General features: G+C 64.1%; 54 protein-coding genes (2 of these 54 running past the window's edge). 34 read left to right on the plus strand and 20 right to left on the minus strand.

The genetic code is table 11. The features are described 5' to 3' along the window. The 6 genes in view from kdpA to FJ428_RS13380 are tightly spaced (at most 53 nt apart) and all read left to right on the plus strand, a layout consistent with a single transcriptional unit that may run on beyond the window. On the plus strand, nucleotides 1-1688 hold the 3' portion of the coding sequence (kdpA, locus tag FJ428_RS13355) for a potassium-transporting ATPase subunit KdpA (protein WP_140522468.1). 13 nt of this gene lie to the left of the window's left edge; only the last 1688 of its 1701 coding nucleotides appear in the window; its start codon lies off the left edge, out of view; its stop codon occupies nucleotides 1686-1688. Between the two features lie 12 nt (nucleotides 1689-1700). Further along, entirely contained in the window at nucleotides 1701-1931 is a 231-nt protein-coding gene (locus FJ428_RS13360; protein ID WP_224518924.1) for a hypothetical protein, read from the plus strand. Beyond that, nucleotides 1928-4021 (plus strand): potassium-transporting ATPase subunit KdpB, encoded by a 2094-nt coding sequence (gene kdpB / locus FJ428_RS13365; protein ID WP_140522466.1) that lies wholly within the window; start codon nucleotides 1928-1930, stop codon nucleotides 4019-4021. Before FJ428_RS13360 ends, kdpB begins: the two co-directional genes overlap by 4 nt. Before the next feature lie 12 nt (nucleotides 4022-4033). Further along, nucleotides 4034-4603: a potassium-transporting ATPase subunit KdpC gene (gene kdpC, locus FJ428_RS13370; RefSeq protein ID WP_140522464.1), complete on the plus strand. Its 570-nt coding sequence runs from the start codon at nucleotides 4034-4036 to the stop codon at nucleotides 4601-4603. Nucleotides 4604-4656: 53 nt separating this feature from the next. Then, a complete protein-coding gene (locus FJ428_RS13375; protein WP_140879552.1) occupies nucleotides 4657-7389 on the plus strand; it encodes a sensor histidine kinase KdpD in 2733 nt (910 codons plus the stop codon). After that, a complete protein-coding gene (locus FJ428_RS13380; RefSeq protein WP_140560272.1) occupies nucleotides 7386-8078 on the plus strand; it encodes a response regulator transcription factor in 693 nt (230 codons plus the stop codon). Before FJ428_RS13375 ends, FJ428_RS13380 begins: the two co-directional genes overlap by 4 nt. A gap of 16 nt (nucleotides 8079-8094) precedes the next feature. Here the strand turns inward: FJ428_RS13380 and FJ428_RS13385 are convergent, their stop codons facing one another. The 9 genes from FJ428_RS13385 to FJ428_RS13425 form a co-directional block, all read right to left on the minus strand. Continuing rightward, nucleotides 8095-9531, minus strand: coding sequence for an MFS transporter (locus FJ428_RS13385; protein WP_140657314.1), 1437 nt, complete (start codon nucleotides 9529-9531; stop codon nucleotides 8095-8097). Between the two features lie 178 nt (nucleotides 9532-9709). Next, the gene (locus tag FJ428_RS13390; protein WP_140513722.1) at nucleotides 9710-10192 is read right to left on the minus strand and encodes a DUF992 domain-containing protein; all 483 of its coding nucleotides are present in this window, start codon (nucleotides 10190-10192) and stop codon (nucleotides 9710-9712) included. Between the two features lie 73 nt (nucleotides 10193-10265). Next, entirely contained in the window at nucleotides 10266-11273 is a 1008-nt protein-coding gene (locus FJ428_RS13395; RefSeq protein WP_140496337.1) for a hypothetical protein, read from the minus strand. A 9-nt stretch (nucleotides 11274-11282) separates the two neighbouring features. Further along, nucleotides 11283-12293, minus strand: a complete 1011-nt coding sequence (locus FJ428_RS13400; protein WP_140522454.1) for a hypothetical protein — start codon at nucleotides 12291-12293, stop codon at nucleotides 11283-11285. Between the two features lie 415 nt (nucleotides 12294-12708). Continuing rightward, nucleotides 12709-13185, minus strand: coding sequence for a DUF992 domain-containing protein (locus tag FJ428_RS13405; RefSeq protein ID WP_140522452.1), 477 nt, complete (start codon nucleotides 13183-13185; stop codon nucleotides 12709-12711). Between the two features lie 201 nt (nucleotides 13186-13386). Further along, nucleotides 13387-14229 carry a tetratricopeptide repeat protein gene (locus FJ428_RS13410; protein ID WP_140879553.1) on the minus strand — a complete coding sequence of 281 codons (843 nt, stop codon included), beginning with the start codon at nucleotides 14227-14229 and terminating at the stop codon, nucleotides 13387-13389. 141 nt (nucleotides 14230-14370) lie between these two features. Beyond that, entirely contained in the window at nucleotides 14371-14637 is a 267-nt protein-coding gene (gene rpsU, locus FJ428_RS13415; protein ID WP_010911429.1) for a 30S ribosomal protein S21, read from the minus strand. A 179-nt stretch (nucleotides 14638-14816) separates the two neighbouring features. Then, on the minus strand, nucleotides 14817-15203 hold the full coding sequence (locus FJ428_RS13420) for an SET domain-containing protein-lysine N-methyltransferase (RefSeq protein WP_140513719.1): 387 nt from the start codon (nucleotides 15201-15203) through the stop codon (nucleotides 14817-14819). Nucleotides 15204-15314: 111 nt separating this feature from the next. Beyond that, entirely contained in the window at nucleotides 15315-16073 is a 759-nt protein-coding gene (locus FJ428_RS13425; protein WP_140879554.1) for an SDR family oxidoreductase, read from the minus strand. 265 nt (nucleotides 16074-16338) lie between these two features. Between FJ428_RS13425 and FJ428_RS13430 the strand changes: the two genes are divergently transcribed. The 7 genes from FJ428_RS13430 (at nucleotide 16339) to FJ428_RS13460 (ending at nucleotide 23706) form a co-directional block, all read left to right on the plus strand. Further along, entirely contained in the window at nucleotides 16339-17592 is a 1254-nt protein-coding gene (locus FJ428_RS13430; RefSeq protein WP_140556511.1) for a sarcosine oxidase subunit beta, read from the plus strand. Nucleotides 17593-17619: 27 nt separating this feature from the next. Then, nucleotides 17620-17931: a sarcosine oxidase subunit delta gene (locus FJ428_RS13435; protein ID WP_140496330.1), complete on the plus strand. Its 312-nt coding sequence runs from the start codon at nucleotides 17620-17622 to the stop codon at nucleotides 17929-17931. Further along, complete coding sequence (locus FJ428_RS13440; RefSeq protein WP_140560276.1) at nucleotides 17928-20921, plus strand: sarcosine oxidase subunit alpha; 2994 nt, start codon at nucleotides 17928-17930, stop codon at nucleotides 20919-20921. The genes FJ428_RS13435 and FJ428_RS13440 overlap by 4 nt, the downstream gene beginning before the upstream one ends. Further along, the gene (locus FJ428_RS13445; protein WP_140522448.1) at nucleotides 20914-21498 is read left to right on the plus strand and encodes a sarcosine oxidase subunit gamma; all 585 of its coding nucleotides are present in this window, start codon (nucleotides 20914-20916) and stop codon (nucleotides 21496-21498) included. Before FJ428_RS13440 ends, FJ428_RS13445 begins: the two co-directional genes overlap by 8 nt. Nucleotides 21499-21555: 57 nt before the next feature. Further along, complete coding sequence (locus FJ428_RS13450; RefSeq protein ID WP_140496327.1) at nucleotides 21556-21777, plus strand: hypothetical protein; 222 nt, start codon at nucleotides 21556-21558, stop codon at nucleotides 21775-21777. An 80-nt stretch (nucleotides 21778-21857) separates the two neighbouring features. After that, nucleotides 21858-22643 carry a ThuA domain-containing protein gene (locus FJ428_RS13455; RefSeq protein ID WP_140513714.1) on the plus strand — a complete coding sequence of 262 codons (786 nt, stop codon included), beginning with the start codon at nucleotides 21858-21860 and terminating at the stop codon, nucleotides 22641-22643. 13 nt (nucleotides 22644-22656) lie between these two features. Next, on the plus strand, nucleotides 22657-23706 hold the full coding sequence (locus tag FJ428_RS13460; RefSeq protein WP_140513713.1) for a Gfo/Idh/MocA family oxidoreductase: 1050 nt from the start codon (nucleotides 22657-22659) through the stop codon (nucleotides 23704-23706). A gap of 44 nt (nucleotides 23707-23750) precedes the next feature. Here FJ428_RS13460 and FJ428_RS13465 read toward each other — a convergent pair whose 3' ends face one another. The 6 genes from FJ428_RS13465 to FJ428_RS13490 form a co-directional block, all read right to left on the minus strand. Next, nucleotides 23751-23999 carry a DUF680 domain-containing protein gene (locus FJ428_RS13465; protein WP_140496324.1) on the minus strand — a complete coding sequence of 83 codons (249 nt, stop codon included), beginning with the start codon at nucleotides 23997-23999 and terminating at the stop codon, nucleotides 23751-23753. A gap of 194 nt (nucleotides 24000-24193) precedes the next feature. Beyond that, nucleotides 24194-24838, minus strand: coding sequence for a TetR/AcrR family transcriptional regulator (locus tag FJ428_RS13470; RefSeq protein WP_140496323.1), 645 nt, complete (start codon nucleotides 24836-24838; stop codon nucleotides 24194-24196). Nucleotides 24839-24942: 104 nt separating this feature from the next. Beyond that, nucleotides 24943-25719, minus strand: a complete 777-nt coding sequence (locus FJ428_RS13475) for an SDR family oxidoreductase (protein ID WP_140879555.1) — start codon at nucleotides 25717-25719, stop codon at nucleotides 24943-24945. 17 nt (nucleotides 25720-25736) lie between these two features. Further along, nucleotides 25737-26768: a phosphotransferase family protein gene (locus FJ428_RS13480; protein ID WP_140879556.1), complete on the minus strand. Its 1032-nt coding sequence runs from the start codon at nucleotides 26766-26768 to the stop codon at nucleotides 25737-25739. Further along, complete coding sequence (locus FJ428_RS13485; RefSeq protein WP_263483366.1) at nucleotides 26765-27265, minus strand: MaoC family dehydratase; 501 nt, start codon at nucleotides 27263-27265, stop codon at nucleotides 26765-26767. The genes FJ428_RS13480 and FJ428_RS13485 overlap by 4 nt, the downstream gene beginning before the upstream one ends. Nucleotides 27266-27289: 24 nt before the next feature. Next, nucleotides 27290-28105, minus strand: a complete 816-nt coding sequence (locus tag FJ428_RS13490; protein ID WP_140513710.1) for an SDR family oxidoreductase — start codon at nucleotides 28103-28105, stop codon at nucleotides 27290-27292. 120 nt (nucleotides 28106-28225) lie between these two features. On the opposite strand from FJ428_RS13490, the gene FJ428_RS13495 reads away from it, so the two are divergent. The 6 genes from FJ428_RS13495 to FJ428_RS13520 all read left to right on the plus strand — a co-directional run bounded on the left by FJ428_RS13495 (nucleotide 28226) and on the right by FJ428_RS13520 (nucleotide 34127). Then, nucleotides 28226-29464: an acyl-CoA dehydrogenase family protein gene (locus FJ428_RS13495; protein ID WP_140879557.1), complete on the plus strand. Its 1239-nt coding sequence runs from the start codon at nucleotides 28226-28228 to the stop codon at nucleotides 29462-29464. Nucleotides 29465-29494: 30 nt separating this feature from the next. Beyond that, nucleotides 29495-30532: a zinc-binding dehydrogenase gene (locus FJ428_RS13500; protein ID WP_140879558.1), complete on the plus strand. Its 1038-nt coding sequence runs from the start codon at nucleotides 29495-29497 to the stop codon at nucleotides 30530-30532. A 227-nt stretch (nucleotides 30533-30759) separates the two neighbouring features. After that, nucleotides 30760-31926, plus strand: a complete 1167-nt coding sequence (locus tag FJ428_RS13505) for a glycosyltransferase family 87 protein (RefSeq protein WP_140879559.1) — start codon at nucleotides 30760-30762, stop codon at nucleotides 31924-31926. Beyond that, the gene (locus FJ428_RS13510) at nucleotides 31919-32905 is read left to right on the plus strand and encodes a glycosyltransferase family 2 protein (RefSeq protein WP_140560287.1); all 987 of its coding nucleotides are present in this window, start codon (nucleotides 31919-31921) and stop codon (nucleotides 32903-32905) included. Before FJ428_RS13505 ends, FJ428_RS13510 begins: the two co-directional genes overlap by 8 nt. Then, entirely contained in the window at nucleotides 32902-33723 is an 822-nt protein-coding gene (locus tag FJ428_RS13515) for a ChbG/HpnK family deacetylase (protein ID WP_140632454.1), read from the plus strand. The genes FJ428_RS13510 and FJ428_RS13515 overlap by 4 nt, the downstream gene beginning before the upstream one ends. Next, complete coding sequence (locus FJ428_RS13520; RefSeq protein ID WP_140632457.1) at nucleotides 33720-34127, plus strand: GtrA family protein; 408 nt, start codon at nucleotides 33720-33722, stop codon at nucleotides 34125-34127. The genes FJ428_RS13515 and FJ428_RS13520 overlap by 4 nt, the downstream gene beginning before the upstream one ends. A 55-nt stretch (nucleotides 34128-34182) precedes the next feature. Here the strand turns inward: FJ428_RS13520 and FJ428_RS13525 are convergent, their stop codons facing one another. The 3 genes from FJ428_RS13525 to FJ428_RS13535 form a co-directional block, all read right to left on the minus strand. Beyond that, entirely contained in the window at nucleotides 34183-37314 is a 3132-nt protein-coding gene (locus FJ428_RS13525; RefSeq protein ID WP_140879560.1) for an efflux RND transporter permease subunit, read from the minus strand. Then, nucleotides 37311-38465, minus strand: coding sequence for an efflux RND transporter periplasmic adaptor subunit (locus FJ428_RS13530; protein WP_140879561.1), 1155 nt, complete (start codon nucleotides 38463-38465; stop codon nucleotides 37311-37313). The genes FJ428_RS13525 and FJ428_RS13530 overlap by 4 nt, the downstream gene beginning before the upstream one ends. Nucleotides 38466-38744: 279 nt before the next feature. Next, the gene (locus FJ428_RS13535) at nucleotides 38745-39569 is read right to left on the minus strand and encodes a MurR/RpiR family transcriptional regulator (RefSeq protein ID WP_140879562.1); all 825 of its coding nucleotides are present in this window, start codon (nucleotides 39567-39569) and stop codon (nucleotides 38745-38747) included. A 142-nt stretch (nucleotides 39570-39711) separates the two neighbouring features. On the opposite strand from FJ428_RS13535, the gene FJ428_RS13540 reads away from it, so the two are divergent. From FJ428_RS13540 to FJ428_RS13605, 14 genes are all read left to right on the plus strand, one after another. Continuing rightward, nucleotides 39712-40530, plus strand: coding sequence for an N-formylglutamate amidohydrolase (locus FJ428_RS13540; RefSeq protein ID WP_140879563.1), 819 nt, complete (start codon nucleotides 39712-39714; stop codon nucleotides 40528-40530). Between the two features lie 19 nt (nucleotides 40531-40549). After that, nucleotides 40550-42106, plus strand: a complete 1557-nt coding sequence (locus FJ428_RS13545) for an amino acid permease (protein ID WP_140496309.1) — start codon at nucleotides 40550-40552, stop codon at nucleotides 42104-42106. Between the two features lie 99 nt (nucleotides 42107-42205). Beyond that, nucleotides 42206-43576 (plus strand): glutamine synthetase family protein, encoded by a 1371-nt coding sequence (locus FJ428_RS13550; protein WP_140496308.1) that lies wholly within the window; start codon nucleotides 42206-42208, stop codon nucleotides 43574-43576. Between the two features lie 61 nt (nucleotides 43577-43637). Further along, a complete protein-coding gene (locus FJ428_RS13555; protein WP_140879564.1) occupies nucleotides 43638-44090 on the plus strand; it encodes a hypothetical protein in 453 nt (150 codons plus the stop codon). Between the two features lie 8 nt (nucleotides 44091-44098). Next, nucleotides 44099-44503, plus strand: coding sequence for a type II toxin-antitoxin system VapC family toxin (locus FJ428_RS13560; protein WP_224518925.1), 405 nt, complete (start codon nucleotides 44099-44101; stop codon nucleotides 44501-44503). 30 nt (nucleotides 44504-44533) lie between these two features. Next, nucleotides 44534-45919 (plus strand): aldehyde dehydrogenase family protein, encoded by a 1386-nt coding sequence (locus FJ428_RS13565; RefSeq protein WP_140556532.1) that lies wholly within the window; start codon nucleotides 44534-44536, stop codon nucleotides 45917-45919. 17 nt (nucleotides 45920-45936) lie between these two features. Continuing rightward, nucleotides 45937-47109, plus strand: coding sequence for an iron-containing alcohol dehydrogenase (locus FJ428_RS13570; protein WP_140496304.1), 1173 nt, complete (start codon nucleotides 45937-45939; stop codon nucleotides 47107-47109). A gap of 240 nt (nucleotides 47110-47349) precedes the next feature. Further along, nucleotides 47350-48456 carry an ABC transporter substrate-binding protein gene (locus FJ428_RS13575; RefSeq protein WP_140522419.1) on the plus strand — a complete coding sequence of 369 codons (1107 nt, stop codon included), beginning with the start codon at nucleotides 47350-47352 and terminating at the stop codon, nucleotides 48454-48456. Nucleotides 48457-48519: 63 nt separating this feature from the next. Continuing rightward, nucleotides 48520-49434, plus strand: coding sequence for an ABC transporter permease subunit (locus FJ428_RS13580; protein WP_140513697.1), 915 nt, complete (start codon nucleotides 48520-48522; stop codon nucleotides 49432-49434). Continuing rightward, a complete protein-coding gene (locus FJ428_RS13585; RefSeq protein ID WP_140513696.1) occupies nucleotides 49431-50222 on the plus strand; it encodes an ABC transporter permease in 792 nt (263 codons plus the stop codon). Before FJ428_RS13580 ends, FJ428_RS13585 begins: the two co-directional genes overlap by 4 nt. Nucleotides 50223-50238: 16 nt before the next feature. After that, nucleotides 50239-51303, plus strand: coding sequence for an ABC transporter ATP-binding protein (locus FJ428_RS13590; RefSeq protein WP_140496300.1), 1065 nt, complete (start codon nucleotides 50239-50241; stop codon nucleotides 51301-51303). Nucleotides 51304-51431: 128 nt separating this feature from the next. Further along, entirely contained in the window at nucleotides 51432-52982 is a 1551-nt protein-coding gene (locus FJ428_RS13595) for a sodium:proton antiporter (RefSeq protein WP_140513695.1), read from the plus strand. Between the two features lie 107 nt (nucleotides 52983-53089). Continuing rightward, entirely contained in the window at nucleotides 53090-53998 is a 909-nt protein-coding gene (locus FJ428_RS13600; protein WP_140556537.1) for an endonuclease/exonuclease/phosphatase family protein, read from the plus strand. 7 nt (nucleotides 53999-54005) lie between these two features. Further along, nucleotides 54006-54851 carry an EamA family transporter gene (locus tag FJ428_RS13605; protein WP_140496297.1) on the plus strand — a complete coding sequence of 282 codons (846 nt, stop codon included), beginning with the start codon at nucleotides 54006-54008 and terminating at the stop codon, nucleotides 54849-54851. Here FJ428_RS13605 and FJ428_RS13610 read toward each other — a convergent pair. Beyond that, nucleotides 54838-56061 (minus strand): MFS transporter, encoded by a 1224-nt coding sequence (locus FJ428_RS13610; protein WP_140879565.1) that lies wholly within the window; start codon nucleotides 56059-56061, stop codon nucleotides 54838-54840. The genes FJ428_RS13605 and FJ428_RS13610 overlap by 14 nt on opposite strands. Nucleotides 56062-56288: 227 nt before the next feature. Beyond that, a complete protein-coding gene (locus FJ428_RS13615; protein WP_140556540.1) occupies nucleotides 56289-56576 on the minus strand; it encodes a hypothetical protein in 288 nt (95 codons plus the stop codon). A gap of 198 nt (nucleotides 56577-56774) precedes the next feature. On the opposite strand from FJ428_RS13615, the gene FJ428_RS13620 reads away from it, so the two are divergent. Continuing rightward, a protein-coding gene (locus FJ428_RS13620; RefSeq protein ID WP_140496294.1) for a hypothetical protein crosses the window boundary here: on the plus strand, nucleotides 56775-56887 show its start. Its footprint extends 220 nt past the window's final position; 113 of the gene's 333 nt are visible here — the first part of the coding sequence; the start codon lies at nucleotides 56775-56777; its stop codon lies beyond the right edge, outside the window.

The raw sequence follows: 56887 nt of genomic DNA on the forward strand, positions 1-56887 counted from the left end.
GATGGATACAGATCCTCCTCTATTGCGGGATCCTGGTTTTGCTCGTGAAGCCGCTGGGCGGCTACATGCATCGCGTCTTCACCGGCGACCGCAGCTTGCTCTCGCTGGTGCTCGGCCCCGTCGAGCGGGGCCTTTATCGCCTGGCCGGAACCGGCGACCAGGAGCAGCACTGGACGGGCTATGCCGCCGCCATGCTGTTGTTCAACCTTGCCGGTTTCCTGGCGCTCTATTTCCTCCAGCGCCTGCAAGGCGGCCTGCCCTACAACCCGGCCGGCATGAGCGCGGTCGAACCGGGGCTCGCCTTCAACACCGCGGCCAGCTTCATGACCAACACCAACTGGCAGAACTACGGCGGCGAGAGCACGATGTCCTATCTCGTGCAGATGGCCGGCCTCACAGTGCAGAACTTCCTGTCGGCGGCCACCGGCATCGCCATCGCCATGGCGCTGATCCGCGGCTTTGCCCGCGCCTCCGGCAAGTCGATCGGGAATTTCTGGGTCGATATGACCCGTGCCACGCTCTACGTGCTTTTGCCGCTCTGCGTCGTGCTCACCCTGGTCTATGTCTGGCTCGGAATGCCGCAGACGCTGGGAGCCTATGTCGGCGCCACCACGCTCGAAGGCGCGCAGCAGACCATCGCCGTCGGGCCGGTCGCCTCGCAGATCGCCATCAAGATGCTCGGCACCAATGGCGGCGGCTTCTTCAACGCCAATGCCGCGCATCCCTTCGAGAATCCGGACGCCATCTCCAACCTGATCCAGATGCTGTCGATCTTCGCCATCGGCGCGGCGCTCACCAACGTCTTCGGCCGCATGGTCGGCAACCAGCGCCAGGGCTGGGCGATCCTGGCCGCTATGGGCGCGCTGTTCATCGCCGGGGTCGCGGTCTGCTATTGGGCGGAAGCCGCGGGCAATCCGCTGGTCCATGCGCTGGGCATCGACGGCGGCAACATGGAAGGCAAGGAAACCCGCTTCGGCATCGCGCTTTCGGCGCTGTTCGCGGTCATCACCACGGCGGCTTCCTGCGGCGCGGTCAACGCCATGCATGACAGTTTCACCGCGCTCGGCGGCATGATCCCGCTCATCAACATGCAGCTCGGCGAAGTCATCGTCGGCGGCGTCGGCGCCGGCTTCTACGGAATGCTGATGTTCATCCTCATCGCCGTCTTCGTCGCCGGCCTGATGGTCGGGCGCACGCCCGAATGTCTCGGCAAGAAGATCGAGGCCAAAGAGGTCAAGATGGCGATGCTGGCGATCCTGTGCCTGCCGCTGGCGATGCTGGTCTTCACGGCCATCGCGGTGGTCCTGCCGAGCGCCGTGGCATCGATCGCCAATGGCGGGCCGCATGGCTTCTCCGAGATCCTCTACGCCTATACGTCGGCGGCGGCGAACAACGGCTCGGCCTTCGGCGGCCTCACCGGCAACACGCCCTGGTACAACATCACGCTGGGCCTCGGCATGCTCATGGGACGCTTCCTCGTCATCATCCCGGCGCTCGCCATCGCCGGCTCGCTGGCGGCGAAGAAGACCGTGCCCGCCTCGGCCGGCACGTTCCCGACCGACGGCCCGCTGTTCGTCGGGCTGCTGGTCGGCGTCATCGTCATCGTCGGCGGCCTGACCTTCTTCCCGGCGCTCGCCGTCGGGCCGATCGTCGAGCATCTGGCCGCCATCCACGGGCAGACATTCTGAGACGGAATTGTCTTGGCTGAAACGGAAATGTCCTGGTTCAACAACAGGCATCGCAACGATCGCCATCCCGCCGACAACGGAAAGGAGGAACGGCCTCCTCCTTTCCCCACCATGTCGACATTCCTCGGCATCGCCGCCGTCATGATCGTTCTGTGGTTGCTGGCCTACGGGCTTCCGCATCTTCTTTCGGCATCCGACCGCTCGGTGCCGTCCAACAACACCGAAGCTGGAGCTTCAAAATGAGCCAGTCGAAATCAGCCAGCATCATGGATGCCGGCATCCTGTGGCCCGCCATCGGCGGCGCCTTCAAAAAGCTGAACCCACGCACATTGGCCAGGAACCCGGTGATGTTCGTCGTTGCCGTCGTCTCGGCGCTGACATCAGTGCTTTTCGTCAAGGACCTCGCCAGCGGGCGCGGCAACCTCGGCTTCACCATCCAGATCATCATCTGGCTGTGGTTCACCGTGCTGTTTGCCAACTTCGCCGAAGCCGTCGCCGAAGGCCGCGGCAAGGCGCAGGCCGATTCGCTGCGCAAGGCGCGCACCGAGACCCAGGCCAAGCTCCTGACCGGCGAGGACCGGACGAAATTCAAGCTGGTGCCCGGCACCAGCCTGAAGGTGGGCGACGCCGTGCTGGTCGAGGCCGGCGACATCATCCCCTCCGACGGCGAGGTGATCGAAGGCGTGGCTTCGGTCAACGAGGCGGCGATCACGGGCGAATCGGCGCCTGTCATTCGCGAATCCGGCGGCGACCGCTCCGCGGTCACCGGCGGCACGCAGGTGCTCTCCGACTGGATCCGCGTGCGCATCACCGCCGCCGCCGGCCACACCTTTCTCGACCGCATGATCTCGCTGGTCGAGGGCGCCGAGCGCCAGAAGACCCCGAATGAGATCGCGCTCAACATCCTGCTGGTCGGCATGACGCTGATCTTCGTGCTGGCCACCGCTACCATCCCGAGCTTCGCTTCCTATTCGGGGGGCTATATCCCGGTCACGGTGCTCGTCGCTTTGTTCGTGACCTTGATCCCGACCACTATCGGCGCGCTTTTGTCGGCCATCGGCATCGCCGGCATGGACCGTCTGGTGCGCTTCAATGTGCTCGCCATGTCCGGCCGCGCCGTGGAGGCGGCCGGCGACGTCGACACGCTTTTGCTCGACAAGACCGGCACGATCACGCTCGGCAACCGCCAGGCGACCGAATTCCGCCCGGTGAAGGGCGTCACCGAGCAGGAACTGGCCGATGCGGCACAGCTTGCCTCGCTCGCCGACGAAACGCCGGAAGGCCGCTCGATCGTCGTGCTGGCCAAGGAGAAATACGCCATCCGCGCCCGCGACATGGCGACACTGCACGCCACCTTCGTGCCCTTCACCGCGCAGACCCGGATGAGCGGCGTCGACATAGACGGCTCCTCCGTGCGCAAGGGCGCGGTCGATTCCGTGCTCGCCCATGTCAACCAGTCGACCGTCGCCAGCCACGCAACGCGCCCGAACAGCGATACGATCAGGGATCTCCAGGCGATCGCCGACGAGGTCGCCAAATCGGGCGGCACGCCGCTTGCGGTCGAGCGCGACGGACGCCTGCTCGGCATCGTGCACCTCAAGGACATCGTCAAGGGCGGCATCCGCGAACGCTTCGCCGAGCTGCGCAGCATGGGCATACGCACGGTGATGATCACAGGGGACAATCCGATGACGGCGGCGGCCATCGCGGCCGAAGCCGGCGTCGACGACTTCCTTGCCCAGGCGACGCCGGAGGACAAGCTGAAACTGATCCGCGACGAGCAGGCCAAGGGCAAGCTGGTCGCCATGTGCGGCGACGGCACCAACGACGCGCCGGCCCTTGCCCAGGCCGACGTCGGCGTCGCCATGAACACCGGCACGGTGGCCGCGCGGGAAGCAGGCAACATGGTGGACTTGGACTCCGATCCGACCAAGCTGATCGAGATCGTCGAGATCGGCAAGGCGCTGCTGATGACGCGCGGTTCGCTGACCACCTTCTCCATCGCCAATGACGTGGCCAAGTACTTCGCCATCATCCCGGCCATGTTCGCCGTGTTCTACGTCGCACCCGGCCACACCACAGGTCCGCTGCAGGCGCTCAACATCATGCATCTGGCGACGCCGCAGAGCGCCATCCTGTCGGCCATCATCTTCAACGCGCTGATCATCATCGCGCTGATCCCGCTGTCGCTGCGCGGCGTCAAATACCGGGCAATCGGCGCCGGGGCGCTGCTCAGCCGCAACCTGCTCGTCTACGGCCTCGGCGGCATCATCGTGCCGTTCGCCGGCATCAAGATTATCGACATGGCCGTCACGGCCCTCGGCCTTGCATAAGGGATCACTCCGATGCTCAAGCAAATCAGACCCGCGATCGCCATGATAGTCTTCTTCACCGTGCTGACCGGGCTCATCTATCCCCTCGGCATGACCGGCATCGCCCAGGCGCTGTTCCCGAAACAGGCCAATGGCAGCCTGATCGAGAAGGACGGCAAGGTGGTCGGTTCCGAACTGATCGGCCAGGCCTTCGCCAGCGAACGCTATTTCCACGGCCGGCCATCGGCCGCCGGCAATGGCTACGACGCCGGCGCCTCCAGCGGCTCGAATCTGGGTCCGTCCAACCCCAAGCTGATCGAGCGCATCAAGGGCGACGCGGCGAAGCTGAAGGCCGAAAACCCCGATGCGCCGGTTCCAATGGGCCTCGTCACGACATCGGGCAGTGGGCTCGATCCTGACATCAGCCCCGACGACGCTTATTTCCAGGTTCCCCGTGTCGCCGAGGCAAGGGGCATCGATGAAGCCAAGGTCAAGGCGCTCGTCGACAGCCATGTCGAGGACCGGGAGCTCAGCGTGCTGGGCGAGCCGGTGGTCAATGTGCTGGTCCTTAACCTCGCATTGGACGACACAGCCAAGCAATGAAGAACAGCGCCGGGGATCGACACCGTCCCCGGCGCCGTTCAAACTGGATGCCGATGCCGGACGAGAGAAGCAACGTCGAAAACAGACCTTCCCCCGACGCGCTGCTCGAGCATGCCGAGCGCGAGGGCCGCGGGCGTCTGCGCATCTTTCTGGGCGCGGCACCCGGCGTCGGCAAAACCTATGAAATGCTGATGTCGGGACGCGCCAGGCTGGCCGACGGCATCGACGTGGTGATCGGCGTGGTCGAGACGCACGGCCGCAAGGAAACCCTGGCCCTCGTCGAGGGCTACGAGGTCATTCCGCGCCGCCCGGTCGAATACAAGGGACGCACCCTCGACGAGATGGACATAGACGCCATCCTGGCACGCCGCCCGGCACTGGTCCTGGTCGACGAACTCGCCCACACAAACGCGCCCGGCAGCCGTCACCCCAAGCGCTATCTCGACGTGCAGGAAATCCTGGCGCGCGGTATCGACGTCTACACGACGCTCAACATTCAGCATGTCGAAAGCCTGAACGACGTCGTCGCCCAGATCACGCGGGTCAGGGTGCGCGAGACGGTTCCCGATTCCATCATCGACCGGGCCGACGACGTCGAAATCATCGATCTGACACCCGACGACCTGATCAAGCGGCTGGAGGAAGGCAAGGTCTATTTCCCCAATACCGCCCAGCGCGCCATCGAGAACTATTTCTCGCCCGGCAACCTTACGGCGCTGCGCGAGCTGGCGCTGCGCCGCACCGCCCAGCGTGTCGACGAACAACTGCTCAACCACATGCAGTCCCATGCCATCCAGGGCCCATGGGCGGCGGGGGAAAGGGTGCTCGTTTGCCTCGACGCGCGTCCGGGCGGGGCGGCGCGCGTGCGCTATGCGCGCAGGCTGGCCGACAGGCTCCGTGCGCCATGGACGGCGCTTCATGTCGACACCCCCCGTTCGGCCGCCATGTCGGAAGAAGAGAAGGACAGGCTGGCGAACCATCTGCGCCTCGCCGAGCAGCTCGGCGCCGAGGTGACGACCATTCCGGGCCAGAACGTCGCGCAGGACATCGTGCGCCATGCGACGGCGAACAATTTCACCCATATCGTAATCGGCAGGCCGACCCGGTCGCGCTGGCGGGAATTGATCGAGGGCTCGCTCACCTATGATTTGATCCGCAATGCCGGCGACATCAGCGTCCATGTCATCTCGGGAACCGAGCGCGATACCGACGCAGCATCGAGAAAGGTCAGGACGGCGGCCGAGCAGCGGCCGTTCCAGATATGGCCGTATCTGTTCGCCACGGCCTATGTCGCGGGCTCGCTGGCCGTCGGCACGGTTCTCGATCAGTTCCTCGACGTGCGCAATCTGGCGATCGTGCTGCTGCTGGCGGTACTGACATCGGCGGTGACGTTCGGACTGTGGCCGGCCTTGTACGCCTGTTTCCTGAGCGCCCTTGCCTTCAACTACTTCTTCCTCGAGCCGCGCTACACGCTGACGATCAGGGATCCCGAGAGCATCGTTGCGTTTGCCGTCTTCCTCGTCGTTGCCGTCATCGCCAGCAACCTGACGGCGCGCGTGCAGCGTCAGGCCGCCGCCGCCCGCTCACGGGCGCGGGCCACGGAGGATATCTATCTGTTTTCCAAGAAGCTTGCCGGCGCCGGCACGCTCGACGACGTTCTGTGGGTCACGGCCTTCCAGATCGCCTCGATGCTGAAATTGCGGGTCGTGCTGCTTTTGCCCGAAAACGGCGCCATCACCGTCAAGGCGGGCTATCCGCCCGACGACACGCTGGCGGAGGCCGACATCGCCGCCGCCCGCTGGGCCTGGGAGCACGATCGCGCCGCCGGCCGCGGCGCCGATACGCTGCCCGGTGCGAAGCGGCTCTATCTGCCGCTGCGCACCGGGCGCACGGCGGTCGGCGTGGTCGGCCTCGACAACGACAAGCAGGGTCCGCTGCTGACGCCCGAGCAGCAGCGGCTGCTCGACGCGCTGGCCGACCAGGCAGCGGTCGCCATCGAGCGCATCCAGCTCGTCGCCGATGTCGACCGTGCCAAGCTCGCGGCCGAAGCCGACAGGCTGCGCTCGGCGTTGCTGACCTCCATCTCCCATGATCTGAAGACGCCGCTCGCCGCCATCATGGGCGCGGCCGGCACCCTCAGGGAGTTCGCGCCTGATCTGCCCGAGCAGGACCGGACGGAGCTGTTGTCGACGGTGGTCGACGAAGCGGAGCGGCTGAACCGCTTCATCGCCAATCTGCTCGACATGACCAAGATCGAATCCGGTGCGATGGAGCCCAACTATGCGCTGCATTATGTCGGCGACGCCGTCGGCACCGCGCTCGATCGCGCCCGCAAGATCACCAGCGAGCACAAGATCGAGGTCGATATTCCGCCCGACCTGCCGATGCTGAAGCTCGACCCTGTGCTGTTCGAGCAGGTCCTGTTCAATCTGCTCGACAATGCGTCGAAATATTCGCCGCCCGGCTCGACGATCCGCCTGCAGGGCTGGACCGACATCGGCTCCGTCGTGCTTCAGATCATGGATGAGGGATTGGGCATCCCTCCGCAGGATCTTGAGCGCGTGTTCGATACTTTCTCCCGGGTGCGCAAGGGCGACCAGGTGCGCGCCGGCACCGGGCTCGGCCTGTCGATCTGCCGCGGCTTCATCGAGGCGATGGGCGGCACGATCTCGGCCGCCAACCGGACCGACCGTTCGGGTGCTGCCTTCACCATCAGGATGCCGGTGCCGGCGGAGTTGCCCAACATCGGCAATCGCATCGGCTCCAGCGCGGATCAGCCTCGATGACCAATTCGAACGTCAGGATATTGGTCGTCGATGACGAGCCGCCGATCCGCAAGTTGCTCCGGGTCGGCCTCGCCAGCCAGGGCTACGCGGTCAGCGAGGCGCCGAACGCCAAGGCGGCTATCGAGCTGATGGTGCAGGAAAAACCGGATCTCGTGCTGCTCGACCTTGGCCTGCCCGGCATGAGCGGCCATGAACTGCTGCGCAAATGGCGCGACGACGGCCTCGATATCCCGGTGGTCATTCTCTCCAGCCGCGCCGACGAGGCCGGCATCGTCGACGCGCTCGAACTCGGCGCCGACGACTACATCACCAAGCCGTTCGGAATGAACGAGCTGGTGGCGCGCATCCGTGTGGCACTGCGGCACAAGTTCCAGCAGCAGGGCGAGAGGCCGGTGTTCCAAACCGGTGATCTCAGCGTCGACCTGGTCAAGCGCATCGTCAAGGTCGGGGGCAAGGAGGTGAAGCTGTCGCCCAAGGAATACGACATTCTGCGCATTCTCGTGCAGTATGCGGGCAAGGTTCTCACGCACCAGTTCCTGCTGAAGCAGGTGTGGAACGATTCGACCGACGTGCAGTATCTGCGGGTCTATGTCCGGCAGTTGCGGCAGAAGATCGAGAAGACGCCGGACCAGCCGCGCTACATCACCACCGAGACCGGCGTCGGCTACCGCCTGCGCGAGGTCGAATGAGCGTTGCCTGGCCTGATTAGCCGACAGCTTCCGGCAGCCGGTTCGCGGTCGTCGATGTGCGCAGGGCGGCGAGGCAGCCAATGATGCCGAGCGGCACGAAGGCGAGGAACAGCCAGGTTGCCACATCAGCCGCCGCGTCCCGGTTCAGGCCTTGCGAGAAGCCGCTGGCATTGGCGACGATGCCGGCAAGGGCGGCACCCACCGCATAGCCGATGCGCTGCATGGTCGGCACCGCGGCCGAGGCGATGGTCTGCTCATCTTCCGGCGCGGAGGCCACGATGACGCGCGTCAGGAACGGCCAGGCAACGCCGAAGCCGCCACCCTGCAAAAGGGCGCATACCAGGATCAGCGGGATCGAGCCTGCCGGGATGGTGTAGGCGAAACCAGCGAGGCCGGTGGCGATCATCAGGGCGCCGATGACGATGATCGATCTCTCACGCTCCTGTGGCGCGTTGGCGACAAGGATCGACAGGATCGACCAGGCGATCGATTCGGCGGCGATGATGTAGCCGGTGGTCAGGAGCGGAACGTGGTGCAGCGTGGTCAGAAGCAGCGGGCCGTAAATGGCAAAGGAACAGGTCGCCACCGAGAAGGCGGCGACCATGGTCATGCCGCTGCCGACCGGCGTGCGCCACGAGAACAGCCGCGAGGGGAAAAGCCGCGATTTCGGCTTCAGCGCATCGATACGGAAGAACAGCACAAGGCCGATCAGGCCGAGCACCATCAGCAGCGACGAGCGCAGAAGGGCGATATCGACCCCCGCCGAGGCGATCAGCACGACGGCGACGGCAAGGCAGCCAAGCGCTATGAGCGGGAAGGGTGGTGCCTTGCCCGCGCCGGCACTCGGCCTCGTCGCTTCCGGCGTGTCGAGCACGACGAAGCTCGCCAGCGCCATCGCCGCACCGCCGAACACGAAGATGCCGAACGCCCAGCGCCATGACAGAAGCTCTGTCATGATCGCGCCAAGCATCGGCCCGCTGAAGGCGGCGACGCCCCAGATCGCCGACATGATACCGAAAAGCTGCGGCCAGATGGCCCGCGGAAACAGGCGCTCCACCGAGACGAAAGCCAGCGACACCAGCGCGCCGCCGCCCAGGCCCTCGATCAGGCGCCCGGCCAGGAACAATTGCATCGAGGGCGCGGTGGCGCAGATCAGCGCGCCGGCCGCGTAAAGCAGCGCCGCGACCACCATGTTGGTGCGCAGCGCCACATAGCTGACCAGCCGTCCGGCCGCGGCACCGGCGACGATGGCGCCCAGTTCATAGATCGCCAGCGACCAGCCGACGAGCTGCACGCCCGCCAGTTCGCCGATCATGGCGGGCATGACGGTCGCCACCATCGTCTCGTTGGTGGCGTGCAGCAGGATGCCGAGGCTGATGAAGCAGAAGCGCGCGAGGTCGCCGCTCGCCCACAATGCGCGCCAGTCGACCCTGTTTGTGCTGATGTCGGTCACTTCGGTCCCTCGAATTTCATATCCCGATGCAAACGCATGGCGCCAGGAGCCGGCTCGGGGGTCCGGCAGGACCATGGTCGGATGGGTTTGTAGAACCTCAACCAAGCTTGAGCTCAAGCGATTTTTTGGACATGTTCGTGGATGCCCGCATCCCTGGCCGGCCGGCATCGCCGGCCAATCAGTTCTCCGTGCTGCGCAGCTGGAACTGGCTGACACCGATGGCGAAATTGATGCCGGTCTGGGTCTGCAGGCTGAGCGGCTGCAAGGTGAAGGACTGCGAGGAGCCGCCAACCAGCAGATTGGCCCCGGCGCCGACGGTTGCCGTCACCTCGGCGCTGGCGCCGACATAGTCGCCGGCCAATGCGCCCGGCGCGTAGATGTTCTTCAGCGGCGTCAGCACCAGCCATCGCATCACCGCCTGCTTGGTCGTGCCGATGTCGAGGCCGTATTTGTTGACCGCGCCGAAATAGGCTTCCGGCGCGAAAGTCTTGTCGGCAGGGGTGAAGGTGCAGCTCAGATCCTTGCTCGAGCCGAAGATGAAGCCGGTGCCGCCCGATATGGCGCATTCAAGTGTGCCGAGCTCGATGCCCTGGTCCTGTGCCTGGGCCAAGGCGGGGCTGGCAATGGCAACGATGGCAGCAAGGATCATTTTGCGTGTCATGGGCCCCTCGTGCATTCGCTGCAGCCATCTTTGAGGAGCAGATGACACTGCTTCGCGAGCGAAGGATGCCAGGTCAGTGCACGGGGTCCGGTCGGTGATCGTCGGGCTTTGGCCGGCAACCGTCTATGGCGGGATGTATCGTCCACTGGTTCTGAGGCTCCTGCTGGGATGCGACGGTCAATGGCGATCCTGCCGTCTCAACGGCTTCACACCAGCGCGCGGGGCTGCCGTCGGGAACCGGGGATTCGTTCCAGCTGCCGTTCCAGGTGCCGATCTTCTGACAGTGCTTGATGGGATGGATTTCGTTCCAGCCGTCATGTGCCGAATCGTAGACCCACGTTCCCTTGACGAACAGGATGTCCGCGCCGCGGCGCGTCGGATCGTTGACGTGAAGATCGCCGAGATTCTCGTCGAGATCCGTCGGATTGGCTGTGTCGAGCAGGCCGACTATGCCGCCTATGATGACGATGACCGCCGCGATGAGCGACAGGACCGCGCAGGCGATCCAGCCGAAGAAGGGAATGGCGCAAGCAACCGCGGCGGCCGTGGCGACTGGAATTGCGGCAAGGCAGGCTATCATGAGGTCGTAGACGCCGGCGCCTTCGAACTCGCAATGCAGCACCGCGGTCGGGTCGTCATTGGCCCATTGGCGCGCTTCCTGACCTTTCCAGTCGAGGCCCGCGCCCTGGATCGCAGGCGTGTTGGCGATCAGGCGTCCAAACGGCGCTATCTTTTCGGCCGTTGCCTGGTTGGTGAATTCGACGACATTGCCCGGCACCAGATTGAGACTGTAGTCGGTGTCGAACCGGTCCAGTCCCGACTTCTCCTCCGGCGGATCGACCTTGAGCAGCCAGCCCACCGCGCATTCGTCGCCACCGAGACAGATCAGCCGGTCGTACAGCCACCAGCGGCAATAGGCCAATATGGCCGCAAGCGCCACCAGCATGGCGGCCGGTCCGGGAAGGGCGCCCACAAGGATGAGCGGCAAAGCGACCACGGCCGCAGCAATGATCATCTGCCCGTATTGTTTGCCGTGGTGATTTCCGACCGATACGCATTTGGTGTAGTGCCGATAAGCCATGGCGACCCCCTATCGCTCGACATAGAGCGTCACGCCGCCGGCGAGGCCGCGGGCCGAGAAAGCATGAACGTTGATTGCCTTACGGCCGGTGAAACCGGCTGGCGGTTCAATATTGACAGTGACGGGGATTTCCTCACCCGGGGCAAGGTCCGCTTGTGCGGGCTCGAACGTGACAAGCCAGCCGGCGGGCAAAGGATGCGATTGACGGGTGTGGCCGACAGGCACTGCCGCGATGGTGCCGGGGAAGGTGCGCAAGGGCCGGCGACGCGGCCTCGGGCGAGGGCGCGGCTCACAGACCGGCAATTCAGGAAGGGAATAGGCATCGGCCTCGAGACGAAATCCCATCCTCTCCCGCTCGCCATTGCGCAGGCGAAATTCAAATCTTGCGGGCGAATGGGCGACACCGACGGTGGTGTTGTCCTGGCCTAGGTTGTTGTTCGGGTTCGCATCGTCGAGCCAGTCGAGCAGGACCTGGATGCAATAGTGACCAGGCGCTGCCGGAGTTCGCCATTTGACCGACGCGAAAGCCGGATGGTTGGCCCCGCCCTTGACGCCGAGATCGGTCCTGGTCTCATCGATCCAATGCGACACCGTGCCGATGCCGAAACTCAGATAGGAGAATTTCACCGGCAGATCGACGACCGGGGCCTCGGTCGAGTTGTTCCAGATACGGGCGACGATTTCATATTCGGTGTCGGGCGCCAGCATATGTGGTGCGACAGGATTGCCGCCGCTTCGGATCTCGATGTCGGGGTTGTCCCATGTGACGGCGAGGCCCTGGCCCATCAAATAATACTGCGCGTAGATCAGGGGATCCGGGCGTTTATAGGCGGGGTCGCTGATCTTGACGCAACGTTGCGGCCCGCTTCGGTCCAACCGATCGGGGAGCTTCATTCTTTCGCAGAGCAATCTGGCGAGGGCGCAGATCCGGGCAGCGATCTGGCGCAGGTTCGATGGCCACTCGGTGAACGCGTCGGCGAGCGCGTTCAGGAAATCCAGTACTTTGGGGAGCGGGTTCATGGCCAGTCCGCGGCCATTTCGTCAACGTCGCTGTCGACGCATGAAAAACCAGACAGCGGCAATCAAGAATGGTGCGAGTATCAGAAGAAGTTCGAAGGATCCCGACCCGCCATCGGGCGAAAATCCGAATAACTGCTCGATGAAATCCATCACGGCCTCCGGCAGCTGCAACAAAATTGCATTCGACGATGTCTTTACATCTGCCGGAGCTCGCGCGCATTTTCGCGCAGAGCCAGCAACATTTCCGGTTGGTAGCACAGAACGAGCAAGTCTTCCATCGGCAATAATTTCGATCTGCTAGCTTGGCCTGGTCACAGCAGTTCGCAAATGCAAAGCGCGCGGCGGAACCAAGTCCACCGCGCGCTATTTTGATCATCGCGCGGTTGCCGTCCGTGCCGAGAAGATCAACGTGCCGTTACTTGAGAGAGTGGATCAGCTCAAGCGAGGTCACGGCAACGGCCAGGTTGACGCCGGTCTGCGCCTGGACGCTGAGCGGCTCCAGCATGAAGGCGCTGTCGAAGCCGCCGACCAGCAGATTGGCGCCGCCGCCGGTCACGACGCTCGCCTCGGCATTGACGCCGTAATAGCTGCCGGCAAGGTCGCCCGCGTCGCGGTCACGGGTCGCGGCAAACACGGCCCAGGCGAGTTGGCCCTGGTGCGTCTTGCCAACATCGACGCCGAGCTTGGAGATGACGCCGGTGTAAATCTCGGCCGGACCGTGATGATAGGGGCGGAAGACACAGGACACGCCCTTGTTGGATGTCACGATGTAGCCGGTGCCGCCGTCGATGGTGCAGTCGAGCGTGCCGAGCTGCAATCTGCCGGCGCTTGCCGGTGCAACAGCGAACATGGTCGTGGCGAGCGCAGCGGCGCAGACGAGTTTCTTGGTCATGGGAGGTCCTTTCGCAAAACGCTTCAAAGTAACGGCTGGGTGGCCAGACCGTTCCGCTGAAACCTTGGCGCGAACAAGGCAGGCGATCACGGCTTGCAGCGGGGTCAGCGCGCGGTTGCCGGATTGATGGCGATCTGCGGCGATACGTGTCCTTTCGGACACGCATCCGACGCGTGTGGGCTTGGCCGGCCTTGCCTGATCTCAGCTGACGCGGGCGAGGCCATCCTTGGCCGGCTGGTAGGTGGGATCGAGCCGAACGGCTTCGCGGTAGGACTTGGCCGCCTTGGCCTTGTCGCCGCGCCGCTCGTAGATCAGCGCCTGGTTGGACCAGGCCTCGGCGTTCTTGCCGTCGAGCTTGATGGCCATGTTGAAATCGGAGAAGGCATTGTCCTCGTCATTGGTGGCGAGGTAGGAAAGGCCGCGGCCATTATACGGCTCGGCGGCGTCCGGGGCCAGCGAGATGGCGGTCGAGAAATCCTCGATAGCGAATTTGTGCTGGCCCTGGCTCTGATAGATCAGGCCCCGATTGTGATAGGCGCGGGCATCGGTCGTGTCGAGCTGGATCGCCTTCTGGAAATCGTTGAAGGCTTCCTGGGTGCGGCCGGCCTTCCGGTAGAGATTGCCGCGGCCGATATAGGCGGCATCGTAGTTGCCGTTGATCTGGATCGAGCGGTTGTAGTCCGCCAGCGCTGCTTCCTGATTGCCGAGGAAGCGCTGGATGAGCGCACGGTTCGAATAGGCTTGGTAGAAATTCGGGTTAAGCTGGATGGCCTGGTTGAAATCCTTGAGCGCCGCCTGGTACTGGCCGCCCCGGCCATAGGCCGAGCCGCGCACATTGTAGCCTTCAGGATCCTGCGGATTGCGCTGAATCACCGCCGACAGCGATGAGATGTTCTCGCTCGACCCTTGCGCCTTGTCGATGTTGTTGAACTCGCCGGTCGGGCCCGAGGTCTGGCAGCCGGCAAGCATCAATCCGGAAAGCAGGGCTGTCGCCAGGGCAAAGCCATGAAATGTGGTTTTGCTCTCCACGCTGATTGCGTTCATGTCTGCCCTGTCCTCACTTGCCGCGTCATTCAGGTCCGGATCCCCCCTCCGGGCCGGGTCACATCAAAATAAAAAGGTGGCGGCGATTCCGCATCGCGCCACCCCTGGTATCCTTCGAAAAGGACGAAATATAGGCGTTAATCAGCGCGGCGGACGCGCTGCACCGGCGGCACCGCCGGCAGCCACCGGACGCGGCGTCATCGGCAGCAGACCTTCGCGCTGTGCACGCTTGCGGGCCAGCTTGCGGGCTCGGCGCACGGCTTCGGCCTTTTCACGGGCGCGCTTCTCGGAAGGCTTCTCGTAGTGACCGCGCATCTTCATTTCGCGGAAGATGCCTTCGCGCTGCATCTTCTTCTTGAGAGCGCGAAGCGCCTGATCAACATTGTTGTCGCGGACGAGTACCTGCACGGGCAATCCTGTCTTTCGGGTTTGATATCAACAGGCAAGCGGCCATAGCCACTAGCCTCCGCGGCGATTTACACCACGAATTGTGGCGGCTGATAGCAGAATCACGCCGCGCTGTCCACAGCCGAAATGAACGGAGGCGGCCAATTCGCCCAGCGGGCGCTCGCAAGATAGGCAGCCAACTACGCGGTAGCCAGATGCAACCGCTCAAAATCCTCGAAGAATTCGCCATAGTCGCAGGTTATCTCTTCGCCCGCCGCTATGTCGCGGGTCGCAGTTGCCCCGCCATATTGCGAAAAGTCCGTGTTCGGCGTCGCCGAATGGTTCATGAAGCGGCCATTGTCGACCTCATAGACCATGAAGCCGGGCCGGTCGGGACTGGGATAGGCGTAGCGGTCGAGCAGTTCCCTGAGATGCGAGGGTGCCGCCTGGTATTTTTCCAGCGGGATCAGCCGGTCGAAATCCGGGTCGAGCCGCCAGATCGAGGCGCCTTTCCTGATCGGCTCGGCGGCGAACACGCCGACGCCCTCGATTGCGCTTTGGGCGACATAGGTTTTGATCAGCAGCATGGTTCCGGCCCGTTTCCAACGAGAGAACGGAATCGTCAATTCGAGCCCAAATGCAAGCCCGGATTGCGACATCGCGGCCCGCGTTGATCCGCATGCCGGCGCCGAAACCGCTCACGTCCGGTTGATCGACACGCCGCCGTCGGCGAACAGTGCGGTTCCGGTGGTGAAGCTCGACGCCTCGGAGGCAAGATAAAGCGCCGAGCGGGCGATCTCTTCCGGCCGGGCCATCCGCTTCAAGGCATGGATGCCTTCGACGTACGTGCGGGCCTCGGGCGTGGTTGTGGTCGCGCCGGGCGTGTCTGTGCCGCCTGGCAGCAGTGCGTTGACGCGCAACCCCTTCGGCCCGCACTCGGCGGCCAGCACTTGCGTCAAACCGATCAGGCCGGCCTTGGCCGCGGCATAGGCCGCCATGCCTGGCATACCGGCGGTGTAGCCGACGAAGCTGGAGGTGAAGACCAGCGATCCGCCGCCGCGCTCCAGCATCGCCGGTATCTGATGCCTGGCGGCCAGATAGGCGCTGGTCAGATTGGTATCGATCGTGTCGTGCCACGACGCCGGCGGCAGGTCCGGCAGCGGCGCCATCATGCCGACAGCGCCGGCATTGTTGAATGCAATGTCGAGACCACCGAAGCTACCGGTCGCGAGATCGACCAGCGCCTTCGCATAGGCTTCGTCCCTGACGTCGCCGGCAAGAGCGATCGCAGTGCCGCCGGTTTCCACGATCTCCTCGACAAGCCTATCGAGCTCGGCCTGACGGCGCGCGGCGGCGACGACCTTGGCTCCTTCCTCGGCAAAGAGCTTTGCAGTGGCGCGGCCGATGCCGGAACTGGCGCCAGTGACGATGGCGATCTTGTTGGCGAGTGCGAGCATGTTTCTGTCATCCTTCCGCTAAGCCGGCCTTGCCGGCGGTCGGATGCGTCGTCGCAAATGAGCATGGCCGCAGCCACCCGAAAGCTGCGAACCCGCCGATTTTCCCTGGCCTCGCACGCCGCGGCCGGTTGCGGCGCAAAACGGCAAGAGCCGTCGCAAACAGCGCAAGGGTGGCAGCGCTGTTTCGCTAGTGATACACCTCGCGCGCCGGGGGAAATTGCTAGCCCGGCCGCAAATCCGCGAGACTTTGGCGCGAGGCTGGAACGTGAAGAAATACTCTGTATTCGCCATCGCGCGTGAGGCCATGCGCGGCCACAAGGGCTGGGAGGAGCAATGGTCCTCGCCGGAGCCGAAGAAGGAATACGACGTCGTCATCGTGGGCGCCGGCGGCCATGGCCTGGCTACCGCCTATTATCTCGCCACCGTGCACGGCATCACCAATGTCGCGGTGCTGGAGAAGGGCTGGCTCGGTGGCGGCAATACCGGCCGCAACACCACCATCATCCGCTCCAACTACCTCTATGACGAGAGCGCCGGCATCTACGACCATGCGCTGAAATTGTGGGACGGGCTCAGCCAGGAGCTCAATTACAACGTCATGTATTCGGCGCGCGGCGTCATGATGCTGGCGCACAATGTGCACGACATCCAGGTGCTGAAGCGCCATATCCACGCCAACCGGCTGAACGGCATCGACAATGAATGGCTCACACCCGAGCAGGCGAAGGAATTCTGCCCGCCGCTCAATATTTCCAGGGATGCGCGCTACCCGGTCGTCGGTGCCGCCTTGCAGCGGCGCGGCGGCACGGCGCGCCATGACGCGGTCGCCTGGGGGTATGCGCGCGGCGCCTCGGCGCGGGGCGTGCACATCATCCAGAATTGCGAGGTCACCGGCGTCAAGCGGGCGGCCAATGGCGCGGTCACCGGTGTCGAGACGACGCGCGGCTTCATCGGCGCCAAGAAGGTCGGCGTGGTCGCGGCCGGCCATTCCTCGGTCATTATGAACATGGCCGGCGTGCGCATGCCGCTGGAAAGCTATCCGCTGCAGGCGCTGGTGTCGGAGCCGGTCAAGCCTGTCGTTCCCTGCGTGGTGATGTCGAACACGGTGCATGCCTATATCTCGCAGTCCGACAAGGGCGAACTGGTGATCGGCGCCGGCACCGACCAGTACGTCTCCTACTCGCAGACCGGCGGCCTGCACATATTACAGCATACGCTGGACGCAATCTGCGAGATGTTCCCGATCTTCACGCGCATGAAGATGCTGCGCTCCTGGGGCGGCATCGTGGACGTCACGCCCGACCGCTCGCCGATCCTGGCCAAGACGCCGGTGCCCGGCCTCTACGTCAATTGCGGCTGGGGCACGGGCGGCTTCAAGGCGACACCCGGCTCCGGCCATGTCTTTGCCCACACCATCGCCAGGGACGATCCGCATCCGATCAACGCGCCCTTCACCATCGAGCGTTTCCGCACCGGCCGGTTGATCGACGAGGCGGCGGCGGCGGCGGTGGCGCATTGACGATGACTGAGCTGTAGGAACGAAAACATGCTTCTCATCCGCTGCCCCTATTGCGAGGAAGAGCGTCCGGAACTTGAGTTCCGCAACGCCGGCGAGGCGCATATCGCGCGCTCGGCCAACATGTCAGGCGAGAGCGACGAGGATTTCGAAAAATTCTTCTTCATCCGCTCGAATCCCAAAGGCATCATCTATGAGCGCTGGCGACACATGCATGGCTGTGCGCGCTTCTTCAACGCCGTGCGCGACACCGTCACCGACAAGTTCGTCATGACCTACAAGGCCGGCGAGCCGAAGCCTTCCAAGCTGCCCAAAAACTCCAGCGAAGTGGTTGCCAAATGAGCGGCGCGTTCCGCATACCGAGCGCCGGCCGCCTGAGCCAGGCCAAGACCGCCCGCTTCAGCTTCGACGGTCAGTCCTTCGTCGGCATCGAAGGCGATACGCTGGCTTCGGCGCTGCTGGCCAACGGCGTGCACCTGGTCGGCCGCTCGTTCAAATATCACCGGCCGCGGGGCGTGCTGTCGGCCGGCGCGGAGGAGCCCAACGCGCTGGTGCAGATCGTGCGCGACGACGCGCGCAAAACGCCGAATGTTCGCGCGACCGTGCAGGAACTCTATGACGGACTCGCCGCCAACTCGCAGAACCGCTGGCCGTCGCTGTCCTTCGACGTCAGCGCGGTCAACGATCTGGCGTCGCCGCTGTTTTCGGCCGGCTTCTACTACAAGACCTTCATGTGGCCGAAGGCGGCCTGGAAGAGCCTCTACGAACCCAAGATCCGGGAAGCCGCCGGGCTTGGCGTGTCCCCCGACAGGCCGGACCCCGACCATTATTCGTCGCGTTACGCTCATTGCGACGTGCTGGTGCTGGGCGGCGGTGCGGCCGGCATCGCGGCTGCATTGGCAGCGGCTGAAACCGGCGTGCGGGTCATTCTGGCCGATGAGCAGGCCGAATTCGGCGGCAGCCTGCGCTTCGAGAGCGGCGCGAAAATCGACGGCCAGGGCGGCTTTGCCTGGGCGCAGGCGGCGATCGCCAGGCTGAAAGGCATGGACAATGTCCGCGTGCTGTCGCGCACGACTGCCTTCGGCTACTACGCACAGAACTTCGTCGGCCTGGTCGAACGGGTCAGCGATCATTTGCAAAATCCCGGCCACGACCTGCCGCGCGAGCGGCTGTGGCAGGTGCGCGCCAGGCGCGTGGTGCTGGCGTCCGGGGCCATCGAGCGCCACATGGTGTTCGCCAACAACGACCGGCCGGGCATCATGCTGGCCTCGGCCGCGCGCACCTATCTCAATCACCATGGCGTCGCGGTCGGAAAAAACGTCGGCGTCTACACCGCCAATGATTCCGCTTACGCGGCGGCGATCGACCTGAAGAAGGCCGGCGTCAACATCGCGGCTATCGTCGATCTGCGCGACAATCCGACAGGGCCGGTGATCGATGAAGCAAGGATGCTCGGCATCGAGATCAATTTCGGCCGCGCGGTGATCCGCGCCGGAGGCAAGCTGCGCGTCTCGTCGATGACGGTGCAGCCGAAGAATGGTGGCGGCGAGCGCACCATTGCGGTCGATGCGATCCTGATGTCGGCCGGCTGGACGCCGTCGGTGCACCTGTTCTCGCAGTCGCGCGGCAAGGTCGCCTTCAACGACGAAACCAAGCGCTTCGTGCCCGGCACCTACGCGCAGGACTGCGTCTCTGTCGGCGCCTGCAACGGCACGGACGGCCTGTCGGCGACCCTCGACGAGGCCTATGCGGCAGGGGCCAAGGCGGCAAGGGACGCCGGCGCAAAGACTGCCAAGGGTACAAGGCCAAAAGTCGACGCCTCGGAAAGCTGGTCGCGTGGCATGCTGGGCGCCGCCCCCGGCGCCGGTCCGGATACGACGGTGAAGGCCTTCGTCGATTTCCAGAACGACGTCACCGCCAAGGACATCCGCCAGGCGGTGCATGAGGGCATGCGCTCGATCGAGCACGTCAAGCGCTTCACCACCAACGGCATGGCGACCGACCAGGGCAAGACCTCGAACATGCACGGCCTGGCGATTGCCGCCGAGACGCTTGGCAAGCCAATCCCCGAGGTGGGCCTCACCACGTTCCGCGCCCCCTATACGCCGGTGACCTTCGGCGCCATCGTCAGCCATGCGCGCGGTCCGCTGTTCGATCCGACGCGCAAGACGGCGATCCATCCCTGGGCTGAAGCCCAAGGCGCCGTGTTCGAGGATGTCGGGCAGTGGAAGCGCGCCTGGTATTTCCCCAGGGGTGGCGAGGACATGCATGCGGCGGTCGACCGCGAGTGCGTCGCGGTTCGAAACACGGCTGGCCTGTTCGACGCCTCGACGCTCGGCAAGATCGAGGTGGTCGGTCCCGATGCGGCCAAGTTCATGGAACTGCTCTACACCAATCCGTGGGAAAAGCTGGAGCCCGGCCGCTGCCGCTACGGCATCATGCTGCGCGAGGATGGCTTCATCTATGATGACGGCGTCGTCGGCAGGCTGGCGCCCGACCGGTTCCATGTGACGACGACGACCGGCGGCGCGCCGCGCGTCATGAACCACATGGAGGACTATCTCCAGACCGAGTTCCCGCATCTCAATGTCTGGCTGACCTCGATCACCGAGCAATGGGCTGTCATCGCCGTGCAGGGGCCGAAGTCTCGCGACATCATCGCGCCGCTGGTCGAAGGCATCGACATGTCGGACGAGGCGCTGCCGCACATGTCGGTACGCGAGGGCAAGATCTGCGGCGTGCCGACAAGGCTGTTCCGCATGTCGTTCACCGGCGAGCGCGGCTTCGAGGTCAATGTGCCGGCCGATTACGGCCAGGCCGTCTGGGAAGCGCTGTGGGCCGAGGGCCAGAAGCATGGCGCCACCGCCTACGGCACCGAGGCGATGCACGTGCTGCGCGCCGAGAAGGGCTACATCATCGTCGGCCAGGACACCGACGGCACGGTGACGCCCAATGATGCCGGCCTCGACTGGGCCGTCGGCAAGAAGAAGGCCGATTTCGTCGGCATTCGCGGCCTGACGCGGCGGGACCTGGTCGCCAAGGGCCGCAAGCAACTGGTCGGCCTCAAGACCAAGGATCCCAAGGTGGTGCTGGAGGAAGGCGCGCAGATCGTGGAGGATCCCAGGCAGGCGATCCCGATGAAGATGATCGGCCATGTCACGTCGAGCTATTGGTCGCAGAATTGCGGCCGCTCGATCGCTCTGGCGCTGGTCGCCGGCGGTCGCGCACGCACGGGCGACACGCTCTACGTGCCGATGCCTGGCGGGACGATCGAAGTGGAGGTTTCCGGCATGGTGTTCTTCGACGAAACGGGAGGCCGCCTCAATGGCTAAGGCAGTCGCGAAAAAGACGGCTTCGGCCGCATCGCCGGCGGCCGAGCGCCGTCCGGCGCTGGCCGGGCGCGCTATCTCCGCCGCCGGCGTCAAGGTAGAGGTGCTGCCGCCGGCCGAACGGATCTCGCTGCGCGCTCCGGAGGCGTCGCTTGCCGCCTTGTCGAAGGCGCTCGGCGTGACCATGCCGAAAAAGCCGAAGACGTCCGTGTCGAAAGGCGGGCGCACCGCGCTGTGGCTTGGGCCGGATGAATGGATGATCATCGACGAGGCCGGCAAAGACCCGCTCGCCGATTGTGCAAAGATTTCCGCCTTGCATTCCGCTGTCGGCATCTCGCATCGCAACGTTGCGATATCGGTCGCCGGTCCGGCCGCGGCCGCGGCAATCAATTCGGGCTGCCCGCAGGATCTGTCGCTCGAAGCCTTCCCGGTGGGTGCCGCCTCGCGTACCATTCTCGGCAAGGCCGAGATCGTTCTGCTGCGCACGGCGCAAGACGCTTTCCGGGTCGAGTGCTGGCGTTCCTTCTCGGATTATGTCTTTACTTTCCTCTCCGAGGGAGCACGCGACGCGGCGGCCTGATCCCGGAACGTTTGCCGCCCGCGCCCATTTGCGGCAACAGGTCGAGGGAGAATGCCGATGCCATCGAAGTCCACGCCGAAGTCGCCCGGGAAAAGCTCGGCCGTGCGCTCCCTGGAGCATGAGCGGCATCACGGCGCCGACGCCGAAGAGGAACTCGAGGAAGGCCTCGAGGATACGTTCCCGGCCAGCGATCCTGTGTCGATCACGGGGACGGCTATCCCCGGCGCCCCCGCAAGGCCGGGCAAAGCCAAGACCGTTCCCGGACGCAAACCGCGCTGATTTCCCCAGCTTCGGTTGAGGAGCCATCTTTCCAAGACGGCGCCAAGTGGGATATTCAAAGCGCTTTGGGAGATCGTAAAATGCCGGTAAAAGCCGTCGTCTGGGGCGAGAATGTCCATGAGCAGACCAATGCCGCCGTGCGCGGCCTTTATCCATTGGGCATGCATGGGACCATCGCAGCCGCGCTCAACCAGGATAAGGGCATCGAGGCGACCACCGCCACCTTGCAGGAGCCGGAGCACGGCTTGAGCGAAAGCCGGCTGGCTGCCACCGATGTCCTGCTCTGGTGGGGCCATGCCGCCCATGGCGAGGTCAAGGACGAGATCGTCGAGCGCGTGCAGAAACGGGTCTGGGAAGGCATGGGTCTGATCGTGCTCCATTCCGGACACTATTCGAAGATCTTCAAGCGGCTGATGGGCACGCCTTGTTCGCTGAAATGGCGCGAAGCGGGCGAGCGCGAGCGCGTCTGGGCCATCAACCGCAGCCATCCGATCGCGCAAGGCATCGGCGAGTGCCTGGAGATCGGCGAGACGGAGATGTATGGCGAGCCCTTCGCGGTGCCGGAGCCGCTGGAGACGGTGTTCGTCTCCTGGTACGAAGGCGGCGAAGTCTTCCGGTCGGGGCTGACCTATCAGCGCGGCGCCGGACGGATCTTCTATTTCTCGCCCGGCCACGAGACCTACCCGATCTACCACAATGAAGGCGTGCAGCAGGTGCTGCGCAACGCCGTGCATTGGGCGCACAATCCCGCACCCGCATGGTCCGGCATCATCAATGCGCCGAACGTGCCGACAGACCAGGCCAAGGAGAAGATCGTCCAGAAGGGCCTGCGCCTGCATGCCGACGGCGACAAGGGCCTGAGTTAGGCGTGAGTTGAAGATGCACCGCCTCCTTCTGCTCGGCACCGGTGGCATTGCCGGACATCACGTCGAGGAGTTCGCCAGGATTCCAGGATGCACAATCGTCGCCTGCGTCGACCAGGTGCCGGGCCGCGGTGCGATGTTCGCCGCCGCCAACAAGATCAGCCAGTCTTTCGAGAGCCTGGAAGCGGCGATCGGCTGGGGTGCGTTCGATGCGGCCATCAATGCGACGCCGGATGGCGTGCACAAGGCCACGACGCTGGCGCTGCTTGCCCAGGGGAAACACGTCTTTTGCGAAAAGCCGCTGGCGCCGAACCATGCCGACGCGCTTGCAATGACGGAAGCGGCCGAGGCGGCCGGGGTCGTCAACATGGTCAACCTGACCTACCGCAACTCGGCGGCGATCGAGGAAGCGCGACGCATGGTGCAGGCCGGCGAGATCGGCGCATTGCGCCATGTCGAGGCGAGCTACAAACAGAGCTGGCTGGTCAGCAAGTCATGGGGCGACTGGCGCATCGAGGACAAATGGCTGTGGCGCCTGTCCAACCGGCACGGCTCGACGGGCGTGCTCGGCGATGTCGGTATCCACATTCTGGATTTCGCAAGCTATGGCGCCGACCAGGACATCGCCACCCTGCACGCCGACCTGGTGACGTTTCCCAAGGCCGAAGGCGATCGGATCGGCGATTATGTGCTTGATGCCAACGACAGTGTCGCAATGACGGCGCGGTTCAAATGCGGGGCGCTCGCGACGATCGTCGCCAGCCGCTACATGACCGGCCACGCCAACGACCTGTCGCTGGCCATGCATGGCACCAAGGGCGCCATCAAGGTCAAAACAGACGGCAAGGTTTCGCGCCTGTCGGCCTGCCTGGGCGAGGACATCGACCAGCAACGTTGGCGGACACTGGCGCTGCCGGATGTGAAGCGCAACGCGCTGCGTTTCGCCGAAGCGCTCGATAGGGGAAGGAACGGCGATCCATCCTTCCGTCGCGCCGCCGACATGCAGAGGCTGATCGACGCGGCCTTCGAGAGTTCGTCGTCCAGACTGCCGGTCACGATCGCCTGAATCACATCTGGCCGGCTGCACCAGCCAGGCGTGTGTTGCCGCTATCAGAACGCGCTCGGCACGATCCAGGGATTGATGCTGATGCCGAGGCGCGGGCCCTTGCCTTCAGCGGTGGTTTCCGTGACGCCCTTTTTCTCGAGCGAGCCGGTCGATGCGCAATCGAGCTTCACATTGGCCTTGGTGTCGACGCAGGTCGCGGCGGGCACGTGCTTGACCGGGTGGGTCGTGTTGGCGGCAAGGGCCGAGCCCGAAAGTGCCAGCACGGCGGCGAGGGTGAGGAGGGTCTTTTTCATTGTCCGTCTCCGGGTTCGATGGGTGAATTTGTTCTCGTACATGTACGGTATTCCGTACAAATACGCCCACTGATCGCGGAGTTCAAGCCAGAATCGTACGCGTACGGAAATTTTTGTTAACCAAGAAAATCCATCCCGCTTGGCACGTAAAACGCGGAGCGGCGATGAAGCGTGGAAACGCAAGGAGATATCGTTCAGCAGTTGACCGGTGTCTCGGTCAGCGGGGGCACGTTCTGCGTGCTGAGGGTGGCAAGGGTGAAATCGCACATCCGTTTCACGAAAGCCTGCGGATCACCGAAAGGGTAGAAGGGGAAGGTGATCAGCAGCGAGATGGTGCCGTGGCCGACCGCCCACAGCATGGTGGCGATGGCGCGCGGATCACCCTGCAACTTCCCCGCGGCGACGCAGGCCTCGACCCTGCTGATCAGCACCTTCATCGCCGGGTTGCTTTCTTCCATGTCCTCGTAGCTCCGGCCTGCCGGCAGCTTGGTCTTTTCGGTCATGAAGACGGTGCGGTATTCATTGGGATTGCCAAGTCCGAACGCGGCGTATTCCGTCATCACTGCTTGCAGCGCCTCGATCGGATCGTCGGAAGGATGCTCCTCGATGCGCCGGGCGAGCGTCTCGAACGCATCTTCGGCCAGCGCGAACAATATGTCCTGCTTGTCGGCGAAATAGGAATAGACCGACATCGGCGCGTAGCCGACGCGCTTGGCCAGCTTGCGGATGGTCAGGCCCTCATAGCCTTCCTCCTGCACGAGCTTGTGCGCGGCCTCCACAAGTTCGGAACGCTGTTCGGCCTTTTGTTTCTCGCGGCGTGTCTGGGCGCTCACCGGCAATATCGCCTGCCTCTGCTGGTTGGGGGCCAACTGAATTATATACGCTGTACGGAAACGGACAAGGGCCTCGCTGGTTCCCGTCGCAGGTTCCCAGGCGGCAGGCGTCAGATGGCGCCGACGCCGCCGTCGACAGCCAATGTGTGGCCGGTCATGAAGGAGTTGGCGGGGTCGGCGGCGAACAGGATCACCGTGGTGATCTCATCCACTTCGGCCACCCTCCTCATCGGCACGCCGCGCGTCAGTTCGGCCAAGGCGTCAGCTTCCGGAGCGCCGGAGACGCGCACGAAACTGTCGACCATCGCCGTTCTCGTGTGCGCCGGACAGACCGCGTTGATGCGCAGGCCCTTGCTGGCGTATTCAATTGCCGCCGACCGGGTCAGCCCAACCACTCCGTGCTTGGCGGCGGCATAGATCGAGAGCTTCGGCGCGCCACCCAGTCCTGCGGCGGAGGCGATGTTGACGATGGCGCCGCCCTTGCCGTCAGCCTTGAACTGCCGCTCCATCTGCTGGATCTGGTGTTTCATGGCATAGAAGACGCCGAGCAGATCGATTTCGATCACGCGGCGCGCCTCCTCCGAGGCGACCTGCGGCAAACGCACGAAACTCTGGACGATGCCGGCATTGTTGACCGCGACATCCAGCCGGCCGAATCTTTCGACCGCCAGAGCCACCAGCGCCTGCGACAGCGCCTCGTCGGCGATGTTTCCGGCCAGGACCGCCGTCTCGGCATCGAGCGTTTCGGCAAAGCTCCTCAAGGTTGGTTCATCGAGGTCGGAGAGGACCAGCCGCGCGCTCTCGGCGGCAAAAGCTTTGGCGGCGCCGCGGCCAAGCCCGCCCGCGGCACCCGTGATCAACACCGTTTTTCCGTCGAAGCGGCCCATCGATTATTTCTCGTCGATCAGTTTCGGTCGATCAGTTTCGCGGCGAGGTGCGAAAGCAGTTTCACCGCCTCGCCATAGGTCCTGGCCTTTTCCGGGTTCGAGGCATTGCCGTCCAGCGCGCGCTTGTAGACGCCCTGGCAGATCGCGGCCAGCCGGAAGAAGGAGAAGGCGAGGAAGAACGTCCAGTCGCCGATGCCGGTGAGCCCGCGCCGCCGGCAATAGGTGGCGACATAGTCCTCTTCCGAAGGCAGTCCGAGCGCGGCGCGGTCGATACCGCCCAGGCCGCGAAAGCCCGAGCTATGCGGCAGGCGCCATTGCATGCACTGGTAGGCGATATCGGCAAATGGATGGCCTGATGTGGACAGTTCCCAGTCGAGCACCGCCATCACCTTCGGCCGGTCCGGCGCGAATATCAGATTGTCCAGCCGATAGTCACCATGCACCAGCGAGACACGGCCGTCGTCGGCGGGCCTGTGCGTCTCCAGCCAGTCGATCAGCCGGTCCATGTCGGCAATGGCACCGGTCTCCGAGGCGCGGTACTGACTGGTCCAACGCGCCAGTTGGCGCTCGAAATAGTTGCCCGGCCGGCCGAAATCGCCGAGACCCACGGCCTCGATATCGACGCCGTGCAGGGCGGCGAGCGTGGCGTTCATGGCATCGTAGATGGCGGCGCGCTCGCCATTGTCGCGCGCTTCCGGCAGTGCCGGATTCCAGAAGATGCGGCCGTCGATGAAATCCATGATGTAGAACATGCGGCCGATCGGTGAGTTCTCGGCTGAGAGGTGCAGCATCCGTGGCACCGGCACGGCGGTGCCCGAAAGGGCGCTCATCACCCTGAATTCACGGTCGACCTGGTGTGCCGATTTCAGCAATTGCCCCGGCGGCTTGGCGCGCAGCACGTAGCAGCCGCTGGCCGCCGTCAGCAGATAGGTCGGGTTGGATTGGCCGGATTTGAATTTTTCGATCGCGGAAAGCCCGGCAAAACCGGGGATCCGCGCCTCGAGATAGGGCGAAAGCGCTGCCTGGTCGAGCGCGTTCGGGTCGCTCATGCGGTCTCTGGCTGGCGTTCGATCAGGGTCAGCGTCAGCCAGCGGGCGGTGAGCGCCGGCTTCTTCGAGCCCTCTATCTCGATCGTCACGTCATGCGCGGTCTGCACCCAGCCCGAGGGTCTGACCTTGACGTCGGCCAGCACGAAACGGGTGCGGATGCGCGCGCCGGTCTTCACCGGCGCCAGGAAGCGCAGCGAATCGAAGCCGTGGTTGACGCCCATCTTGCCGTTTTCCAGCGGCGGCATGGTCTCGAAGGTCATTGCCGACAACAGCGACAGCGACAGGAAGCCATGCGCGATGGTGCCGCCGAACGGCGTCTCGCGTTTGGCCCGCTCGGGATCGCAATGGATGAACTGGTGGTCGTCGGTAGCGTCTGCGAACTGGTCGATCATGCGCTGCGTGACCACCCGCCATGGCGAGACGCCCACCTCCTTGCCGACGCTGGCCAGAAGCACATCGAGACTGATCGGTTCCACGCGGATGTCCTCCAGTTTCATCCCCGGCTTCCCCGGCCGGACATGTCATTCCTTGAACAGGGTCAGCCCATGCTGCACCGACTGTCCACCGTCAATCGGCAGGATGGCGCCGGTGACATAGCTGCCTGCACGGCTGCACAAATAGAGCGTTGCGCCGGCAATGTCATCCGGGGCGCCGATACGGCCGATCGGAACGTGGCTGCCGACATGCCTGGCCTGTTCCTCAGTGGCAGTGGCAAACGCCGTCATCCGGCTCTGGAAGGGCCCAGGGGCAAAGGCGTTGACGGTGATGCGGCGGCCGGCGAATTCCAGCGCCAGGGTGCGCGTCAGGTGATGAACGGCCGCTTTGGAGGCGGTGTAGGAGTAGGCGTCGTCGGCCAGCGGCTGCGTGCCCATCACGGAGCCCAGATTGATCACCCGGGCTGGATCCTCGTCGCTGGCGGCGGCTTCGAGCAGCGGCAGCAGTTCGCGGGTCAGGTGGAAGACGGCGGTGACGTTGACGCCGAACACCTTGGCCCAGGCATGATAGGGGAAGCTCTCCAGTGGCGCTCCCCAGGACACGCCGGCATTGTTGACCAGGATATGCAGCCGTTCGGCCCGCGTCTTGACCTCGCCGACCAAGGCGGCAATGCCGGCCTCGCTGGAAACGTCTCCGGCAAAGCCTTCCGCCCGGCCCGGCGCGCCAAACCCGTTCAATTCCTCGGCGACCTTGATGCAGTCCTCGCCCTTGCGCGAGGCGATCATCACCGTTGCGCCGGCCTTGACGAGGCCCGTCGCCGCCATGCGGCCGATGCCGGTCGCCGCGCCCGTGACCAGCGCGGTCTTGCCGGCCACCGAAAAAAGATCGTCGAGATAGCTCATCGAACTCCTGCGCCTTTCATCGGCGGATCGGGGAAAGCGTTCGCGTTGACAAGGCTATCCGAAGTACGGTCATCCTAGCCACTGACAAAATGCCCGGCCTGAATGAAGGGTTAGCGACCGATGACGGAGATGAATCTCGGCATGACGGAGCGGCTGAGGCCGATCCACGCGCGCGTCGCGGCCATGGTGCGCGACGAGATCATTCCGCTCGACAAGGAATTCCTCGGTGAAGTCGGCAAGGCGGGCGACCGCTGGACATACACGCGGCGCCAGACCGAGATCCTCGAAGGGCTGAAGACGACCGCAAGGGAGCGCGGCCTTTGGAATTTCTGGCTGACCGGCTCGGAACGCGGCTACGGTCTTTCCACTGTCGAATACGCCTATCTGGCCGAGGAGATGGGCAAGGCGCATCTCGGCGCCGAGACCTTCAACTGCTCGGCGCCCGACACCGGCAACATGGAGGTGCTGGAGCGCTACGGCTCGGCGGAGCACAAGAACGCCTGGCTGGAGCCGCTTCTCGACGGAAAGATCCGCTCGGCCTATCTGATGACCGAGCCGGACGTCGCCTCGTCGGATGCCACCAACATTTCGATGCGCTGCGAACGGCGCGGCGATAGCTATGTGCTGAACGGCGAGAAATGGTGGGCCTCTGGCGCCGGCGATCCCCGCTGCGCCATCTATATCGTCATGGTGAAGACCTCCGATGAAGAGCCGAAGCACAGGCGCCATTCGATGATCCTTGTGCCGGCGGACAGCAAGGGTGTCAGCAAGCTGCGCCCGATGCAGGTCTATGGCGACGACGACGCGCCGCATGGCCACATGCATCTCCGCTTCGACAATGTGCTGGTGCCGGCTTCGAACCTGATCCTCGGCGAGGGCAGGGGTTTCGAGATCGCGCAAGGGCGCCTCGGCCCCGGCCGCATCCATCACTGCATGCGGGCCATCGGCCAGGCCGAGATGGCGCTGGAGCTGCTGTGCCAGCGTTCGGTCCGCCGGGAAGCGTTCGGCCAGCCATTGGCGAAACTCGGCGCCAATTTCGATATCATCGCGGAGTGCCGCATGGAGATCGAGATGGCCCGCCTGCTCTGCCTCAAGGCGGCCTGGATGATCGACCAGGGCGACGCGCGCGCCGCCGCACCCTGGATCAGCCAGATCAAGGTGGTCGCGCCACGCATGGCTCTGAAGGTCACCGACGAGGCGGTGCAGATGTTCGGCGCGCAAGGCATCAGCCAGGACACGCCGCTGGCGCGCTCGTGGACGCATCTCAGAACGCTGCGCCTCGCCGACGGGCCGGATGCCGTGCATCGCCGCCAAGTGGCGCGGGCGGAGCTGAAGAAATACACGCAGGAGAAGGTCTGAGATGGCCCGGTCCGAGCGGGGAGAAAGCCGATGAGCATCCCGTCCGAAATGAAGGCGCTGCTGCTGGTCGGCGACGGCTACACCAGGACGCCGAGCGGCAGCGTGCTGGAGGCGATGGAGCCTTATCTTGAGCCAGGCAGTATCGCAGTGCCGGCGCCGGGACCGAGCCAAGTGTTGATCAAGGTCAGCCTTGCGTCGATCAATCCGTCCGATGTCGCCTTCATCAAGGGCCAGTACGGCCAGCCGCGGCTCAAGGGCCGGCCGGCCGGCTTCGAAGGCGTCGGCGTGATCGTTGCCGGCGGCGACGAGTCCTATCCCAAGAGCCTCGTCGGCAAGCGCGTTGCCTTCGCCACCGGGCTCTCCAATTGGGGCTCATGGGCCGAATATGCCATTGCCGAAGCCGCCGGCTGCATTCCGCTCCTCGACACCGTGCGCGACGAGGATGGGGCTGCCATGATCGTCAATCCGCTCACCGCGCTCGCCATGTTCGACATCGTCAGCCGAGAGGGCGAAAAGGCCTTCATCATGACCGCCGGCGCCAGCCAGCTCTGCAAGCTGATCCTCGGTCTGGCCAAGGAGGAAGGGTTCCGGCCCATCGTCACCGTGCGCCGCGACGAGCAGATCGCGCTGCTGAAGGAAATCGGCGCCGCCCATGTGCTCAACGAGAAGTCTCCCGATTTCGAAGCCTCGCTGCGCGAAGTTATAAGGGCCGAACAGCCGCGCATCTTCCTCGATGCGGTGACCGGGCCACTGGCCTCGGCCATCTTCAACGCCATGCCGAAGCGCTCGCGCTGGATCATCTATGGACGCCTCGATCCCGAAGCCACGATCATCCGCGAACCCGGCCAGCTGATTTTCCAGCACAAGCACATAGAGGGCTTCTGGCTGAGCGAATGGATGCGGCAGCATAAGGACCGCCGCGGTCCTGCGATCCTCGAGGCGCAGAAGCGCTTTTCCGACGGGCGCTGGACGACCGACGTGACGGCTGTGGTGCCGCTGGCCGAGGCGATGGCGCGCGTGCCGGCGGAATTGGCCAAGCCCAATGGCAAGGTGTTCATTCGGCCGTAAAGCAGGGGTGTGCGGTTGAACTGCATTCCGGTCCATCCAGAGCACAGCTGCTATAATGTTCGAGGGCCGGAAAGAGGGTGGTTTGTTGGCTGCGATGGTTCAATGTCATCGGCGGCCACGCCGTTCGATCCCCCTATGCCACCCCGCTTTGTCCGTGATATGCCGCCGCCAATGAACGCTGGGACAGTGCCGGACCGGGCCTGTTCCGGATTGGTGTGGGGTGCTTGATGAGGATTTCCAAGCCGGTTTTCGACCGCCTGGGGCTTAGCCTGTGGATCGGGGCATTCGCGGTCGTGCTTGGCCTGGTCCTGTGGTCGCCCGATGCGCGCACCGTATTGCACGCCTACAGATATGGCAGTGTGGAGTTTCTCGCCGGCCGGCCGCTCTACGACCTTGAGTCCGAGATGGGATACCTTTACACGCCCGCCTTCGCCGCGCTCTATATTCCGTTCTTGAATCTGGGACCGCATCTTGGCGGGCTGGTCTGGCATGCCCTCGGTTTCGCCGTTCTCACCCTTGCCGCGGCGCGGCAGGTGCGCAAGCTGGGCGGGCAGGAGCAGACCTGGCTGCTTTCCTTCGGCCTCTTTCTCGCTTTGCCGATGACACTGGGCGCCATTCGCAACGGCCAGGCGACAATCCTGCTGACCGGCGCCTGCTGGCTCTTGACCCTGTCGGCACTGGAAGGACGGCGTGCGGAGACCTTTTTCTGGGCCTCGCTTGCCATAACGGCCAAGCCGACCGCGATCATCATGCTGCTGTTGGTGGGGGCGTTGCGCCCGCGGCTGATACCGGTGCTGGTGCTCGCGGTGCTGTTCGTGCTCGCCATCCCCTACGCTTTCGCTCCCGCCGGCTACCTGAACGAGCAGTATGGCGATTTTGCCCGCATGCTGACGTCGATGGCCGTCGACAAGACCAGCCATTTTGTTCCTACCGATTTCACAGCGCCCTTTATCGAGATGGGGCTGCCCGTTCCGGACTCGGCTGCCACGGCGGTGCGCGTCGTGATCGGCCTGCTGACGCTCTCGATCGTGCTCTGGTTCGACCGCAAGCTCGAACAAGGAGCGGCCGGACTCGCGATCTTCCTGGCGGCCGCCTTCTACATGTGCGTCTTCAACCCGCGCGTCGAGCCCAACACCTATGCGATGATCGCGGTTCCCGCCGGCCTTGCCATTGCCCTGTTGTGGCGCGAAGAAAAAGGTGGCGTCCTGGCCTGCGTGCTGTCCATGACTTTATTCCTGACAGGTTTGACCGGTGTCGAGCGCCACATGCATGACTTTCTCTATCCCTGGTTTCGGCCGATCACGGTCACTTTCATCGCCTGCTTCCTGATATGGTGGTTCTGGGCCAAGGCGCGGCAAAAATTGGTGAATGCGGAGCCTGTCGCCCATGGCTGAGATGCGCCCGACACTCGATATCGTGGCGCCGTTCTTCAACGAGGCGCAATCGGCGACGGCTTTCGCGGCATTGCTCGACGCGCTCGAGGCGGCGGTGTCGAGCCGCTTCGGCATGCAAGTCCACAAGATCCTGGTCGACGACGGCAGCCGGGACGATAGCGCCGGGCGGTTTTCGCAGGCACTTTCGGGATCCTGGGAAATCGTGCGCCTCAGCCGCAATTTCGGCAAGGAGGTCGCCGTGCTCGCCGGCCTCGACCACTCGCGGGGCGACATGGTGCTTGTCATGGACGCGGATCTGCAGCACTCCCTGGAGACCAGCCTGAAGATGATCGTCGAGCTGGCTGAGAATCCGGACGTCGACGTCGTCTACGCGCAGAACGACCGGCGCGGGGCAAGCTGGCGGCGCAGCCAGTTGGCGAAACTGTTCTACAGCCTGATCAACAGCAGCCAGCGGTTCGATATTCCCGAGAATGCAGGCGACTTTCGCGTCATGCGCGGCACCGTGGCGCGCGCATTGACCAGCCTGCGCGACAAAAGGCGCTTCAACAAGGGCCTGTTCGCCTGGGCCGGCTTCCGCCAGAAGGCCATATCCTATTCGCCGGAAAACCGCGCCAGCGGCAAGTCGAAATGGAGCCGGCTCAACCTGATCGCCTTTTCGCTAGAGGGGTTTACGTCCTTTTCGGTGATTCCGCTGCGCCTGATCAGCCTCAGCGGACTGCTTGCGGCGTTTGCCGGCGCGGTCTACGGCGCGAAAGTGCTCTTCGAGGTGCTGTTCTACGGCATTGCCGTTCCAGGCTATCCGAGCCTGCTGGTCGCCGTGGTGCTGCTCGGCGGCCTCAACCTGACACTTCTCGGGCTGATCGGTGAATATGTCTGGGTCACGCTCAGCGAAAGCAAGGATCGCCCGGTCTACATCGTGCGCGATATCGTGCGCAGCGATGTTCCCGCCAGGTCGGCGCCGGGCGTTTCCGGGGCATGATGCGCGGCATCCGCCTGATCGCCGACGATTACGGCCTGGCGCCCGGCGTCTCGGCGGCGATCCTCGACCTGCTCGATCGCGGGCGGCTAACGGGCACCGGTTGCATGACCGGTTTCGCGGAATGGCCGGGGGAGGCGGAACGCATCAAGCCGCTGTGCGGCCGGGTCGCCGTCGGCCTGCATCTGACCTTGACGGACCAGCCGGCCGTGACCGGCCCGTCAAGCCTGGCGCCGGAAGGCCGGCTGCCGCCGCTCCGCTCGCTGGCATTGCCGATCCTGCGTGGCGGCATCGAGACCCGCGACGTCCATGCCGAGCTCGACGCCCAATTTGGCCGCTTCGTCGAGGCGCTCGGACACCGGCCCGATTTCATCGACGGCCACCAGCATGTGCATTTCCTGCCTGTCGTGCGCAAATGGCTGCGGGGGCGTTTCGCCGGAGATGCCGGCAGACCGTGGCTGCGCGGCGCGCCGGCACTGGCCGGCAGCGGAGCGGCGGCATCGAAAATTGCGGCGATCGCCGCCCTGGCAACTGGTTTCAACCGATCCATGCGGCGCGCCGGCTTCACCGTGAGGGCGCCGCTCGCCGGCATCTATGACTGGCGGCAGCCGGAAAAGTTCGCGCCCGCCCTGCAAACCGCCGTTGAAAGCCTGCCGGAAGAGGGACTGTTCATGTGCCATCCCGGGCATGTCGACGAGACGTTGCGTGCACGCGACCCGATGCAAGATGTGCGCGAAGTCGAATTCGCGGTTCTCGCCTCCGATCATTTCGGCGCAAACCTGGCTCGCGCGCGTGTCGGCATCATGGACGGCACAGCATGAGTGCCGATCAGTCCCGGCGTTCGACCGGCAACAAGATTATCCGCTTCGCCATTGTCGGCCTGGTGAACACGGCCATCGACCTTGCCGGTTTCTTTCTGCTGCTCAAGCTGCACGTGCCGCCGCTGCCCGCCAACGTTGCGTCCTGGTTCATTGCCGTCACCTTCTCCTTCGCGGCCAACGGCTTCTGGTCGTTCGAGCGCGATCCGGCCATCCGGCTGCATCATGCCTTTCTTCGCTTCGCCTCGCTCGGCGCGCTGATTTCGCTTGGTGTCTCCAGCCTCGCGATCGCGGTGTTCGCCGGCGTCGTCGGCGTGTGGCCGGCAAAGATCGGCGGGGTGGTTGTGGCGGCGGTGCTGAATTTCCTCGCCGCGCGCTGGTCGATCGAGGGCCGTCTCTTGAAATAGCAGGCTGTTTCCCCACGAAAATTCCGGACCCGCTACACGGTCTCCTGGAATTTCCCTATTCAGCCGGCTCCACATCGGTGTAGGCGGCTTCCTCGAGTTCGCGCTTCAGCCGCGCCTCCTCGTGGGTCTTCGGCGTGACGAAGCGGCCGAGCAAGAGATAGGCGACGGGGGTCAGGAACAGCGTCGAGACGGTGGCCAGGCCCAGTCCGCCGACGATCACCCAGCCGAGCGCGATACGGGCCTCGGCGCCGGCGCCCGCCGCCAGCACCAGCGGCACGCCGCCGAGCACGGTGCAGATCATTGTCATCATCACCGGGCGCAAGCGAATGGTCGAGGCCTGTTCGATCGCCTCGCGCACGCCCAGTCCGCGATCGCGCAGCTGGTTTGCGAATTCGACGATCAGGATGCCGTTCTTGGCCATGACGCCGACCAGCAGCACCAAGCCGATCTGGCTGTAGGCGTTGAGGCTGGTGCCCGAGAGCAGAAGCGCGAAGATGGCGCAGGCGAGGCCGAGCGGCACTGTCGCCATGATGATGATGGCGCTGACGAAGCTCTCGAATTGCGCGGCAAGCACCAGCAGGATGATGACCAGGGCAAAACCGAAGATGGTGACCATGGCGCTGTTGGTCTCACCCAGCGTCGCCGCCTCGGCCAACGGCACAATGCGGCTGCCCGGCGGCAGAAGCGGTGTTGCGATTTCCTCGGCGCGCGTAAGGGCCGAGCCGAGCGCGAAATCGCCGCCGAGGTTGGACGTGATCGCCACCGACGGCTGCTGCTGCTCGCGCGACAGCGAGGGCGGCACGGCACGCTCGGTCAGCGTGGCTATGGTCGACATCGGCACGAAACGGCCGTCAGCCGTCTTTAGGAAGACGTTCTCCAGGTCCGTCGGATCGTTGATCGGGTTGGTGGTCGAAACCAGCTTCACCCCGTAGCTGCGGTCGGCGATGTAGACATCGACGACGTCGTTGCCGTCGAGCATGGCCTGCATGGTGTTGGCCAGTCCTGTGATGTCGATGCCGAGATCGGAGGCGCGCTCGCGGTCGATGGCAACGGAAAGCTGCGGTTGCGTCGGGTCGATGGAAAGGCGTGGCGTTTGGAAACGCGGATCCTTCTGCATCTCGGCGATGATCTTGACGGCCGCGTCGCCGAGCGCCTTGCGGTCGTTGCCGACCAGCGCAAACTGCAGGCCGTTGCCGGCGCCACGGATGCCGAGGCTGTTGGGCTGCACCGGGAAGATACGCACACTGGGCACCTGGCGGGTGAGTTGGCTGATCTCGGCCATGATCTCCTGCTGGCTGCGGCTGCGCTCGTCCCAGGGCGCCAGCGTCATCACCATGAAGCCTGAATTATAGGCGCCGTTCTGGCCGGCGCTCTCGAAAGTGCTGACGATTTCGCTGGAATCACGCAGCGGCTGGATCAGTTTTTCGATCTTCTGCATCTGCTGCGTCGTGTAGTCGAGGCTGACGCCTTGCGGGGCGCTGATGCGAAGCAGCACGACCGCGCGATCCTCGGTCGGCGTCAATTCCTGGCGGATGGTGCCGAACAGCGCGAATGCGGTGCCGGCGAACAGCAGCGCCACCAGCACCACGATCCACGGCGCGTCGAGGCAGACATGCAGGCTGCGCCGGTAGGCCGCGTTCAGCGCGCCGCCGATGCGTGCGCCGACGCCGTTGCCGCCCTCGTGGTGGAGGGCAGCAGTGGACAGCATGCGCGAGGCAAGCATGGGGCAAAGCGTCAGCGCGACCACGCAGGACAACAGCACCGACATGGCGAGCACGAAGCCGAATTCGCGGAACAGGCCGCCGGTCTGGCCCGGCAGGAAGGAGATCGGCACGAAGACGGCAACCAGCGTCAGGGTGGTGGCGATGACGGCGAAGAACACCTCCTGTGCGCCGAGCACGGCGGCGGCACGCGGCCCCATGCCTTGATTGCGCCGCCGCACGATGTTTTCCAAAACGACGATCGCGTCATCGACGACAAGCCCCGTCGCCAGCACCAGGGCCAGCAGCGTCAGGATGTTGATCGAGAAACCAGCGAGATAGATCGCCGCAATGGTGCCGATCATGGCGACGGGCATCGACAGGCCCGGAATGAGCGTGGCGCGCCAGTCGAGAAGAAAGGCATAAATGACGACCAGAACGATGGAGACGGAAAGCGCGAGCGCGATCTCCACCTCGTGCACGGCGCCGTTGACGAACACCGCGTCGTCGCTGGTGACCTTGATCGACATGCCTTCCGGCAGGTTTGCCTGCAATTTCTCGACGGCGGCCTTGACGCCGGTGGAGATATCCAGCGTGTTCGATTCCGCCTGGCGGATGATGCCGATGCCGATGCCGGTCTTGCCGTCCGAACGCAACGTGGTCTGGCCGATGTCGGGGCCGAGCGTGACGGTAGCGACATCGCGGATGCGCGTCGTGCCGCCAATGATGATGTTCTCGAATTCTTCCGGCGTCGTCACATCGGCCGTGGTGCGAACGATCAGGTCCTGATTGGTCGTGGTGATCGAGCCGGCGGGTGAATCGAAGGCGACCGAGGCAAGGGCGGTCCTGAGGTCGGCGACGGTGAAGCCCAGGCTGGCGAGCTTGTTCTGGTCGACGTCGATGCGGAAGATCTTGTCGCGGTCGCCATAGACCTGGACGTCCGCGACGCCTGGAACGGCAGCCAGTTCGTCCTCGATCTGGTCCTGGACCACAACGGTCATGTCCTGTACCGACATGGTGTCGGAGGTGACGGCCAGGCGCATCACGGGGTCGGAGTTGGCGTCGGCCTTGACGATGCGCGGCGGATCGGCCGTCTCCGGCATCTGGTTGGCGACGCGGCCGACGGCATCCCGCACATCCGAGGCCCCGACATTGAGATCGACGCCGTCGTTGAATTCGATGGTGACGCGGCTCGAGCCGAAGGAGGAGGTCGAGGAGATCGACTTGACGCCAGAAACGCGGGCAACAGCTCCCTCGATCGTGTCGGTCAGTTCGCGATCGACCGTTTCGGCCGCCGCGCCTTCGAAAGTCGTGGAAACGGTGACGACGGCGCGGTCGACATCAGGCAGCTCGCGGATCTCGACGCCATAGAAGGCGGCGAGGCCGGCGACCGCGATGAGGACATTCAGCACCAAGGCCATGACCGGCCTGCGGATGAACAGGGCGGTAAAGCCAGTCTCGCTGGCGGCGTTGACGGCTCCGGTCATGAGCCTTCGGCCGCGTTCGCGGCGCGCTGCTCTCCGCGGGCGATGCGGACTTCGCCTCCCTCGCTGACGCTCTGGGTGCCTTCGGTCACCACCATGTCGCCACTGTCCAGCTCCGCGTCGATCAACACGGTTTCGGTGTTGCGCTGGATGATGCGCACCGGCACCCGCTTGGCCTTGCCGTTCTCGACCGCCCAGACGTAAGCGCCCTCCGAGCCCCACAGGATCGCCAGCGGGCTGACGGCGGGATAGGTCTCGCCGGGGAATTTCATGGTGATGGCGAACGACATGCCGGCGCGCAGCGAATCGGCCGGGTTGGCGATCGTCGCCTTGACCAGAAGCGTACGGCTGTTCTCGTCGATGTGGTTGTCGATGGCCGAAACCGTGCCGGTATAGCTGTTGCCGGGATTGGCGATCGGCGTCGCCGACAATTGCGCGCCGATCTTGACGGCGGCCGCGAAGCGTTCCGGCACCAGGAAATCGACAAGGATCGAGGAACGGTCGTCGAGCGTCGCGATCGCCGACTGGTTGGTCACATAATTACCGGCGGAGATCGGCAGGATCCCGACCGTGCCGGAGATCGGGGCGAGAACAGACCGGCGGTGCAGGGCGAGTTCCGCATCCTGTAGCGTCAGCTTGGCACCGGCCAGCACCACTTCGGCATCGGCGACGGCGACCGGTGTCGCCGCATTGGAGGCGCGCAGCGACCTGACCCGGTCGAGCTTGGCCTGTGCGTCCTGAAGCGCGAGCCGGGCACGGTCCTGGGCGATCACTTCGGTTTCGGAATCAAGGGTCGCGATGACCTGTCCCTTGTCGACATGGGTGCCGGACGAAACCAGCAATTCGGCGAGACGGCCGGAGGAGTAGGGGTTGACCGTCACCGACGCATTGGCGCGGCCGGTGCCGATGGCCTGGAGCCGATCGTTTATGGTCGCGGAAATAGCGGGCACGACGACGACGTTGACCTGACGGGCTCGCTCGCCGCCAGCGGATTTCGTGCCGGCGCCGGTTTCAGCCGGAGGCGTTGCCGCGTAGGCCCAGTCTATTCCCCAGCGCGCCAGCACGTCCGGCGCGCCCGGGAAAAAGCGCAGCCAGGCGGCAACCGCCACCACCAGCACCACAAGGGCGAAAAGTATCTGTTTCCAGGCGGCCATCGGCACTCCGGTTGGCAAAACAATCCTTCCGTCCACCGGTTTCCCGAAATAAGCAGACGCAGCGGGGCTATTCTAAGGCAAGAAGCAAGCCCCCGATATCGTGCCTTTATGACAATTCTTCAGTGTCCGCGCACATTAAATATGCGTAACGTTGCCGGTGTTCGTGCCGTTTTGATTTTTTAGTTCACTTCGAGCCGGGCTTTCGAGATTACAACGGTGGCTATGCCGCCCCGACGCCAGTTTCGGACCGAAATCGTTCCAGACTTATCCCGGGCTGCATCAACGCAGGCCTTCCATCTCGCGGATGCGCCGGGCGCCGTCGGCCTCGAGTTGCCTTGTGACGGCGCCGATCAGCGTTTCGGCGACGACGAAGAGCGCCGCCGAGGAGTCCCACGCCGAAGGCACGGCGGTTCGCCCGGCGATGACGTGACGGGCGAAGCGGGCGATCGGCGACAGCCACTGGTCGGTGAACAACACGATCTGCACGCCACGCTGATGCGCCTTCTCGGCGAAGCGGATGAGGCTGTCCTGGTAGCGCCTGATGTCGAAAATGACCAGCACGTCGCGCTTGCCGATATCGATCAGCCTGTCGCGCCACATGCTTTCCTGGCCGGCGAGGTGAATGACGTCAGGCTGGATGATGGCGAGGTGGGCGGCCATGTAGCGCGCCAGCGGATCGGTGAAGCGGCCGCCGATCAGGAATGTCTTGCCGCGACGCTCGGCGAGGCGGGACGCGATGTCGGCAAGCTGCTTGTCGGACAGGTGCCGGAACGTCTCGCGCATATTGTCGAGCGTTGCCTCCAGCATCGGCGACGCCGTGCCGCCGGGCAAGGGCGGATTGAGCGTGCGGGTCGCAGGGGACTGCAATTGCGCCGCCAGTTCGTCCTGCAGGCTCGACTGGAACTCCGGATAGTTCTGGAAGCCGAGCCTGGCGACGAAACGCAGGATCGTCGGCGAGGACACGCCGGCCGCGGACGAGAATTCGGCGACAGTCTTCAGACCGATCATCGGATAGCTCGCTATCAGCGTCTGGGCCGCGCGCCGCTCGCCGGCCGGCATTGTGCCGATGCGGTCGGCGATCAATTCGGCAATACTGGAAATCATCTTTCCCATCCATGGCCGGCCGACGGTGTTTTCCCCAAATCGCATTTGACAAAGCCGGGCAAACTGTATGAAATCATCCATAGGGACGCAATGAGGCAAAATACGTAACATACGATACAGCGCTCCCCGGGGACCGCAGACTATGGAGAAAGCACGGCCCGCCAGCCTTGCATCGCCTGATGCCGTAAGGGTGACCAACCCGGGCGGATCGAGTCCCTTCGTGCTCACCTGCGACCACGCCTCCAATTTCCTGCCCGCCGAATTCGGCACGCTCGGCCTCACCGCCGAGGACCTGTCGCGTCACATCGCCTGGGACCCGGGCGCGCTGCCCGTTGCGCTGCGCATGGCGCAGGCGCTCGATGCGACGCTGGTCGAAACCTGCATTTCGCGTCTCGTCATCGACTGCAACCGGCCGCTTGACGCGCCGGACCTGGTGCCGCCGGTCAGCGAAACCACAGCCATACCGGGCAACACCGGCCTGTCGGAAAAGCAGCGCGCGGCGCGGGTCGCCCTGTCCTGGCAGCCGTTTCATAACGCCATCGAGCATATTGTCGAAGACAGGCTGGCGCGTGGCCAGGAGACGCGGCTGGTATCGGTGCATTCCTTCACGCCGGTCTACAAAGGCCGAGACCGACCCTGGCATATCGGCATCATCCACGATGACGACCGCCGGCTGGCGGCGCCGCTGATATCGGCGCTGCGGCACCTTGCCGGCATCACCGTCGGCGTCAACGAACCCTATTCGCCGGCCGACCGCGTCTATTTCACGCTGGAACGCCATGCGCGCCCGCGCGGGCTGCCCTGCGCGATGATCGAAATCCGCAACGATGAAATCTCCGGCGAGACCGGGCAGCGGAAATGGGCGGATTTGCTCACAGGCATCTTTTCGGATCTGGAACCCGAGGAGACCAGGGGCGCCAGGGAACACGCAACGGGAAAGTCAGTTCAATCGGCTAGCTGAGAACGCAAGGGGACTAAAAATGGCAGCACCTGGATATACCGAAGTTGACAAGGCGGAGGACGTCAAGGTCCTCCACAGCATGGGCTACGCCCAGGAACTGGAGCGGCGCCTCAGCCGCTTTTCGAATTTCGCCGTTTCCTTCTCCATCATCTGCATTCTGTCGGGCGGCATCAATTCGCTGGCGCAGGCAACGTCGGGCGCCGGCGGCATCGGCATCGGCATCGGCTGGCTGGTCGGCTGCTTCGTCTCGTTGACGTTCGCCGTCGCCATGTCGCAGATCAGCTCGGCCTATCCGACGGCCGGCGGGCTCTATCATTGGGGCTCGATCCTGGGCAACCGCGGCACCGGCTGGGTCACGGCCTGGCTCAACCTGCTCGGCCTGATCACCGTGCTCGGCGCCATCAATGTCGGCACCTGGACGTTCTTCATCGGCGCCTTCGGACCGGCGCTCGGCATCGAAGGCACGCTGACCAACCAGATGATCTTTCTGGTCATCATCACCGGCGCCCAGGCGCTGATCAACCATCTCGGCATCAAGCTGACGGCCAAGCTCACCGACTTCTCGGGCTACCTCATCTTCTTCGGCTCGATCCTGATCGCGGTGGTCTGCCTGCTCTCCGCCGAAACCTGGGATTTCAGCCGGCTGTTCACCTTCCATAACTACTCCGGCGATGCCGGAGGCGGCGTCTGGCCGTCGGTTTCGAATGCCTGGGTGTTCGCGCTCGGCCTCCTGCTGCCGATCTATACCATCACCGGTTACGACGCCTCGGCGCATACGTCCGAGGAGACCATCAAGGCGGCCAGCTCGGTGCCGCGCGCCATGGTCATGTCGGTGATCTGGTCGGCGGTCTTCGGCTATCTGTTCCTGGCCGCCTTCGTGCTGATGATCCCGAACATGGACGATGCCGCCAAGCAAGGCTGGAACGTGTTCTTCTGGGCCTTCGACCAGCGCGTCAGCCCTGGCCTCAAGGAGTTCGTCTACCTCGTCGTGTTCATCGCTCAGCTGCTGTGCGGCCTCGCCACCGTCACCTCAGCCTCGCGCATGATCTTCGCCTTCTCGCGTGACGGCGGCCTGCCGGGTTCGTCGGCACTGGCCAAGGTCAGCCCGACCTACCGCACGCCGGTGGCCGCGATCTGGACGGCATCGATCCTGTCGGTGCTGTTCGTCTGGGGTTCGACGCTGGTTTCGGTCGCCGGCACCTCGGCCTACACCATCGTGGTGTCCTGCACCGTCATCTTCCTGTTCCTGTCCTTCACCGTGCCGATCGTGCTCGGCATGCTGGCCTGGGGCACGCCCAAATGGGACAAGATGGGACCGTGGAACATGGGGCGCGGCGTGTTCATGCTGTTTGCGGTCCTGTCGATCGTGTCGATGATCCTGATCTTCGTCATTGGCATCCAGCCGCCGAACGACTGGGCGCTCTACATCACCGTCGGCTTCTTCATCCTGACCGCGATCGTCTGGTTTGCCTTCGAGCGCAACCGCTTCCAGGGTCCGCCGCTCGGCGACATCATCGCGGCGCGCCAAGCGGCGATCAAGGCGGCTGAGCAGGCCGTCGGCGAAACCGGCCACTGAGGCCAGCATCTCACAGCCATGGCCCGCGTATCGCCGGCCATGGCTTCGACCCTTCGAAATCGACAAGCCCAAAATGACAAGCACTGGAGCGCCAAAGGAATGGCCGGAAATTTCTCGTTCGATCAGTTGAAGAAAGCGGTTTCCGGCGGGGAGATCGACACGGTGCTGGCCTGCATCGTCGATATGCAGGGACGGCTGGCGGGAAAACGGTTCCTGGCCCAGTACTTCGTGGATTCCGCGCATGACGAGACGCATGGCTGCAACTATCTCCTGGCCGCCGACATCGATATGGAGCCGGTGCCCGGCTACAAGGCGGCAAGCTGGTCGAAGGGCTATGGCGATTTCGTCATGAAGCCCGACCTCGCGACGCTGCGGCGCATTCCGTGGCTGGAAAAGACGGCGCTCGTGATCTGCGACGTGCTCGATCACCACACCCATGACGACCTGCCGCATTCCCCGCGCGCCATCCTGAAGAAGCAGGTCAAGCGGCTGACGGAGCGGGGCTATATCGGCTATTTCGCCTCCGAACTCGAATTCTACCTCTTCAGCGAGACCTACGATTCCGCCCGCAAGAAGCACTGGCAGGGCCTCGACACCGCCTCGCCCTATATCGGCGACTATCAGATCGGCATCACCACCAAGGAAGAAGGCGTCATGCGACGGCTTCGCAACGAAATGGAAGCGGCAGGCATCCCGATCGAGAACTCGAAGGGCGAGTGGGGGCCGGGTCAGGAAGAGATCAATGTGCGCTATGCCGAGGCCCTCGACATGGCCGATCGCCACGTCATCCTGAAGAATGGCGCCAAGGAGATCGCCGAATCCGAAGGCAAGGCGATTTCCTTCATGGCCAAGTACAATTACGGGCTCGCCGGCAATTCCAGCCACATCCACAATTCGCTCTGGAGCGCCGACGGCAAGACGCCGCTTTTCTTCGACAGACAAGCCGACTGGACGCTATCGAGCCTCGGCCAGCAGTGGGCGGCGGGTCAACTCAAATACGCCAAGGAGTTCACCTGGTTCCTGGCGCCCTACATCAATTCCTACAAGCGCTTCCAGGCCGGCACGTTCGCGCCGACCAAGATCATGTGGAGCGAAGATAACCGCACCGCCGGCTTCCGCCTGTGCGGCGAGGGCACCAAGGGCATCCGCATGGAGTGCCGCATCGGCGGCGCCGACTTGAACCCCTATCTCGCCTTCGCGGCGTTGATCGCCGCCGGCCTTGCCGGCATCGACGAGAAGCTGGAGCTGCAGAAGCCCTTCGTCGGCGACGCCTATCAGGCCTCGCGCCTGCCGGAGATCCCGAAGACGCTGCGCGACGCCACCGACACGCTGGCCAAGTCGAAGATGCTGAAACAGGCGCTCGGCGAGGACGTGCTCGAACACTACGTCCACACCGCCAAATGGGAGCAGTTCGAATACGACCGCCGCATTACGGATTGGGAACTGCACAGGGGGTTCGAGCGATACTAGAAAGATAGTAAGTTACTACCCTTACCTTGATCGGAAACGCGGATTGAACTAGATTTATGCGATGACCGAAGGAACCAAATACCATCCGCTTTTCGAGCATCTTCTGTTCTCGGGCCAAGGCCATATGTCCATGAGCTTCGCGGAGATTGAGCAAATAATAGGCGGCCGCTTGCCGCCGTCGGCGCGACAGCGGGAGGAATGGTGGGCGAACAGCCCGAACGGGCACAGCCAGGCACGCGCCTGGTTGCGCGCAAACTATCGGGCGTCCCATGTCGACCTTGCGAACGAACGCGTGGATTTTAAACTGGAGGGATGGCCCGAGGGCTATCGAAAGCCGAACATGGCTACCATGGACAAGACTCCTCCGGGAATGGCGGAGCCAGCGCAGGCTAGCTACGAACTTCCACGGGAAAATATCGACCATCCGCTTTTCGGCATATGGACAGGCAAGGTTACGCTTTGCCCAGGGCATGATTACACCAGGCCGGCTTTTGAGCCTGATGTGCAGCCGTGACGCATAGGTTGCTGCTCGACACGTGCGCGATCATATGGATAGCGCTGAACGAGCCGATCAGGCCGGAAGCCAAGACTGCGATCAATACCGCCGCGGCTGTTGACGAGAAGATCCGGGTTTCCCCCATTTCGGCCTGGGAATTGGGCCTGCTGAGCGCCAAGGGCCGGTTGGCGGCAGCAAAGTCGCCAACAAGCATTTTTGGGGAAGTGATCGCCACGCCAGGCATCAAGGTGGAGGCTCTTTCGCCGGGCTTGTTGATTGAATCGTCCTTCTTGCCCGGATCGCTTCACGGCGATCCGGCAGATAGAATATTGATCGCGACGGCACGGGCGTTCGATCTGACGCTCGTGACGCGCGATCAGTCGATACTGGATTATGCGAGAGCGGGGCATGTTCGCGCCCTTGCCTGCTGACGCTTTGCCTTTCGATATGGAGACATCTTCTTGGAAATCGTGAAACTCAAATCCCCTATCGATGGTTCGGTCTATGCCGAGCGTCCGATCGCCACCGATCAGGCGGTCAATGCCGCTGTCGAGCGCGCCAAAGCGGCGCAGGAGAAGTGGGCCGGGACGCCGATCGTCGAGCGCGGCAAGTACATGCTGGCGATGCTCGAAACGCTGGTCGCCATGACCGACGAAATCGTGCCGGAGATCGCCTGGCAGATGGGGCGTCCGGTGCGCTATGGCGGCGAGTTCGGCGGCGTCAAGGAACGCACCAGCTATATGGTCGAGATCGCCGAGGCGGCGCTGAAATCGGTCCCGGCTTCCAATCCGAAGGACGGGTTCCGCCGCTATGTGAAGAAGGATCCGCTCGGCGTGGTCATGGTGATCGCGCCGTGGAACTATCCTTACCTCACCGCGGTCAACACGATCGTGCCGGCGCTGATGGCCGGCAACACCGTCATCCTCAAACACGCCGCGCAGACGCTGCTTGTCGGCGAGCGTTTCCAGCAGGCTTTCGACAAAGCCGGCCTGCCCAAGGGCGTGTTCCAGAACATCGTGCTGAACCACGCGCAGACAGAAAAATTGCTTGGCTCGGGCAAGATCGACCACGTCAATTTCACCGGCTCGGTCGCCGGCGGCCGCGCCATCGAAAAGGCAGCGGCCGGCACCTTCATGACGCTCGGGTTGGAGCTTGGCGGCAAGGATCCTGCCTATGTGCTGCCCGACGCCAAGATTGACCATGCAGTCGCCAATCTGGTCGATGGCGCCTTCTACAATTCCGGCCAGTGCTGCTGCGGCATCGAGCGCGTCTATGTGCATGAGAAGGTCTATGACGAATTCGTCGCAGGCTTCATCGCCGAGACGAAACACTATGTCGTCGGCAACCCGCTCGAACAGGCGACGACGATGGGGCCGATGGCGCAGGCCCGTTTCGCCGACTTGATCCGCGAGCAGAAGGCCGAGGCGCTGCGCAAGGGCGCCAAGGCGCATATCAACATGAAGGTGGCTCAAGACAAGGCCGGCTCGCCCTATCTGGCGCCGGAAGTACTGACCGACGTCGACCACCAGATGAGCGTCATGCGCGAGGAAAGTTTTGGCCCGATCGTCGGCATCATGAAGGTGCGCAACGACGAGGAGGCGATCGCGCTGATGAACGACAGCCCCTACGGCCTGACCGCCTCGATCTGGACGCGCGACACCGAGCATGCGGTGGCGATCGGCGACCGCGTCGAGACCGGCACGGTGTTCATGAACCGCTGCGACTACCTCGACCCGGCGCTGGTCTGGACCGGCGTCAAGGACACCGGCAAGGGGGCCGGCTTGTCCGCCATCGGCTACGACAACCTGACCCGGCCGAAATCCTTCCACCTGCGCGAAGCCATCTGATTTTTTGAAAGACAAACATGTCCAAGCTGATCTCCAAATGGAACTACCCCACCACCGTTCGCTTCGGCGCCGGGCGCATCAAGGAATTGCCCGAGGTGCTCGCCGCCACCGGCATCAAGCGGCCGCTCTTCGTCACCGATCCGGGGCTGGCGAAACTGCCGGTCGTCGCTTCGACGCTGAAAATCCTCGATGACGCAAAAGTGCCCTACGGCGTTTTCTCCGAAGTGAAGCCGAATCCGGTCGATTCCAATCTCACCGCCGGCATCGCGGTGTTCAAGAAGGGCAAGCATGACGGCGTCATCGCCTTTGGCGGCGGCTCGGCGCTCGACCTCGGCAAGCTGATCGCCTTCCAGGCGGGACAGACGCGGCCGGTCTGGGATTTCGAGGACATCGGCGACTGGTGGACGCGCGCCAACTCGGATGCGATCGCGCCGATCATAGCGGTGCCGACCACGGCCGGCACCGGCTCCGAAGTCGGCCGCGCCGGCGTCATCACCAACGAGGCGACCCACACCAAGAAGGTCATCTTCCATCCGAAGCTGCTGCCGGCGATCGTCATTGCCGATCCGGAGCTGTCGGTCGGCATGCCGGGCTTCATCACCGCCGGCACCGGCATGGACGCGCTGGCCCATTGCCTCGAGGCTTATTGCGCGCCGGGCTATCATCCGATGGCCGACGGCATCGCCGTGGAAGGCATCAGGCTTGTCTTCGAGAACCTGCCAAAGGCCTATGCCAACGGCAGGGATCTGGTCGCCCGCGCCAACATGATGAGCGCCGCGGCGATGGGCGCGGCAGCCTTCCAGAAGGGGCTGGGGGCGATCCATTCGCTGTCGCATCCCATCGGGGCGCTCTACGACACCCATCACGGCATGACCAATGCGGTTTTCATGCCCTATGTGCTCGCCTTCAATCGCGAGGCGATCGAGGACCGCATCGCGCGGCTCGCCGCCTATTGCGGCATAAGAGGCGGCTTCGACGGCTTCGCCAAGGCTGTCATCAAGCTTCGCAAGGAATTGAAGGTGCCGCATGCGCTGCCAGGCCTGATCAAGGGGCTCGACATGGACAAGAAGCGCAAGGCCTTGATCGCCGATATGGCGGTGGTCGATCCGACAGCCGGCGGCAACCCGGTCAAGCTGACCAAGAAAGCAGCGCTGACGCTGCTCGAAAATGCAATCGCCGGGACGGTGTGATACCGCTTTAAGGGTACAATTGATCTGGAAAATCAGGGGCAACCAAGGGGAAAGGGTGAAGTGCAAAGCAAAAAGTAATTAGCCGGAAAATTAAGTGATGGCTAATTGCTACAGTCGATTAAAAGGAGTTAACTTTCGTGCTGCCAGCGGTGGGGTTTCATAAAGCTTTCATCTGGCTGTCACACGAAAACGATACCGCATCGCAGGCGTCCAACGGCGTCAGTTCAACGGAGAGAACACATGTTCAAATTCACGGGGAAAGTGCTTTCCCTTTCGGCCGCGGCGCTGTTTGCGTCGACGGTGATTTCGTCCGCGGCTCCGCTGGACGATCTCGTCAAGGCCGCGAAGGCGGAAGGCCAGCTTACCACCATCGCGCTGCCGCATGACTGGTGCGGTTACGGCGACGTCATCGCCGGGTTCAAGGCGAAATATCCGGAAATCACCATCAACGAGCTCAATCCCGATGCCGGTTCGGGAGACGAGGTCGAGGCGATCAAGGCCAACAAGGACAATAAGGGCCCGCAGGCGCCCGACGTCATCGACGTCGGCCTGTCCTTCGGCCCGACCGCCAAGGCCGACGGCCTGCTGATGCCCTACAAGGTGTCGACCTGGGACTCGATCCCCGACAGCGCCAAGGATGCCGACGGCGCCTGGTACGGTGATTACTACGGCGTTCTGGCGATGATGGTGAACAAGGATCTGGTCAAGGAATCGCCGAAGGACTGGGCCGATCTGCTGAAGCCGGAATTCGCCAATTCGGTGGCTCTCGCCGGTGATCCGCGCGCTTCGAACCAGGCCATCCAGGCGGTCTATGCCGCTGGCCTTTCGAGTGGAGCCGCGGCTGGCGAAGCCGCGGGCACCGCCGGCCTCGACTTCTTCAAGAAGCTCAATGCCGCCGGCAACTTCGTACCGGTCATCGGCAAGCCGGCGACACTCGCCCAGGGCCAGACCCCGATCCTGATCAACTGGGACTACAACGCGCTCGCCGGCCGTGACACGCTGAAGGGCAACCCGCCGGTCGACGTCGTCGTGCCGAAGACCGGCGTCGTCGCCGGCGTCTACGTGCAGGCGATCAGCGCCTATGCGCCGCATCCGAACGCAGCCAAGCTCTGGATGGAATACCTCTATTCAGACGAAGGCCAGATCGGCTGGCTCAAGGGCTATTGCCACCCGATCCGCTTCAACGATCTCGCCAAGAACGGCAAGATCCCGGCGGACGTCCTGGCCAAGCTGCCGCCGGCGGAAGCCTATGCTTCGGCGGTGTTCCCGACGCTGGACGAGCAGGGCAAGGCCAAGGAAGCCGTCACCAAGAACTGGGACTCCGTTGTCGGTGCCAACGTCAAGTAACAGTTGAATCCACCGGGCGGCTTCGCGGCCGCCCGGTTCCCCCTCGAAGACGGTAGCCGGCGCATGACCGATCTCTCGCTTTCCAGTCACGATACCGCAGGCAAGACCGCGCCGCCCGCGGAGGCACGCGCGTTGCGATTGCCGACGCAATGGCTAGGCGTCGCTCCGTTCTTCATCTTCGCCATCATGTTCCTGATTTTGCCCACGCTTTATCTGATGCTGGGCGCATTCCAGAATGATGCCGGCGAGTTCACGCTCGAGAACATTGTCGCTCTGGCGCAGCCGTCGATCGTTGCCGCTTACTGGATATCGATCAAGGTAAGCCTGGCCTCGGCGCTGATCGGCGCTTTCGCGGGCCTGGCCATCGCCATCGCCATCGTGCGCGGCGGGCTGCCGGACTGGATACGCTCGGCCACCCTGACTTTTTCCGGCGTCGCCTCCAATTTCGCCGGCGTGCCGCTGGCCTTCGCCTTCCTCGCCACGCTCGGCCGGCTCGGTCTTGCCACGGTGATCCTGAACACCGTGTTCGGCCTCAACATCTATGCCCACGGCTTCAACATCCTGTCCTTCTGGGGCCTGACGCTGACCTATGTCTATTTCCAGATACCGCTGATGGTGGTCATCATCACGCCGGCAATCGATGGCTTGAAGAAGGAATGGGGTGAAGCTGCCGCCACGCTTGGCGCGACCACCGCGCAATATTGGCGCATCGTGGTCATCCCTGTGATCTGGCCGAGTTTTCTCGGCACCGTGATCCTGCTTTTCGCCAACGCCTTCGGGGCGATCGCCACCGCCTATGCGCTGACCGGCTCGTCGCTCAACATCGTGCCGATCCTGCTCTACGCGCAAATCCGCGGCGACGTGCTGCACAATGCCCATCTCGGCTACGCGATCGCCTTCGGCATGATCGTCATCACCGGCCTGGCCAATGTCTTCTACATCTGGTTCCGGACCCGTTCCGAGAGGTGGCTGAAATGAAGTCGGGCAGATTCTGGGCCTGGGTGGTCTTCATCCTCGGCGCGGCCTATTTCTTCATCCCGTTGATCGCGACGGTGGAATTTTCCATGCGCATGCGGCGCGGGGCCTATTCCTTCGACGCCTACCGGATCGTGCTCGGCGACGCGCGTTTCCAGGCGACCTTCCTGTATTCGGTGGTCGCCGCCATCTTCACCATCATTCTGGGTGTGCTGATCGTGGTGCCGGCAGCCTACTGGATCCGATTGCGGCTGCCGCAGCTCAGGCCGATCGTCGAGTTCATCACGCTTTTGCCGTTGGTCATTCCGGCCATCGTCATCGTCTTCGGCTATATCAGGATGTACGGCTCGAATTCACCCTTGCCGTTCCTCGGGTCCGATATGGGAACCAATGCCTTGCTGGTCATCGGCTATGCGACCTTGGCGCTGCCCTATATGTATCGTGCCGTCGATACGGGGCTCAGAACCATCGACGTGCGGACGTTGACGGAAGCGGCCCAGATCCTCGGAGCCGGCTGGGGCACGATCATCACCCGCGTCATCCTTCCCAATGTGCTGATTGCGGTGTTGTCCGGCGCCTTCCTGACATTCGCCATCGTCATCGGCGAGTTTACGATGGCGAGCTTGCTGAACCGGCCGGCTTTCGGCCCGTACCTGCAGAATGTCGGGGCCAACCGCGCCTATGAGCCGGCGGCCCTTGCCATCATCGCCTTCGTCATCACCTGGGGCTGCATGTCGCTGATCCAGATCCTGTCGCGCTTCGCGCCGAAATCGGCTAATCGTCCGAACTGACCCGAAAGAAAAAGCCATGGCCGAGCCATTCCTCTCCATCCAGCATGTGCGAAAATCCTTCGGCGCCACCACCGTTGTCGAGGATTTCAATCTCGACGTCGAACCGGGCGAGTTCGTCTCATTCCTCGGCCCGTCAGGCTGCGGCAAGACGACGGTGCTGCGCATGGTCGCCGGCTTTGAGGAGCCGTCGGCCGGCAAGATCGTCGTCGGCAGCAAGGACATCACCAGGCTGAAGCCGAACCAGCGCAATGTCGGCATGGTGTTCCAGGCCTATGCGCTGTTCCCGAACCTGACCGTGGCGCAGAACATCGGCTTCGGACTGAAAGTCGCCGGCATGTCCAGGGCTGATATCGATGCCCGTGTCGCCGAAATGCTGGGCATTATCAAGCTGCCGCAGATGGCCGACCGCTATCCTTATCAGCTCTCGGGCGGCCAGCAGCAGCGTATCGCGCTGGCCCGCGCCATCGCACCGAAGCCGAAGCTCTTGCTGCTCGACGAGCCGCTGTCGGCGCTTGATGCCAAGGTGCGCGTCTCGCTGCGCGAGGAAATCCGCTCGATCCAGAAGAAGCTCGGCATCACCACCATCTTCGTCACCCATGACCAGGAAGAGGCGCTGTCGATCTCCGACCGCATCGCGGTGATGTATGGCGGCAAGGCCGAGCAGGTCGGCACGCCGTTCGAGATCTACAACCGGCCGGCAACCAAGTTCGTCGCCAATTTCGTCGGCACGCTGAACGTGCTGGAAGGCACCGTCACCGACGCGGCGTCGGGCAAGGTTCGTGTCAACACCGAGGAAGTCTCGCTCAAGGGCAGGCTCAACGGCTCGAAGTCCGGCGATACGCTGTCATTGGCGTTGCGGCCGGAAGCCATTTCGCTCGGCCGCCAGCCCGGCCGCGATTCAAGCCTGTCCGGCGAGATCTCCGAAGTGCACTTTCTCGGCTCGGTGATCCGGGTCCGGGTCGGCATCGGCGGCAACACCGTTTCGCTCGACACGTTCAACAGTTCGACGACGCCACCGCCGGCCGTTGGCGAGAAGGCGGAGATTTCCTTCTCGTCGGGCGACCTGCTGGTGCTGCACTGACGCGGCCGAAGCGCCCTGTCGATCCGGTCACCGGTCCAGTTGCCGGACGATGCACTCCTCTTGGACAATCAACAGCATCCTGCGGCTTTGCCACTGCCAAGAGCTCCGCTTCGCCGCTACGATGAGCCATGGCGCTATTTGAGCTCACCCTTGTCCTCCTGCTGATCGCCGTTGCGCTGACGGCGCTGTCGCGGCGCCTGCAGGTTCCTTACCCCGCCTTGCTGGCGCTGGCGGGCGCCGGCCTTGGCTTCCTGCCCGGCGCGCCGACGATCGAGATCGATCCGGAACTGGCGCTTGCGCTGTTCATTGCGCCGGTGCTGCTCGACGCGGCCTACGACACATCGCTGCGCGATCTTAACCGCTACAGGCTGCCGCTTGTGCTGCTGGCGCTTGGCGCGGTCGTTTTCACGACCGCCGTCGTGGCACTGGTCGGCTGGAAAATGGCCGGCCTGCCGATCGCTGCCGCCATAGCCCTTGGCGCCATCGTGGCGCCGCCGGACGCGGTTGCCGCGAGCGCCGTGCTCGGGCAGTTCAAGGTGCCGCACCGCATCACGGCCATCCTTCAGGGCGAAAGCCTGCTCAATGACGCCACCGCGCTTTTGATCTATCGCATCGCGATCACCGCCGCCGCCGGTCCCGTTCTTTTGGGCAGTGCCGTTCCGATGGTCCTGCTGTCGACCATCGGCAGCCTGGCCGCGGGCTATCTGCTCGGCCGCCTGTCCCAGGCGATGCTTGGACGTATCGAAGATGCGGCGAGCGGCACCGTCGTGCAGTTCGCCGGGACGTTCGGCGTCTGGATCCTGGCTGACAGGCTGGGGCTCTCGGCCATCATCACCATCGTCGTCTATGCCATGACCATCGCGCGCACCGCACCGCGGCGCATGTCGGCCAGAAAGCGCGTCAGCTCCTATTCCGTCTGGGAGACGGCGGTGTTCGTGCTTAACGTGCTGGCTTTCGTGCTGATGGGCCTGCAGGCGCGGCTGATCGTCGGTCGCCTGGCCGAGCAGGGACAGTCCGAGGCGTTCCTGTTTGCAGGGACGATCCTGGCGGTCGTCATCGTTTCCCGCCTTGCCTGGGTGCTGGGCTGCGGCGCCGTGATCCGATGGCTTGCCCGCTTCGGCAATGCGGAGCAGCGGCAAGAGGTGCCGTCGTTTCGCGGCGGGGTGCTGATCGGCTGGTGCGGCATGCGCGGCCTGGTGACGCTGGCGGCTGCCTTCGCATTGCCGGCGGACTTCCCCGGCCGCGATCCGATCGTGCTCACCGCCTTTTGCGTGGTGCTGGGCACGCTTGTCCTGCAAGGCATGAGCCTGAAGCCGTTGCTGCGCCTGCTTCGTCTCGAACCGGACGAGACCATAGACCGCGAGGTCGCGCAGGCCCGTGTCGCCATCATGCAAGCGGCCCTCGACATATTGAGCGGCAAGACCTCGACCGCGGCGGCGGCGGTGCGCGAGCAGTATGCCGCACAGCGCAAGGTCGCCAAGAACCCCGACGACGCCCAGGCAGCAACCGAGTACGACCGGCTTCGGCTCTATGCCATCAAGCGCCAGCGCGACGCGCTGGAAGAACTTCGCCGCAACGGGACGATCGGTGACGAGGCCTATCACCGGCTGGAGGAAGAAATCGACTGGTCGGAGCTGGCGGCTTCCCCGGCGGGACGGTTCCAGCCGCTGACGACCTAGGCGAGGCGAGGGGCTTTTGCGTCGTGGCCCAGCCGGGCCGCCGCGGCGGTCCATTGCAAGGTCGCCGTCGAAACGGTACTGCCGTCACCAAACTGAGCCGGACAAGAATGAAGCTGGTCAGCTACAATATCCAATACGGGTTCGGCAGCGACGGCCTCTACGATCCGGCGCGCGCCGCGCGCATTGTTGCCGGCGCCGATATCATCGCCTTGCAGGAGGTCGAGCGGCACTGGCAGCGCAGCAATTTCGACGACCAGCCAGAGCTGCTTTCGCGGCTGCTGCCGGACTATCACTGGGTGTACGGCCCGGCCTTCGACATGGACGCCAGCGAACAGCGCGACGGCCGCATCGTCAACCGGCGCCGGCAGTTCGGCACCATGGTGCTGTCGAAGCTGCCGATCGTCTGGTCGCGGCTGCATGCGCTGCCGATGCGCCGCACACTGCGGCCGCTCAACACCCGCAACGCGGCGCTCGAATGCATGATCCGCACGCCGGCGGGTCCGGTGCGGGTGCTTTCATTGCATCTCGCCCATGTCGCGGCTGAAGAACGGCTGGAGCAGATCGACTATCTGCTTGCCGAGCATCGCCGGGCGCCCTCCGATGGGGGGCCGTGGAGCGGCGCCGACGACGAGCCGGCGCGCAATTGGAGCAATGGCGAGCCAGAGCCGGAGAACCCGCTGGCGGCGATCTGGATGGGCGATTTCAACATGGAGCCGGGCAGCGCCGAATACCGCCGCATCGTCGGCGGCACGCCCTATCATCGCGGTGCCGCCTATCTGGATGGGTTCGTCGATGCCGCTGCCGTGGCGATTGAACCGGCGGATGACTTCCACACGCATGAGAAGATCATCGACGGCAGGCTGGCAAAGCGCCGGCTCGATCATTGCTTCGTCGGCGGCCTGTTTGCCGGTCGTGTGCGCTCCGTCAGCTCGGACATTGGCGAAGTGGCTTCCGATCATTTTCCGGTCAGGATCGACATCGATCTCGAAACGCCCGCCGGCCCCGGAGGCGGATGAGGCCCAAATGACGCTTTTCGTCTTCTTCGCGGTGCTTGCCGCGGCCGCGATGCACGCGATCTGGAATGCGCTGGTCAAGGTCCATCTCGACCGCTTCCTGTCGATCACCCTGATGACGCTTGGCATGGGATTTGCCGCGCTTTTCGCACTTCCCTTCGTCGAGGTGCCGAGGGCGGAAGTCTGGCTCTATATCATTGCCTCCGTCGTCTTCCACATGGGCTACCGGACCTTCCTGATCGGCGCTTACCAGGCCGGCGACTTCGCCCAGACCTATCCTCTGGCGCGCGGCACCGCGCCCTTGCTGGCGGCGCTTGGCGGTATGTTCGTGGTCGCCGAAGTGCCGGCGCCGCTCGCCATTCTGGGTATCCTTTTACTGTCGGCCGGCACGCTGGTGATGTCGTTTCGCGGCGGCGCGCATCTGGAACGATTGAACCTGCGCGCGGTCGGCTTTGCGCTGGGGACCTCGATCTTCATCGCCAGCTACACACTGTCCGACGGCAGCGGGGCGCGGCTGGCGGCCACGGCGCAGAGCTATGCCGCCTGGCTGTTCGTGTGCGATGCGCTTGGAGCGCTGGTGCTGTGCCTGATCTTCCGTGGCCCGCGGGCCTTGCCGGTGCTGGCGCGCGACTGGAAAGCGGGGCTGTTCACCGGCGTGCTCAGCGGCGCTGCCTACTGGATCGTCATGTGGGCTATGACCAAGGCGCCGATCGCCTCGGTGGCGTCGCTGCGCGAGACCTCCATCCTGTTCGCCATGGTGATCTCGGTGTTCGCGCTCGGCGAGAAGATGACGGGCTGGCGCGGCGCCGCCGCGCTCAGCATCGTCGCCGGCGTCGTGGCGCTCAGACTCGGCTGACGTCGTGGTCCAGCACGGTCATCACCTGGCCGCGCCGTTCCGGACTGAAGCGGATGACGATGATGATGCAGACGGCGACCACGCCGGCGAACAGCGCCAACGCGTAGCCATAGCTGCCTCCGGGAGCCTCGGCTATGCCCGCCTGATAGGGACCGCCATAGGAGGCCGCGAGATTGCCGGCCTGGTAGATGAAGCCGGGCAGGGTCGCGCGCACCGCGCCGGGCGAGAGCTCGTTGAGGTGCACCGGAATGACGCCCCAGGCGCCCTGGACCGCGACCTGCATGACGAAGGCGCCGATGGCCAGCATGAAGGGCGTCGAGCTGTAGGCCCATAGCGGGATGGACGGCAAGGCAATCAGGCAGGCGAGCGTGATCGCATTGACGCGGCCGATCTTCTCGGACAGCGCCCCGAACGCCAGACCGACGATGTTGGCGACGATGGTGATCCAGCTCACCGTGTGCGGGTCGAAACCATGCTGCTTCTTCAGGAATGTCGGGTAGAGATCCTGCGTGCCGTGGCTGAAGAAGTTGAAGAACATCATCAGCACCACCGCATAGAGGGCGACGCCCCAGTGCTTTTGCAGCGTCTCCAGCATGCCGGGCCTCGCGGTCTTCCGCGCCTCGACGAAGGCCGGCGATTCCGGAACATGCGAGCGGATGAAAAGGACGATCAGCGCCGGGATGAAACTGAGCAGGAACATGGCGCGCCAGCCGATCGTGTAGCCGCCGACCGTCTGGTGATAGAGCAGGCCATAGACGACCGCCGCTAGAAGGTAGCCGGCCGGATAGCCGCATTGCAGGATGCCCGAGACCATGCCGCGGGCGCTGGGCGGGATGGATTCCATGGCAAGCGAGGAGCCAAGTCCCCATTCGCCGCCCATGGCGATGCCGAACAGTGCGCGCAGCGCCAGGAATATGCCGAGATTGGGCGAGAGGGCGGCCAAAGCGCCGATCACGGAATAACTGACGATGTTGAGCATCAGGATGGGCTTGCGCCCGAATTTGTCTGCCAACGTGCCGAAGAAGAACGCGCCAATGAAGCGCGTCGCAAGGGTCAGGAAAAGCGCCTTTGACACCGCCGGGACGTCGGTCTGGAATTCAGACGCAATGTCGGTGAGCAGGAATGTCAGAAGGAAGAAATCGAAAGCGTCGAGCGTCCAGCCCAGGAATGAGGCAAGGACGGTTTTCTTCTGCTGCGAATTGAGCTTCAAGGCGTTCCTCCTGATGTCGAGGAACGTTATCGCGTCGAGGCGAACAATCGTCAGTCACTTTTCAGAGAACTTGGTCACGTTTGCGTAGGGGGTCACCGAGTCCACAGCCGCATTCATTGGACGCCCGCCGGCCGAAGCCGACGGCCTATCAGCCCAGCAGGTGGTTCCAACTGACGCGAGGCACCTGGAGGCCAAGGTTGCGAGTCGAGACATCAGCGGCAATGCGGTCAGCAACCTTCCGTCGTCGTTTCCATCTGGCCAGGGGCCGCGGACTTGGCGCTGGTTTCCTGCTGACCGGGAGCTGACTCCTTGGCGCTGCCTGTCTGTTGGCCCGGTGCGCAATCCTTGGCGGAGTTGGAGTTGGTCGACTTGGTCGTGGTCGAGTCCGTGTTCTGATCCGTCGGCATCGTTGTCGTCGTGGAGGAGGAGCCGCTCGACGTCGTATTGGTCGATTGCGCCAGGGCAAGGCCGCCGGAAAGAATCACTACGACGGAAGCGAGAAGAAGTCGTTTCATCATTCACTCCTGGTGAGTATCCCTTCGGCCGCATAACAAGGGAGTCGGCGAACGCTTCCGTGGAGTATCTGGCGCCGTCGCCGTGGCATCAACGTGCCGGTTGTGGTGCGTCGATGACGACATACGGCCCGGCCCGGCCCGGAACAAAGAAAAGCGCCGTTAGTTTCACCCGCAGGGCACTCAAACAGAAGGACGAGCATGATGAAAATGGCTTTGGTAATCGCGCTTGCGGTGTCGTTTTCTGCGGGCTCTGCAATCGCGGCATGTCCGGACAAGTCGGCTGCCAACACGGGCGCCGACACCCAACAGAC

The organism is Mesorhizobium sp. B2-8-1 (assembly GCF_006440955.1).
GTDB lineage: Bacteria > Pseudomonadota > Alphaproteobacteria > Rhizobiales > Rhizobiaceae > Mesorhizobium.

What these genes read in the sequence shown, in the direction of transcription:
- kdpB (WP_140522466.1), top strand. Translation starts at nt 1,928, where the DNA reads ATGAGCCAGTCGAAATCAGCCAGCATCATGGATGCCGGCATCCTGTGG.
- kdpC (WP_140522464.1), top strand. Translation starts at nt 4,034, where the DNA reads ATGCTCAAGCAAATCAGACCCGCGATCGCCATGATAGTCTTCTTCACC.
- FJ428_RS13375 (WP_140879552.1), top strand. Translation starts at nt 4,657, where the DNA reads ATGCCGGACGAGAGAAGCAACGTCGAAAACAGACCTTCCCCCGACGCG.
- FJ428_RS13380 (WP_140560272.1), top strand. Translation starts at nt 7,386, where the DNA reads ATGACCAATTCGAACGTCAGGATATTGGTCGTCGATGACGAGCCGCCG.
- FJ428_RS13390 (WP_140513722.1), bottom strand. Translation starts at nt 10,192, where the DNA reads ATGACACGCAAAATGATCCTTGCTGCCATCGTTGCCATTGCCAGCCCC.
- FJ428_RS13395 (WP_140496337.1), bottom strand. Translation starts at nt 11,273, where the DNA reads ATGGCTTATCGGCACTACACCAAATGCGTATCGGTCGGAAATCACCAC.
- FJ428_RS13400 (WP_140522454.1), bottom strand. Translation starts at nt 12,293, where the DNA reads ATGAACCCGCTCCCCAAAGTACTGGATTTCCTGAACGCGCTCGCCGAC.
- FJ428_RS13405 (WP_140522452.1), bottom strand. Translation starts at nt 13,185, where the DNA reads ATGACCAAGAAACTCGTCTGCGCCGCTGCGCTCGCCACGACCATGTTC.
- FJ428_RS13410 (WP_140879553.1), bottom strand. Translation starts at nt 14,229, where the DNA reads ATGAACGCAATCAGCGTGGAGAGCAAAACCACATTTCATGGCTTTGCC.
- FJ428_RS13420 (WP_140513719.1), bottom strand. Translation starts at nt 15,203, where the DNA reads ATGCTGCTGATCAAAACCTATGTCGCCCAAAGCGCAATCGAGGGCGTC.
- FJ428_RS13425 (WP_140879554.1), bottom strand. Translation starts at nt 16,073, where the DNA reads ATGCTCGCACTCGCCAACAAGATCGCCATCGTCACTGGCGCCAGTTCC.
- FJ428_RS13435 (WP_140496330.1), top strand. Translation starts at nt 17,620, where the DNA reads ATGCTTCTCATCCGCTGCCCCTATTGCGAGGAAGAGCGTCCGGAACTT.
- FJ428_RS13440 (WP_140560276.1), top strand. Translation starts at nt 17,928, where the DNA reads ATGAGCGGCGCGTTCCGCATACCGAGCGCCGGCCGCCTGAGCCAGGCC.
- FJ428_RS13445 (WP_140522448.1), top strand. Translation starts at nt 20,914, where the DNA reads ATGGCTAAGGCAGTCGCGAAAAAGACGGCTTCGGCCGCATCGCCGGCG.
- FJ428_RS13450 (WP_140496327.1), top strand. Translation starts at nt 21,556, where the DNA reads ATGCCATCGAAGTCCACGCCGAAGTCGCCCGGGAAAAGCTCGGCCGTG.
- FJ428_RS13455 (WP_140513714.1), top strand. Translation starts at nt 21,858, where the DNA reads ATGCCGGTAAAAGCCGTCGTCTGGGGCGAGAATGTCCATGAGCAGACC.
- FJ428_RS13460 (WP_140513713.1), top strand. Translation starts at nt 22,657, where the DNA reads ATGCACCGCCTCCTTCTGCTCGGCACCGGTGGCATTGCCGGACATCAC.
- FJ428_RS13465 (WP_140496324.1), bottom strand. Translation starts at nt 23,999, where the DNA reads ATGAAAAAGACCCTCCTCACCCTCGCCGCCGTGCTGGCACTTTCGGGC.
- FJ428_RS13475 (WP_140879555.1), bottom strand. Translation starts at nt 25,719, where the DNA reads ATGGGCCGCTTCGACGGAAAAACGGTGTTGATCACGGGTGCCGCGGGC.
- FJ428_RS13480 (WP_140879556.1), bottom strand. Translation starts at nt 26,768, where the DNA reads ATGAGCGACCCGAACGCGCTCGACCAGGCAGCGCTTTCGCCCTATCTC.
- FJ428_RS13485 (WP_263483366.1), bottom strand. Translation starts at nt 27,265, where the DNA reads ATGAAACTGGAGGACATCCGCGTGGAACCGATCAGTCTCGATGTGCTT.
- FJ428_RS13490 (WP_140513710.1), bottom strand. Translation starts at nt 28,105, where the DNA reads ATGAGCTATCTCGACGATCTTTTTTCGGTGGCCGGCAAGACCGCGCTG.
- FJ428_RS13495 (WP_140879557.1), top strand. Translation starts at nt 28,226, where the DNA reads ATGACGGAGATGAATCTCGGCATGACGGAGCGGCTGAGGCCGATCCAC.
- FJ428_RS13500 (WP_140879558.1), top strand. Translation starts at nt 29,495, where the DNA reads ATGAGCATCCCGTCCGAAATGAAGGCGCTGCTGCTGGTCGGCGACGGC.
- FJ428_RS13505 (WP_140879559.1), top strand. Translation starts at nt 30,760, where the DNA reads ATGAGGATTTCCAAGCCGGTTTTCGACCGCCTGGGGCTTAGCCTGTGG.
- FJ428_RS13510 (WP_140560287.1), top strand. Translation starts at nt 31,919, where the DNA reads ATGGCTGAGATGCGCCCGACACTCGATATCGTGGCGCCGTTCTTCAAC.
- FJ428_RS13515 (WP_140632454.1), top strand. Translation starts at nt 32,902, where the DNA reads ATGATGCGCGGCATCCGCCTGATCGCCGACGATTACGGCCTGGCGCCC.
- FJ428_RS13520 (WP_140632457.1), top strand. Translation starts at nt 33,720, where the DNA reads ATGAGTGCCGATCAGTCCCGGCGTTCGACCGGCAACAAGATTATCCGC.
- FJ428_RS13525 (WP_140879560.1), bottom strand. Translation starts at nt 37,314, where the DNA reads ATGACCGGAGCCGTCAACGCCGCCAGCGAGACTGGCTTTACCGCCCTG.
- FJ428_RS13530 (WP_140879561.1), bottom strand. Translation starts at nt 38,465, where the DNA reads ATGGCCGCCTGGAAACAGATACTTTTCGCCCTTGTGGTGCTGGTGGTG.
- FJ428_RS13535 (WP_140879562.1), bottom strand. Translation starts at nt 39,569, where the DNA reads ATGATTTCCAGTATTGCCGAATTGATCGCCGACCGCATCGGCACAATG.
- FJ428_RS13540 (WP_140879563.1), top strand. Translation starts at nt 39,712, where the DNA reads ATGGAGAAAGCACGGCCCGCCAGCCTTGCATCGCCTGATGCCGTAAGG.
- FJ428_RS13545 (WP_140496309.1), top strand. Translation starts at nt 40,550, where the DNA reads ATGGCAGCACCTGGATATACCGAAGTTGACAAGGCGGAGGACGTCAAG.
- FJ428_RS13550 (WP_140496308.1), top strand. Translation starts at nt 42,206, where the DNA reads ATGGCCGGAAATTTCTCGTTCGATCAGTTGAAGAAAGCGGTTTCCGGC.
- FJ428_RS13555 (WP_140879564.1), top strand. Translation starts at nt 43,638, where the DNA reads ATGACCGAAGGAACCAAATACCATCCGCTTTTCGAGCATCTTCTGTTC.
- FJ428_RS13570 (WP_140496304.1), top strand. Translation starts at nt 45,937, where the DNA reads ATGTCCAAGCTGATCTCCAAATGGAACTACCCCACCACCGTTCGCTTC.
- FJ428_RS13575 (WP_140522419.1), top strand. Translation starts at nt 47,350, where the DNA reads ATGTTCAAATTCACGGGGAAAGTGCTTTCCCTTTCGGCCGCGGCGCTG.
- FJ428_RS13580 (WP_140513697.1), top strand. Translation starts at nt 48,520, where the DNA reads ATGACCGATCTCTCGCTTTCCAGTCACGATACCGCAGGCAAGACCGCG.
- FJ428_RS13585 (WP_140513696.1), top strand. Translation starts at nt 49,431, where the DNA reads ATGAAGTCGGGCAGATTCTGGGCCTGGGTGGTCTTCATCCTCGGCGCG.
- FJ428_RS13590 (WP_140496300.1), top strand. Translation starts at nt 50,239, where the DNA reads ATGGCCGAGCCATTCCTCTCCATCCAGCATGTGCGAAAATCCTTCGGC.
- FJ428_RS13595 (WP_140513695.1), top strand. Translation starts at nt 51,432, where the DNA reads ATGGCGCTATTTGAGCTCACCCTTGTCCTCCTGCTGATCGCCGTTGCG.
- FJ428_RS13600 (WP_140556537.1), top strand. Translation starts at nt 53,090, where the DNA reads ATGAAGCTGGTCAGCTACAATATCCAATACGGGTTCGGCAGCGACGGC.
- FJ428_RS13605 (WP_140496297.1), top strand. Translation starts at nt 54,006, where the DNA reads ATGACGCTTTTCGTCTTCTTCGCGGTGCTTGCCGCGGCCGCGATGCAC.
- FJ428_RS13615 (WP_140556540.1), bottom strand. Translation starts at nt 56,576, where the DNA reads ATGAAACGACTTCTTCTCGCTTCCGTCGTAGTGATTCTTTCCGGCGGC.